At 68.7% G+C, this 56,459-nt stretch carries 49 protein-coding genes and 1 tRNA gene (1 of these 50 running past the window's edge); 28 read left to right on the forward strand and 22 right to left on the reverse strand.

Translation table 11 applies throughout. From position 1 onward, the window contains the following. Positions 1 to 212: 212 nt before the first annotated feature. The 7 genes from ACXN5S_RS09405 (at position 213) to der (ending at position 8,436) form a co-directional block, all read left to right on the forward strand. Entirely contained in the window at positions 213 to 965 is a 753-nt protein-coding gene (locus ACXN5S_RS09405; protein ID WP_458605172.1) for a YebC/PmpR family DNA-binding transcriptional regulator, read from the forward strand. Further along, positions 966 to 1,913 carry a DMT family transporter gene (locus ACXN5S_RS09410; protein WP_458605173.1) on the forward strand — a complete coding sequence of 316 codons (948 nt, stop codon included), beginning with the start codon at positions 966 to 968 and terminating at the stop codon, positions 1,911 to 1,913. It abuts the gene before it with no gap. A gap of 113 nt (positions 1,914 to 2,026) precedes the next feature. Then, positions 2,027 to 2,335, forward strand: a complete 309-nt coding sequence (locus tag ACXN5S_RS09415; protein WP_458605174.1) for a hypothetical protein — start codon at positions 2,027 to 2,029, stop codon at positions 2,333 to 2,335. 73 nt (positions 2,336 to 2,408) lie between these two features. Beyond that, entirely contained in the window at positions 2,409 to 4,241 is a 1,833-nt protein-coding gene (locus ACXN5S_RS09420; protein WP_458605175.1) for an ABCB family ABC transporter ATP-binding protein/permease, read from the forward strand. Positions 4,242 to 4,489: 248 nt separating this feature from the next. Further along, positions 4,490 to 5,623: a hypothetical protein gene (locus ACXN5S_RS09425; RefSeq protein WP_458605176.1), complete on the forward strand. Its 1,134-nt coding sequence runs from the start codon at positions 4,490 to 4,492 to the stop codon at positions 5,621 to 5,623. Positions 5,624 to 5,627: 4 nt separating this feature from the next. After that, positions 5,628 to 6,914 carry an outer membrane protein assembly factor BamB family protein gene (locus ACXN5S_RS09430; RefSeq protein WP_458605177.1) on the forward strand — a complete coding sequence of 429 codons (1,287 nt, stop codon included), beginning with the start codon at positions 5,628 to 5,630 and terminating at the stop codon, positions 6,912 to 6,914. A 43-nt stretch (positions 6,915 to 6,957) separates the two neighbouring features. After that, positions 6,958 to 8,436 (forward strand): ribosome biogenesis GTPase Der, encoded by a 1,479-nt coding sequence (der, locus tag ACXN5S_RS09435; protein WP_458605178.1) that lies wholly within the window; start codon positions 6,958 to 6,960, stop codon positions 8,434 to 8,436. A gap of 217 nt (positions 8,437 to 8,653) precedes the next feature. Here der and ACXN5S_RS09440 read toward each other — a convergent pair whose 3' ends face one another. Continuing rightward, positions 8,654 to 9,010 (reverse strand): MmcQ/YjbR family DNA-binding protein, encoded by a 357-nt coding sequence (locus tag ACXN5S_RS09440; RefSeq protein WP_458605179.1) that lies wholly within the window; start codon positions 9,008 to 9,010, stop codon positions 8,654 to 8,656. Positions 9,011 to 9,067: 57 nt separating this feature from the next. On the opposite strand from ACXN5S_RS09440, the gene ACXN5S_RS09445 reads away from it, so the two are divergent. From ACXN5S_RS09445 to ACXN5S_RS09465, 5 genes are all read left to right on the forward strand, one after another. Next, positions 9,068 to 9,607, forward strand: a complete 540-nt coding sequence (locus tag ACXN5S_RS09445) for a DUF1697 domain-containing protein (RefSeq protein WP_458605180.1) — start codon at positions 9,068 to 9,070, stop codon at positions 9,605 to 9,607. Positions 9,608 to 9,735: 128 nt separating this feature from the next. Next, entirely contained in the window at positions 9,736 to 11,175 is a 1,440-nt protein-coding gene (gene cysS / locus ACXN5S_RS09450) for a cysteine--tRNA ligase (protein ID WP_458605181.1), read from the forward strand. Positions 11,176 to 11,291: 116 nt separating this feature from the next. Then, positions 11,292 to 12,926: a citramalate synthase gene (gene cimA, locus ACXN5S_RS09455; protein WP_458605182.1), complete on the forward strand. Its 1,635-nt coding sequence runs from the start codon at positions 11,292 to 11,294 to the stop codon at positions 12,924 to 12,926. After that, positions 12,923 to 13,627, forward strand: a complete 705-nt coding sequence (locus tag ACXN5S_RS09460; RefSeq protein WP_458605183.1) for a class I SAM-dependent methyltransferase — start codon at positions 12,923 to 12,925, stop codon at positions 13,625 to 13,627. Before cimA ends, ACXN5S_RS09460 begins: the two co-directional genes overlap by 4 nt. Beyond that, on the forward strand, positions 13,624 to 14,376 hold the full coding sequence (locus ACXN5S_RS09465; protein ID WP_458605184.1) for a squalene/phytoene synthase family protein: 753 nt from the start codon (positions 13,624 to 13,626) through the stop codon (positions 14,374 to 14,376). Before ACXN5S_RS09460 ends, ACXN5S_RS09465 begins: the two co-directional genes overlap by 4 nt. 2 nt (positions 14,377 to 14,378) lie before the next feature. Here the strand turns inward: ACXN5S_RS09465 and ACXN5S_RS09470 are convergent, their stop codons facing one another. From ACXN5S_RS09470 to cobA, 3 genes are all read right to left on the reverse strand, one after another. After that, positions 14,379 to 15,596, reverse strand: coding sequence for an MFS transporter (locus ACXN5S_RS09470; RefSeq protein ID WP_458605185.1), 1,218 nt, complete (start codon positions 15,594 to 15,596; stop codon positions 14,379 to 14,381). 49 nt (positions 15,597 to 15,645) lie between these two features. Beyond that, positions 15,646 to 16,926: a cobyrinate a,c-diamide synthase gene (locus ACXN5S_RS09475; RefSeq protein ID WP_458605186.1), complete on the reverse strand. Its 1,281-nt coding sequence runs from the start codon at positions 16,924 to 16,926 to the stop codon at positions 15,646 to 15,648. Between the two features lie 76 nt (positions 16,927 to 17,002). Further along, positions 17,003 to 17,779: a uroporphyrinogen-III C-methyltransferase gene (gene cobA, locus ACXN5S_RS09480; protein WP_458605187.1), complete on the reverse strand. Its 777-nt coding sequence runs from the start codon at positions 17,777 to 17,779 to the stop codon at positions 17,003 to 17,005. Positions 17,780 to 17,914: 135 nt separating this feature from the next. On the opposite strand from cobA, the gene ACXN5S_RS09485 reads away from it, so the two are divergent. From ACXN5S_RS09485 to ACXN5S_RS09515, 7 genes are all read left to right on the forward strand, one after another. Further along, entirely contained in the window at positions 17,915 to 18,961 is a 1,047-nt protein-coding gene (locus ACXN5S_RS09485) for a cobalt-precorrin-5B (C(1))-methyltransferase (RefSeq protein ID WP_458605188.1), read from the forward strand. Then, positions 18,958 to 19,701: a precorrin-6A/cobalt-precorrin-6A reductase gene (locus tag ACXN5S_RS09490; protein ID WP_458605189.1), complete on the forward strand. Its 744-nt coding sequence runs from the start codon at positions 18,958 to 18,960 to the stop codon at positions 19,699 to 19,701. Before ACXN5S_RS09485 ends, ACXN5S_RS09490 begins: the two co-directional genes overlap by 4 nt. Then, a complete protein-coding gene (locus ACXN5S_RS09495; RefSeq protein ID WP_458605190.1) occupies positions 19,698 to 20,318 on the forward strand; it encodes a DNA-3-methyladenine glycosylase family protein in 621 nt (206 codons plus the stop codon). Before ACXN5S_RS09490 ends, ACXN5S_RS09495 begins: the two co-directional genes overlap by 4 nt. Continuing rightward, positions 20,315 to 20,992, forward strand: coding sequence for an alpha/beta hydrolase (locus ACXN5S_RS09500; RefSeq protein ID WP_458605191.1), 678 nt, complete (start codon positions 20,315 to 20,317; stop codon positions 20,990 to 20,992). The genes ACXN5S_RS09495 and ACXN5S_RS09500 overlap by 4 nt, the downstream gene beginning before the upstream one ends. Positions 20,993 to 21,136: 144 nt before the next feature. After that, positions 21,137 to 21,886 (forward strand): GGDEF domain-containing protein, encoded by a 750-nt coding sequence (locus ACXN5S_RS09505; protein ID WP_458605192.1) that lies wholly within the window; start codon positions 21,137 to 21,139, stop codon positions 21,884 to 21,886. Positions 21,887 to 22,005: 119 nt separating this feature from the next. Further along, entirely contained in the window at positions 22,006 to 22,743 is a 738-nt protein-coding gene (locus ACXN5S_RS09510) for a GGDEF domain-containing protein (protein ID WP_458605193.1), read from the forward strand. Between the two features lie 168 nt (positions 22,744 to 22,911). Then, the gene (locus ACXN5S_RS09515) at positions 22,912 to 23,496 is read left to right on the forward strand and encodes an HNH endonuclease (protein WP_458605398.1); all 585 of its coding nucleotides are present in this window, start codon (positions 22,912 to 22,914) and stop codon (positions 23,494 to 23,496) included. Between the two features lie 53 nt (positions 23,497 to 23,549). Here ACXN5S_RS09515 and ACXN5S_RS09520 read toward each other — a convergent pair whose 3' ends face one another. Then, positions 23,550 to 24,368 (reverse strand): LysR family transcriptional regulator, encoded by an 819-nt coding sequence (locus ACXN5S_RS09520; RefSeq protein ID WP_458605194.1) that lies wholly within the window; start codon positions 24,366 to 24,368, stop codon positions 23,550 to 23,552. A 92-nt stretch (positions 24,369 to 24,460) separates the two neighbouring features. On the opposite strand from ACXN5S_RS09520, the gene ACXN5S_RS09525 reads away from it, so the two are divergent. From ACXN5S_RS09525 to pgi, 4 genes are all read left to right on the forward strand, one after another. Continuing rightward, a complete protein-coding gene (locus ACXN5S_RS09525) occupies positions 24,461 to 24,667 on the forward strand; it encodes a hypothetical protein (protein ID WP_458605195.1) in 207 nt (68 codons plus the stop codon). Between the two features lie 97 nt (positions 24,668 to 24,764). Next, positions 24,765 to 26,219, forward strand: a complete 1,455-nt coding sequence (gene zwf, locus ACXN5S_RS09530; protein ID WP_458605196.1) for a glucose-6-phosphate dehydrogenase — start codon at positions 24,765 to 24,767, stop codon at positions 26,217 to 26,219. A 3-nt stretch (positions 26,220 to 26,222) separates the two neighbouring features. Continuing rightward, the gene (pgl, locus tag ACXN5S_RS09535) at positions 26,223 to 26,891 is read left to right on the forward strand and encodes a 6-phosphogluconolactonase (RefSeq protein ID WP_458605197.1); all 669 of its coding nucleotides are present in this window, start codon (positions 26,223 to 26,225) and stop codon (positions 26,889 to 26,891) included. Between the two features lie 10 nt (positions 26,892 to 26,901). Then, positions 26,902 to 28,524, forward strand: a complete 1,623-nt coding sequence (gene pgi, locus ACXN5S_RS09540) for a glucose-6-phosphate isomerase (protein WP_458605198.1) — start codon at positions 26,902 to 26,904, stop codon at positions 28,522 to 28,524. Between the two features lie 138 nt (positions 28,525 to 28,662). On the opposite strand, the gene ACXN5S_RS09545 is transcribed toward pgi, so the two are convergent. From ACXN5S_RS09545 to ACXN5S_RS09575, 7 genes are all read right to left on the reverse strand, one after another. Beyond that, a complete protein-coding gene (locus ACXN5S_RS09545) occupies positions 28,663 to 29,694 on the reverse strand; it encodes a fatty acid desaturase (RefSeq protein ID WP_458605199.1) in 1,032 nt (343 codons plus the stop codon). 135 nt (positions 29,695 to 29,829) lie between these two features. Next, positions 29,830 to 29,903, reverse strand: a tRNA-Gly gene (locus tag ACXN5S_RS09550). Then, positions 29,894 to 31,753 carry a hypothetical protein gene (locus ACXN5S_RS09555; protein WP_458605200.1) on the reverse strand — a complete coding sequence of 620 codons (1,860 nt, stop codon included), beginning with the start codon at positions 31,751 to 31,753 and terminating at the stop codon, positions 29,894 to 29,896. The genes ACXN5S_RS09550 and ACXN5S_RS09555 overlap by 10 nt, the downstream gene beginning before the upstream one ends. Before the next feature lie 146 nt (positions 31,754 to 31,899). Then, positions 31,900 to 33,948: an ASKHA domain-containing protein gene (locus ACXN5S_RS09560; RefSeq protein WP_458605201.1), complete on the reverse strand. Its 2,049-nt coding sequence runs from the start codon at positions 33,946 to 33,948 to the stop codon at positions 31,900 to 31,902. Positions 33,949 to 34,283: 335 nt separating this feature from the next. Further along, on the reverse strand, positions 34,284 to 34,958 hold the full coding sequence (locus tag ACXN5S_RS09565) for a DUF1028 domain-containing protein (protein ID WP_458605202.1): 675 nt from the start codon (positions 34,956 to 34,958) through the stop codon (positions 34,284 to 34,286). Next, positions 34,955 to 35,365 (reverse strand): RidA family protein, encoded by a 411-nt coding sequence (locus ACXN5S_RS09570; protein WP_458605203.1) that lies wholly within the window; start codon positions 35,363 to 35,365, stop codon positions 34,955 to 34,957. Before ACXN5S_RS09570 ends, ACXN5S_RS09565 begins: the two co-directional genes overlap by 4 nt. Positions 35,366 to 35,371: 6 nt before the next feature. Continuing rightward, complete coding sequence (locus ACXN5S_RS09575) at positions 35,372 to 36,646, reverse strand: flavin-containing monooxygenase (protein ID WP_458605204.1); 1,275 nt, start codon at positions 36,644 to 36,646, stop codon at positions 35,372 to 35,374. Between the two features lie 124 nt (positions 36,647 to 36,770). On the opposite strand from ACXN5S_RS09575, the gene ACXN5S_RS09580 reads away from it, so the two are divergent. Further along, positions 36,771 to 37,964, forward strand: a complete 1,194-nt coding sequence (locus ACXN5S_RS09580) for an acyl-CoA dehydrogenase (protein WP_458605205.1) — start codon at positions 36,771 to 36,773, stop codon at positions 37,962 to 37,964. Next, a complete protein-coding gene (locus ACXN5S_RS09585; protein ID WP_458605206.1) occupies positions 37,961 to 39,139 on the forward strand; it encodes a CaiB/BaiF CoA transferase family protein in 1,179 nt (392 codons plus the stop codon). Before ACXN5S_RS09580 ends, ACXN5S_RS09585 begins: the two co-directional genes overlap by 4 nt. Before the next feature lie 144 nt (positions 39,140 to 39,283). On the opposite strand, the gene ACXN5S_RS09590 is transcribed toward ACXN5S_RS09585, so the two are convergent. Both ACXN5S_RS09590 and guaB read right to left on the reverse strand, forming a co-directional pair. Beyond that, the gene (locus tag ACXN5S_RS09590) at positions 39,284 to 40,333 is read right to left on the reverse strand and encodes a dipeptidase (protein WP_458605207.1); all 1,050 of its coding nucleotides are present in this window, start codon (positions 40,331 to 40,333) and stop codon (positions 39,284 to 39,286) included. Between the two features lie 99 nt (positions 40,334 to 40,432). Next, positions 40,433 to 41,881: an IMP dehydrogenase gene (gene guaB, locus ACXN5S_RS09595; RefSeq protein ID WP_458605208.1), complete on the reverse strand. Its 1,449-nt coding sequence runs from the start codon at positions 41,879 to 41,881 to the stop codon at positions 40,433 to 40,435. Positions 41,882 to 42,016: 135 nt separating this feature from the next. Here guaB and ACXN5S_RS09600 point away from each other — a divergent pair, with 135 nt between their 5' ends. Next, entirely contained in the window at positions 42,017 to 43,108 is a 1,092-nt protein-coding gene (locus ACXN5S_RS09600) for a M20/M25/M40 family metallo-hydrolase (RefSeq protein WP_458605209.1), read from the forward strand. A gap of 63 nt (positions 43,109 to 43,171) precedes the next feature. After that, positions 43,172 to 44,062 carry a DUF1206 domain-containing protein gene (locus ACXN5S_RS09605; RefSeq protein WP_458605210.1) on the forward strand — a complete coding sequence of 297 codons (891 nt, stop codon included), beginning with the start codon at positions 43,172 to 43,174 and terminating at the stop codon, positions 44,060 to 44,062. A 30-nt stretch (positions 44,063 to 44,092) separates the two neighbouring features. Here the strand turns inward: ACXN5S_RS09605 and ACXN5S_RS09610 are convergent, their stop codons facing one another. The 8 genes from ACXN5S_RS09610 to ACXN5S_RS09645 form a co-directional block, all read right to left on the reverse strand. Then, a complete protein-coding gene (locus ACXN5S_RS09610; RefSeq protein WP_458605211.1) occupies positions 44,093 to 44,827 on the reverse strand; it encodes a peptidase in 735 nt (244 codons plus the stop codon). Positions 44,828 to 44,869: 42 nt separating this feature from the next. Further along, the gene (locus ACXN5S_RS09615) at positions 44,870 to 45,667 is read right to left on the reverse strand and encodes a transglutaminase family protein (protein WP_458605212.1); all 798 of its coding nucleotides are present in this window, start codon (positions 45,665 to 45,667) and stop codon (positions 44,870 to 44,872) included. Positions 45,668 to 45,673: 6 nt separating this feature from the next. Beyond that, positions 45,674 to 46,615 carry an alpha-E domain-containing protein gene (locus ACXN5S_RS09620; RefSeq protein ID WP_458605213.1) on the reverse strand — a complete coding sequence of 314 codons (942 nt, stop codon included), beginning with the start codon at positions 46,613 to 46,615 and terminating at the stop codon, positions 45,674 to 45,676. 3 nt (positions 46,616 to 46,618) lie between these two features. After that, on the reverse strand, positions 46,619 to 48,019 hold the full coding sequence (locus ACXN5S_RS09625; protein ID WP_458605399.1) for a circularly permuted type 2 ATP-grasp protein: 1,401 nt from the start codon (positions 48,017 to 48,019) through the stop codon (positions 46,619 to 46,621). Positions 48,020 to 48,251: 232 nt separating this feature from the next. Continuing rightward, entirely contained in the window at positions 48,252 to 48,539 is a 288-nt protein-coding gene (locus ACXN5S_RS09630; RefSeq protein ID WP_458605214.1) for an SH3 domain-containing protein, read from the reverse strand. 357 nt (positions 48,540 to 48,896) lie between these two features. Beyond that, positions 48,897 to 52,199 carry an error-prone DNA polymerase gene (locus ACXN5S_RS09635; protein WP_458605215.1) on the reverse strand — a complete coding sequence of 1,101 codons (3,303 nt, stop codon included), beginning with the start codon at positions 52,197 to 52,199 and terminating at the stop codon, positions 48,897 to 48,899. A 285-nt stretch (positions 52,200 to 52,484) separates the two neighbouring features. Beyond that, positions 52,485 to 54,086: a Y-family DNA polymerase gene (locus ACXN5S_RS09640; RefSeq protein ID WP_458605216.1), complete on the reverse strand. Its 1,602-nt coding sequence runs from the start codon at positions 54,084 to 54,086 to the stop codon at positions 52,485 to 52,487. Positions 54,087 to 54,494: 408 nt separating this feature from the next. Next, a complete protein-coding gene (locus ACXN5S_RS09645) occupies positions 54,495 to 55,247 on the reverse strand; it encodes a hypothetical protein (protein WP_458605217.1) in 753 nt (250 codons plus the stop codon). Between the two features lie 323 nt (positions 55,248 to 55,570). On the opposite strand from ACXN5S_RS09645, the gene ACXN5S_RS09650 reads away from it, so the two are divergent. Further along, positions 55,571 to 56,459, forward strand: partial view of a cytochrome-c peroxidase gene (locus tag ACXN5S_RS09650; RefSeq protein WP_458605218.1) — the 5' portion only. It continues 464 nt past the right edge of the window; only the first 889 of its 1,353 coding nucleotides appear in the window; its start codon is at positions 55,571 to 55,573; its stop codon lies off the right edge, out of view.

Consider the following 56,459-nt stretch of genomic DNA (forward strand, 5'->3'; position numbering starts at 1 on the left):
GGAGAAGCTCAGCCGCGCCCGCGCCCGCAGCTTTGGCGCCGCGCGCGCCCTGCGCCCGGTCGAGCCCGAGCCGCTCACAGACAGCCCCCCCCCGCTTTCGCGAGACGCGCCCGCAAGGGCGCGGCGAACATGCCCGCACCGCTCCCTCCCTTGCCCCTTTGCCGGCCGGCGCCTATAGAGCGTTCCGATCCGCGAAGAAGAGGGCTCTACGCATGGCCGGCCATTCCAAATGGGCGAATATTCAGCATCGCAAGGGGCGCCAGGACGCCGCGCGCTCGAAGCTGTTTTCGAAATTCTCCAAGGAGATCACCGTCGCCGCCAAGATGGGCGACCCCGATCCCGACAAGAACCCCCGCCTGCGCCTCGCCGTGAAGGAGGCCAAGAGCCAGTCGATGCCGAAAGACGTCATCGACCGCGCCATCAAGAAGGCCATCGGCGGCGATGCCGAGAATTACGAGAGCATCCGGTATGAGGGCTACGGCCCCAACGGCGTGGCGGTCATCGTCGAGGCGCTGACCGACAATCGCAACCGCACCGCCTCGTCCGTGCGCTCCACCTTCGGCAAATCGGGCGGCAATCTCGGCGAGACAGGCTCGGTCGCCTTCATGTTCGATCGCAAGGGCGAGATATTCTACAAGCCCGAGGCCGGTGACCCCGACACGGTGATGATGGCCGCCATCGAGGCCGGCGCCGAGGATGTCGAAAGCTCCGAAGACGGCCATTACATCTACTGCGCTGATACCGATCTCAACGAGGTCTCGACTGCGCTCGAAGCCGAGCTCGGCGAAAGCGAGACGGCCAAGCTCGTCTGGCGGCCCACCACCACCGCTCCGGTGGATCTCGATGGTCTGCAAAAGCTGATGAAACTGGTCGAGACGCTCGAAGACGACGATGACGTGCAGAACGTCACCACCAATTTCGAAGCGCCCGACGAGGTGATGGAAGCCTACGAGGCGGCGGAGTAATTGCCCGCCACCACCCCGGTGCCGGCGCGAGGCTTCATTCCGCCTGACGCCCGGCCGCTGCGGGGTGTGCTGTTCATGGTGCTGTCGGGGCTGAGCTTCGTCTGCATGACGGCCATCGTGAAGACGGTGGGCACCGATGTGCCCGCCGCCGAGGCCAGCTTCCTGCGCTACGCGATGGGGCTGCCCTTCCTCTTGCCGATGATCGGCGCGGTGCGGCGGGCAAAGCTCACGCCGCGGCTCTGGCGGCTGTTCGGGCTGCGCGCGCTCGTCCATTCCGGCGCGGTCATCCTGTGGTTCTTCGCCATCGCCCGCATCCCGCTCGCCGAGGTGACGGCGATGAACTACCTCAACCCGATCTACGTCACCATCGGCGCCGCCCTGATCTTCGGCGAGCGGCTCGCCCTGCGGCGCATGATCGCCATCGCCGTCGCTCTCGCCGGCGTCGCCATCATGCTGCGCCCGGGCTTTCGCGAGCTCGATCCGGGCCATTTCGCTATGCTCGCCGTCTCGATCTGCTTTGCCGGCTCCTACCTTTTCACCAAGCAGCTTTCGGGCGAGGTGAGCCCGACGGTGATCGTCACCATGCTTTCGGCACTGGTGCCCATCTGCCTGCTGCCCTTCGCGCTGCTCGACTGGCAGACGCCGAGCTGGACCGATCTCGCCTGGTTCCTCGGCACGGCCTTCTTCGCCACGCTGGGGCATTACTTCATGACGGTCGCCTTCGCCGCCGCACCGATGACGGTAACCCAGCCCGTCACCTTCCTGCAGCTCGTCTGGGCGACACTTCTGGGCTGGATCGCCTTCGGTGAGAGCATCGACCATTGGGTGGTGATCGGCGCGCTGCTGATCATGGGCGCCATCGGCTACATGACCTTCCGCGAGGCGCAGCTCCGGCGCGCCTCTGCGCCGGTTGCTGCCACGCCGCCGCCGGCTGCGACGCGCCGTTAATTTCAGCACGGCTGGCAGGGCGCCCGAGGGCTCACCCGGCCGAGCTTGACGCAGGGGTTAATCTGCGTTCTCTCTCGGGAACGATGGGTGGTTATCGAGTTGATGGTGGGTTGATGTCGCGCATGACGCGGGTGAACCGGTTCTGGGTTCAATCAGATTATCGCGCGCGCTTTCTCGACTATCTCTCGCAGATGGCGCGTGAGCTGCGCGACTGCCCCTCGGCCTTCAACGTGCGCCTGCTCGAAGGCTGCGATGGCGAGATGGCCCTGATCTACGAACATGTCGGCCCCGACGGCGCCGCCGATTGCGCCCGGTTCCTCGATGGCCGCCTGCCGCCCGAAGAGCGGCGCGCGCTGCTGATGTCGCTCAAGGTCGAGCAGGAGGTGACCAGCTACCGCCCGATCCCCGGGGTCTTCGGCTAGCGCGCCAAAGCCAATCTGCCCGCCGCATATGGTGTTTCACAGCCGCGCTCCCTAAATGTCCCTCATGAGAGGCATGGGGCGGCTCCAGAAGACAGAGGCCAATCTTTCCGGTGCGCCGGTGGATGGCTGGTATGTGATCCGCCGCGTCATCCCTTATCTCTGGCCGAAGGGCGAGACAGAGGTGCGGGTGCGCGTCGTCGTCTCGCTCGCGATGATCCTGCTCTACAAGCTCATCAGCGTCGGCACGCCGCTGCTCTACAAATACGCCGTCGACACGCTCTCAGGCGAGGCGCCGACCACCGGGATGATGGTGGGCTGGGGCGCCGTCGGGCTGACGCTGGCCTATGGCATGGCCCGGCTGATGACCAACGGCTTTCAGCAGCTGCGCGACGTCATCTTCGCCACCGTCGGCCAGCGCGCCCTGCGCATGCTGGCTTTGGAGACCTTCCAGCACATCCATCAGCTCTCGCTGCGCTACCACATCACCCGCAAGACCGGCGGGCTGAGCCGGGTGATCGAGCGGGGGGTGAAGGGCGTCGAGTTTCTCCTGCGCTTCGTGCTCTTCTCCATCGGCCCCCTGGTGCTGGAGCTGCTGCTGATTTCGGTGGTGCTCTTCTTCCTGTTCGACGCCTGGTATCTCGTCGTCGTCGGCATCGTCGTGGCGCTCTACACGGCCTTCACCTTCAAGGTCACCGAATGGCGGGTGAAGATCCGCAAGGTGATGAACGACCAGGATACCGATGCAAACCAGAAGGCCATCGACAGCCTGCTCAACTTCGAGACGGTCAAGTATTTCGGCGCCGAGACCCGCGAGGCCAAGCGCTATGATGGCGCCATGCGCGCCTATGCCGATGCCGCGGTGACGACTCAGCAGAGCCTCGCCTTCCTCAACTTCGGCCAGGCCTTCCTCATCACTGCCGGCCTCGTCGCCGTGATGGTGATGGCGGCCATCGGCGTGCAGCGGGGCAGTCTGACGGTGGGCGATTTCGTCGCCGTCAATTCCTACATGCTGCAGATCACTATGCCGCTGAACTTCCTCGGCACGGTCTACCGCGAGATCCGCCAGGCGCTGATCGACATGGCCGACATGTTCGGCCTGCTCGACCAGCCCCCCGAGGTGACAGACAAGCCCGGCGCCCCGGCGCTGCAGATCCGCCAGGGCGTGGTGCGCTTCGAGGATGTGCATTTCGGCTATGGCGACGGCCGCAAGATCCTCAAGGGCGTCTCCTTCGAGGTGCCCGCCGGCGGCACGCTCGCCATCGTTGGCGCCACGGGCGCCGGCAAAAGCACCATCGGCCGGCTGCTCTTCCGCTTCTACGATGTCACCGGCGGCAAGGTCACGATCGACGGCCAGGATGTGCGCAATGTCACGCAGGAGAGCCTGCATGCCGCCATCGGCGTGGTGCCGCAGGACACGGTGCTGTTCAACGATACCATCCGCTACAATATCGCCTATGGCCGCGAGGGCGCCACGCAGGAGCAGATCGAAACGGTGGCCCGCGCCGCCTCGATCCACCGCTTCATCGCCTCGCTGCCCGAGGGCTATGACACGCAGGTGGGCGAACGCGGGCTCAAGCTCTCCGGCGGCGAGAAGCAGCGCGTCGGCATCGCGCGCACGCTCCTGAAGAACCCGCCGATCCTGCTGCTCGACGAGGCCACCAGCGCGCTCGACACCGGCACCGAGCGCGAGATTCAGGGCGAGCTGAAGGCGATGGGCCATGGCCGCACTGTCATCTCCATCGCGCACCGGCTCTCCACCATCGCCGATGCCGATCAGATCATCGTGCTCGACGAGGGCGAAATCGCCGAGGCCGGCACCCATGCCGACCTTCTCTCGCGCAATGGCCACTACGCCGCCCTCTGGAACCGCCAGGCCGAAGACATCGGCAATCTCGCCGCCGAATAGGGCAGGGCGCCTCCACCCCTGACTCCGCCCCCTGTCTTTGCTCCAACAAAATCCTCGGGGGGGCTGGCAACGCCAGCGGGGGGCAGACAGCCCCCCTCCAACATCCGCCATCCCGTCCCGAAGCCACCCTCTACCGGCGCCCGCCTGCCGCCAGCGCCGCCCCGGTCTTGCCGCCCCGGCGGCCTTCGGGCTAAGGAGGCGGGACAACAGGCGCCACGGGATCAAGAACGGCGCCGGGGGAGTGGGCTTTGAGCAATCCTGACAGCTTCATCGACGAGGTCAGCGAGGCCTTGCGCCGAGACCAACTGGGCCAGGCCTTCCGGCGCTGGTGGTGGATCGGCGCGGTGGTCGTGCTCGTCATCGTCGGCGGCGCCGCCTTCGTCGAGTTCCGGGGCGCGCGCGAGCGGGCCGAGGCGCAGGCCGTGGGGGCGGCCCTGCTGAACGCGATGGATTCCGCCGAGCCCGGCGCCCGTGTGGCGGCGCTGGAGACGGCCGCCGTCGATGGGCCGGCTAATGCCGTGGTGCAGATGCTCACCGCGGCCGAAGAGATGGCGGCCGACGATCCCGAGGCGGCGGCAGAGCGGCTGGAAGCCCTCGCTGCCATGCCCGACCTTCCTGCACCCTATGGCAGTCTCGCTGCGCTGAAGGCCGTGATGCTGCGCATCGGCACGCTGCCCGAGCATGAGATCCGCACCCGGCTGGAGGGCCTCGCCGCCCCCGGCGCGCCCTTCCGCCTTCTGGCGGACGAGCAGATCGCCCTCTCCGAGCTGCGTGACGACCAGCGTGAAGACGCCGTCGCGCGCCTTGAGCGCATCGGGGACGATGCCGAGGTGACCTCGGCCCAGAAGAACCGCATCGACGCGCTGCTCACGGCGCTCGGCGCCGCCACCCCGGCGCCGGCCGCGGCCAGCGAGACGCCCGACGCCAGCGCCGAGGCGGTGAGCGAGGCGCTCGCCGAGCCCGCCGACGAGGCGGTGCTGGAAGAGCTACCGCCGCCGGACGCCGTGGCCGTGCCCGTGGAAGACGCGGCCATTCCGCTGGAAGCGGAGGAGAGCGCCCCCGCAGACGCTGCCCCGGCCGAAGACGCGGCGGCGCCGGTCGCCGACGAAGAGCTGGCGCCCGCCGAGGACCCAGCCACGGCCGACGAGCCGGCGCCCGCTGAAGAGCCCGCGCCCTCTGAGGAGCCTTCCCCTGCAGAAGACGCGGCTCCCGCCGAAGCGCCCGCGCCGGCCGAAGAAGCCCCCGCCGATGACGCCGCCGCGAGCGAGGCGCCTGCCGACGACGTGATCGTGCTGGAGCCGGCCCCCGAGGACGTGACCGTCGAGGACGCGCCGGCGACGGACGGCCCGGATGCCGCGCCGGCCGCCGACGAGGTGGAGTAACACGATGCGCGCGCTGGCCTCTTTCGCCCTCGCTCTCGGCCTGGCTGCCTGCGCGGCGCCCGAGACCATTCTGCCCGGCCAGCGGGTCGATATCCGCCCCGGCCCGGTGGAGCTGAATGCCGCCGTGCCGATCGCTCTGCCGCCTGTCACCCGCAATGCAGACTGGACGCATCGGGGCGGCTCGCAGACCCATTTCGTGTCGCATCCGGCCCTGCCGGGGACGCTGAGCCTCGCCTTTTCCGTCGATCTCGGCGATGGCAATTCGCGCCGCCATCGCATCACCGCCGATCCGGTCGTGTCCGGCGGCCGCGTGTTCGCCATGGATGTGTCCAGCCGCGTCAGCGCGGTGACGCCGGCGGGCGGGCTGCTCTGGCAGCGTGATCTGACGCCGGTTGGCGAGAACAGCCGCGATGCCTCGGGCGGCGGCCTGGCGGCGGACGGCGGGCAGGTCTTCGCCGCCACCGGCTTCGGACAGCTCATCGCCATGGATGCCGCCACCGGCGCCACGCAATGGGTGCAGGATCTGGGCGTGCCCGGCGGCTCTGCCCCGCTGATCTCCGGCGATCTGGTCTATGTCGCGGCGCGCGGCTCGCTCGCCATGGCACTCGACCGCAGGACGGGCCGCATCGCCTGGCAGCAGACCGGCACAAATTCGGCCGCCAATTTCGCCGGCGGCGCCGGGCCCGCCATCTCGGGCGACATGCTGGTGATGCCCTATCCTTCGGGCGAGGTGATCGGCATGTTCCCGCAGGGCGGCCTGCGCCGCTGGTCCTCCGTCATCGGCGGCAGCCGTGAGGGCGAGGCGCTGGGCGTGGCGACGGTGGATATCGGCGCCGACCCGGTGATCGTGGGTAACACGGTGTACGTCGGCAATGTTACCGGGCGTTTCGTGGCCATGCGGCTCGACACCGGCGAGCGGCTCTGGACGGCGAAGGAAGGGGCGACGAGCCCGGTGGCCGTGGCTGGCGGCGCCGTCTTCCTGATCAACGATATCGGCGAGCTGGTGCGGCTCGATGCCTCGACCGGCGGGGTGATCTGGCGCGTGACGCTTCCGCAATTCACCTCCGACGGCAAGAACCGCAACCGCCGCTATGTGCATTTCGGGCCCGTGCTCGCCGGCGGGCGTCTGGTGGTCGCCTCCTCCGATGGGGCGCTGCACCAGTTCGATCCGACCTCCGGCGCCAGCCTCGGCGACGTGGCGCTGCCCGGCGGCGCGGCGAGCAACCCGGCGGTGGCCGGCGGCACGCTCTATGTCACCAACACCGATGGCGAGCTGCTGGCGTTTCGCTGACCAAGGCTGTATCGGGGCGCCTTGACCCGTTAAGGTGCCCCTCATGACCTTCACCCTCGCCATCGTCGGCCGCCCCAATGTGGGCAAATCGACGCTGTTCAACCGTCTCGTCGGCCGCAAGCTGGCGCTGGTCGACGACCAGCCCGGCGTCACGCGTGACTTGCGCGAAGGCGAAGCGCGGCTGGGCCACCTCCGCTTCACCGTCATCGACACGGCGGGCCTGGAGGAGGCGAGCGACGAGAGCCTGCAGGGCCGCATGCGCCGGCTGACCGAGCGGGCGGTGGAGATGGCGGATGTCTGCCTCTTCCTCATCGACGCCCGCGCCGGTGTGCTGCCGGCCGACGAGATCTTCGCCGACATCCTGCGCCGCAAGGGCCGCCACGTGATCCTCGGTGCCAACAAGGCCGAGGGCCGCGCCGCCGAGGCGGGCTTGCTCGAGGCCTATGCGCTGGGGCTGGGCGAGCCCGTCGGCCTCTCTGCCGAGCACGGGCAGGGGATGGACGAGTTGCGCTCGATGCTGGAGCCGCTGGCCGAGATCTACGCCGAGCGCGCCGAGGCCGAGGCCGCGGAGGCCGATGTGGAGATCGGAGATGTCGACATCGAAGAGGGCGACGAGGAAGCGCAGGAAGCGGCCTGGGTGCCGACGCCTCAGCGCCCGCTCAAGATCGCCGTCGTCGGGCGGCCGAATGCCGGCAAATCGACGCTGATCAACGCCATCATCGGCGAAGACCGCCTGCTGACCGGCCCCGAGGCCGGCATCACCCGAGATTCCATTGCGCTCACGACGGACTGGGGCGGCGTGCCGACCCGCATCTTCGACACCGCCGGCATGCGCAAGAAGGCCAAGATCGACGACAAGCTCGAGAAGATGAGCGTCTCCGACGGCCTGCGCGCGGTGAAATTCGCCGAGGTGGTCGTGGTGCTGCTGGATGCGCAGATCCCCTTCGAGCAGCAGGACCTGCGGCTTGCCGACCTTGCCGAGCGCGAGGGGCGGGCCGTGGTCGTGGGGCTCAACAAATGGGATCTCGAAGACGACAAGCAGGTACGCCTGAAGGAGCTGAAGGCCGATTTCGAGCGCCTGCTGCCCAAGCTGCGCGGCGCGCCGCTGATCACTCTGTCGGCCAAGACCGGCAAGGGGCTGGGGCGGCTGCAGGAGGCCGTGGTCAGTGCGCACCGGATGTGGAACCGGCGCATCTCGACGGGCCGGCTCAACCGCTGGCTCGACGGCATGCTCACCGCCCACCCGCCGCCGGCCCCCGGCGGGCGCCGCATCAAGCTGCGCTATATGACACAGGTGAAGGCGAGGCCGCCGAATTTCGTGATCATGGCCTCGCATCCCGAAGCCCTGCCGGAGAGCTATTCGCGGTACCTGGTGAATGGCCTCCGCGAGGAGTTCGACATGCCGGGCACGCCGATCCGCCTGACCTTCCGTAGCCAGTCAGACAAGAACCCCTACAAGAACCGCAAGAAGCCCAATACCACCTCGCTGACCAAGCACCTGAAGGGCCGGGCGAAGAGCTGACCCCGGGCGGGGCGGCCTCGCCTGCGGCAATCGCCCGCCCGCCCGGGGGATCCCCGGGGCGGGGGTGAGGGGTGGCTGGTGGTGGAGGGGGGCTGTCTGCCCCCCGCTGGCGTTGCCAGCCCCCCCGAGGATTTTGTTGGAGCAAAGACGAAGGGGCGGTTTGCGGGCCGCGCTCGGCAGGGGATCGAAGGAGCGCGGTGCCTGGGTGGAGTGACGGTCAGGGGAGGCTGGCCTGGACCTTTTTGGGGAGCTTGGCGCGGATGATGCCATAGGCACTTTGCAGGCGGTGGGTGAGCTCGTCGTCGGCCACATCCTCGGGCAGGTGGACCCAGGAGCGGTGGAAGTAGCGGGCCTTTGCGCCGATGCCGGCGTCGATGAGCATGGTGGCCGTCTCGGGGCTGTCGGTCTTGACGGAAATGCCGGGTTGCACCGCGCCGATGCAGGCGAACATCTTGCCGCCGACCTTCCAGGCATCGTGGCCAGGGCTGCCCTCTGGACCGCCCCAGGGATCTGAGACCTCGGCGCCGGGCAGGGCGGAACAGATGGCGGTGACGCGGGCGCGAAAGGGGCTCATGGCGGCGATCATGGCGTGTTAGGCTGGCGCTGGCGACTGGTTTTTCGGGAGGCGGGCATGCCGGCATTCGTGGCTCTTCTGCGCGGGGTCAATGTGGGCGGCGTGAAGGTGGAGATGGCGCGGCTGAAGGCGCTGGCCGAGGGGCTGGGCTGGGGCGATGTGCGCAGCTATATCGCCAGCGGCAATCTGGTGTTCATCGCAGACGGGGAGCCGCCTCAGCTCGCGGCGGCGCTGGAGCAGGCCATCTCAGCGGAGTTCGGGCGGCCGATCCCGGTGCTGGTGCTGAGCCGGGAGGAGATGCGGCACGCGGCGGAGAGCTGCCCCTTCGAGGTGGAGAAGGGGAGCCACACGCATTGCTTCTTCTGCTGGGACCAACCTGCGATCGACGAGGGGCTCTACCAGAGCCTGAAGGCCGAGAGCGAGGCGCTGCAGATCGTGGGCGGGCATGTCTGGATGCTGCACCCGGACGGCATGGGCATATCGAAGCTCGGCGAGAAGATCGGCAAGGTCGTCACCGGGACCGCGCTGACCGGGCGCAACCTCAATACATTGCGCAAGCTGGCGGATATGGTGGACGCCGCCGCCGGGGCGTGCTAGCAGGCATCCATGAAGAGCATTTGCATCATTGCTTGCATCATTTCCTGCTGACAACCGTCGCGGGCCGCTCTTTCACACCCTGATCGTCTGAGATAGCCACCCCCGCGAGACCCCGCGTGAGGTATGCCATGACGGCCATTAAACTCTGGAACAGCAAGAGCCGGGCCAAGGAGACGTTCGCTCCGATCCGCGAGGATGATGTGCGCATCTATCTCTGCGGCCCGACCGTTTATGACCGCGCGCATCTGGGCAATGCCCGGCCCGTCGTTATGTTCGACCTGCTGTTCCGGCTGCTCCGCCATGTCTATGGCGAGAACGCCGTGCGCTACGCCCGCAACTTCACCGACGTCGATGACAAGATTAACGCCCGGGCGCAGGAGCGCGCGGACGAGATCGGCGAGAGCGTGCAGGAGGCCATCGCCGCGATCACCGAGGAGACGATTCGCTGGTATCACGCCGACATGGATGCGCTGGGGGCCCTCAGGCCGACGCATGAGCCGCGGGCCACGGGCCATATCGGCGAGATGGTGGCGATGATCGAGGGGCTGATCGAGGCGGGCCATGCCTACGAGGCTGAGGGGCATGTGTTGTTCTCCGTTGGGTCCTACCCGGAGTACGGCGCCCTCTCCGGCCGCTCGGTGGACGACATGATAGCCGGAGCGCGGGTCGAGGTCGCGCCCTACAAGCGCGACGCGATGGATTTCGTGCTCTGGAAGCCGTCGGACGACAGCCTTCCGGGCTGGGAGAGCCCCTGGGGGCGGGGCCGGCCGGGCTGGCATATCGAATGCTCGGCGATGAGCGACGCGCTCTTCGGGCCGAGCTTCGACATCCATGGCGGCGGGACGGACCTGACCTTTCCGCACCACGAGAACGAGCTGGCGCAGAGCATGTGCGCCCATCCCGACGGCGAGTTCGCCCGCGTCTGGCTGCACAACGAGATGCTGCAGGTCGAGGGGCGGAAGATGTCCAAGTCCTTGGGCAATTTCTTCACGATCCGTGACCTGCTGGACCGGGGGATCCCCGGCGAGGTGATCCGCTTCGTGCTGCTGGGCACGCATTACCGCAAGCCGATGGACTGGACGGATAAGCGGCGCGACGAGGCGGAGCGCACCCTTAGGAAGTGGCGCGAGTTGACCGCTGGGGTAAAGCCGTCAACGCCGGCAAGCGAAGTTGTTAATGCGTTGAGCGACGACATTAACACAGCCGAAGCGCTCAACTTTCTCGGCCATTTTGGTCACGCTCTGCAGCAGAAGCGAAACGCGATTGCCCACGGCGACGCGAGCGAAGGCGAAGAAGCAGAACTCGGCGAAAGACTTGGCGAATTTCTTGCCTCCGCGCAGCTTCTGGGGCTCCTGACCGACGAGCTGGGCGGCTGGGACGGCGCCGGCGATGCGGGTGCGAAGATCGAGGCGCTGCTTGATGAGCGGTTTCAGGCGCGCAAGGCGAAGGATTTCGCCCGGGCCGATGAGATCCGCGCGCTGCTGACAGCGGCGGGCGTTGAGGTGATGGACAGGCCGGACGGGGCGGATTGGGCGCCGGGGCCGGGGTTCGATGCGGGGAAGCTTTAAATGACGGCGCTTGTGGAGACTGCGGAGGGGGGCGCTGCCCCCCGCCTGACGGCCCCCCCGGGATATTTGCAGAAAAGCGAGAGGGGGCGGGGCGCCTCTGAGGTGAGGATGGTGCGATGACTGAGCGGCTGTATCTTTACGACACCACGCTGCGCGACGGGGCGCAGACGCAAGGTGTGCAATTCTCGACCGACGAGAAGCTGCGCATCGCGCGGGCGCTCGACAGCCTCGGCATCGACCAGATCGAGGGCGGCTGGCCGGGGGCGAACCCGACGGATTCGGGCTTCTTCGAGAAGGTGCAGCCGGGGCGGGCGGCGATCACCGCCTTCGGGATGACCAAGCGGGCCGGGCGCTCGGCCGAGAATGACGATGTGCTGGCCGCGGTGATGAACGCAGGCACGGACAGCGTGTGCCTTGTCGGCAAGACCCATGATTTCCACGTCACCACCGCGCTCGGCATCACGCTGGAGGAGAATGTGGAGAACATCTCCGCCTCTATCGCCCATCTTGTGAAGAGCGGGCGCGAGGCGCTGTTCGACGCCGAGCATTTCTTCGACGGCTTCAAGCAGAACCGGGCCTATGCGCTGGACTGCGTGCTGGCCGCCTACAAGGCCGGGGCGCGCTGGGTGGTGCTCTGCGACACCAATGGCGGCACGCTGCCGGGGGAGATCGCCGATATCGTGCGCGAGGTCATCGCGGCGGGCATCCCGGGAGATCACCTCGGCATCCATTGCCATGACGATACCGGGCAGGCCGTCGCCGGCAGCCTCGCGGCGGTGGAGGCAGGCGTGCGCCAGATCCAGGGCACGCTCAACGGGCTTGGTGAGCGCTGCGGCAATGCCAACCTCACCACGCTGATCCCGACGCTGCTGCTGAAGGAGCCCTTTGCCAGCGACTACGAAACCGGGGTGACGCGGGAAGGGCTGAGGCAGCTGCGCCGCGTCAGCCGGATGCTCGACGATATCCTCAACCGCGTGCCGCAGAAACAGGCCCCCTACGTTGGCGCCAGTGCCTTCGCGCACAAGGCGGGGCTGCACGCCTCTGCCATCGCGAAGGACCCGCGCACCTACGAGCATATCGAGCCGGAGCTGGTAGGGAACACGCGGATCGTGCCGATGTCGAACCAGGCGGGGCAATCCAACCTCCGCGCCCGGCTCGCCGAGGCGGGGATCGAGGTGGAGAGGGGCGATGCCGCGCTGCCGGTGATCCTGGACAAGGTGAAGGAGCGCGAATCGCGCGGCTATGCCTATGACACCGCGCAGGCGAGCTTCGAGCTGCTGGCGCTGGAAGAGCTGGGGCCCACAACGCGCTTCTTCGAGCTGGAGCGTTACCGGGTGATCTCCGAGCGGCGGCGCAATGCGCGGGGCGAGGTCGTGATCGTCTCCGAGGCGGTGGTGACGATAGCCCTTGGCGGCGAGCGCATCACCTCGTTCTACGAGAACCCGCATGGCGACGAGATGCAGGATGCCGGCCCGGTTAACGCCCTGTGGAACGCGCTGGCCAAGGATCTTGGCCGCTACCAGGCGCTGGTCGACGACATGCGCCTGGTCGACTTCAAGGTGCGCATCACCGGGGCGGGCACTTCGGCCGTGACCCGCGTCATCATTGACAGCGAGGATGGCGAGCAGCGGCGCTGGTCGACCGTCGGCGTCTCGGCGAACATAGTCGATGCCTCTGTCGAGGCGCTGGTGGATGCCGTGCGCTGGAAGCTGATGCAGGGGCAGGCCGCGGCAGAGGTGGCGGCGCAATGAACCCGGCCTTCTTTGCGGTGCATTCGGGGCTGGAGCGCGAAGGCCCCGGCGAGGCGGCAGACGTGGGGCGGGCCGCGCAGGTCGTGGGCCTGGCCCGGGATGCGCGCATCCTCGATGCCGGCTGCGGGCCGGGGGCCGATATCGCGGCACTGCTGAAGGCGGCGCCCGAGGGGCATGTGACCGCCCGGGACCTGCACGCGCCTTTCGTGGCGCGGGTGAGCGAGGCCTGGGCGGGCGATCCGCGCGTCGCGGCCGAGGTCGCCTCGATGACCGACGCGGGGAGCTTCGATTTCATCTGGTCCGCCGGCGCGCTCTACAACCTGGGGCTGGACGAGGGGCTCTCGGCCCTGCGCGGGCTGGTGGAGGAGGGCGGCGCCGTCGCCTTCACCCATCCCTGCCTCTTCGCGCCTGACCCGAACTTCGACCCGGTGGAATTCTGGGGCGACGGGCCGGTGCATACCGAGGGGCAGATCGCCGAGGCGGTGGCCGGCGCCGGCTGGGAGGTGCTGGAGAGCTGGCGCCTCTCGGACGCGGCCTGGGAGGCCTATTACGGCCCGCTGGAGGCGCGCTGCGACGCTCTGGAGCGCGAGGCGAGCGACGATCTGCTCGCGGCCATCGCCGAGGCGCGGCACGAGGCCGCCACCTGGCGGCGCGTGAAGCATCTCACCGGCTATCTTGCCACCGTGGCTCGCGCCATATGAGCCTGCAGGCCTGCGCCGAGATCGTGAAGGCGGGCGACCCCGGCCGCTTCCTCGCCGCCATGTCGGCCACGCCGGCGGAGCGGGCGGTGCTCTTCCCGCTGTTCGCCTTCAATGTCGAGCTCAGCCGCGGCGCCTGGGGCGCCTCCGAGCCGATGCTCGCCGCGATCCGCCTGACCTGGTGGCGCGAGGCGCTGGAGGAGATCGAGCAGGGGCGCATCCGCCAGCATGAGGTCGTTCAGCCGCTGGCCGAGCTGATGGGGCGGGGCGCGGTGACTGCCGCGCTGCTTCGCCCCATGGTCGAGGCGCGCATGGCGGAGGGCAACCGCGAGGGGCCGGAAACCCGCGAGGCGCTGTTGGATCACCTCGATGCCACCGCCGGCACGCTGGCCTGGGCCTGCGCCCTGGGTCTGGGTGCGCGGGCAGAACAGGAGAAGCCAGTGCGGCTGGCCGGGCGCGCCGGGGGGCTGGCGAACTGGCTCGTCGCCGCACCTGCGCTTCGCGCCGCGGGGATGGAGCCGCTGCCGGATCTGCCGGGCGTGCTCGCCCCGCTGGGCCTGGAATGGCTGGCCAAGGCGCGCGGCGCCGATCTGCGGGGGCTGGGCGCGGCGCTGCGCCCCTATTGGCAGACCGGTGCGATCCTGCGCCGCGCCACGCGCCACCCCGAATGGGTGGGCGAGGGCCGGCTGGAAAGCTCGCCCTTCGCCGCGCGCCTGTCGCTGATGGCCAAGGCCGCGCTCGGCGGCTGGTAGGCTCAGGCCTCTTTGGGGCGCATCACCAGCCAGATCAGCGCACCGCCGGCCAGCGCCAGCAGCGGGATCATGGCCAGGTTCACCGCGTTCCAGCCCTGCACCACATCGCCGCCCGAGCAGTTCATCAGCCCGCCCGAGGCGAGGCTGCCGAGCGTGACGCATCCGAACACGATCGCGTCGTTCAGCCCCTGCACGCGGCCGCGCTCCTCCGGCGTGTGGTGTGCGGCGAGCATTGTGGTGGCGCCGATGAAACCGAAGTTCCAGCCGATGCCGAGCAGCACCAGCGCACCGTAGAAATTGGCCAGCTCGACGCCGGCAAGGCCCGTCACTCCGGCGGCGGCGAGAATGGCAAGGCCGATCCCCATGATGCGCGTGGTGCCGAAGCGGGCGATCAGCGCGCCGGTGAAGAACGAGGGCACATACATCGCCAGCACATGCGCCGAGACGACGTCGGCGGCGGTATTGCGGCTGAAGCCGCAGCCCACGACGGCCAGCGGCGTCGAGGTCATCACCAGGTTCATCAGCGTGTAGGAAACCATGCCGCAGATGATCGCCACCACGATTGGCGGCGAGCGCAGGATCTCGCGCATGCTGCGCCCGCGCGAGGCGCCGGGCACGGGGGCTTGGGGCGGCAGGTCGAGCAGGGCGATCAGGCCGAGGCCGAGCAGGTTGAGCAAAGCGGCGACCAGGTAGGTGCCGATGAAGGGAATCGCGGTCGCCTCCGCCGTCACCTTCACCAGTTGCGGGCCGACGAGCGCCGCGATCAGCCCGCCTGCCATCACGTAGGAGATGGCTTTCGGGCGATAGGCGTCGCTGGCCCGGTCGGTTGCGGCGAAGCGGAAAAAGCCCTGCGCCGACATATAGATGCCGGTGAGGTAGCTGCCGGCGAGCAGCAGCGGGAACGAGCCGATCGAGATGGCCCAGGCGCCGAGCAGCGCGCCGAGCGCCCCGGCGAGACAGCCGATCATGAAACCGGCCCGTCGCCCGGCCTTCGCCATGAAGGGGCTGATCCAGGGGGCCGTGGTCATCGAGCCGAAGACGATGAGCGAGATCGGCAGGGTGGCGAGGCAGGCGTTGGGCGCCAGCATCTGCCCGGCGAGCCCGCCTATGGTGAAGAGCATCGGCATCTGCGCGCCGATCAGCGCCTGTGCCGCCACCAGCACCATGACGTTTCGACGCGCTGCGCGGTCGTCTTGCTGGGGATTGGCTGAGATGCTCATGCCTTTTCCGTTAGCCCCGGGGGCGGTTGGCAGCAAGAGCGCCCCGGCCTCATTTGCGGTCGATCAGGTGTGTAAAAGAGCCGCAGACCCGCCCGGCGCGTAGGCCCATGGGAGGCAGCTCCGTGCCTTCGGCGTCGCGGGCGGAGAAGAGGGGGTTTCCCTCTTCTTTCAAGGTGGTTGCGTAGTGAAATTCATGCGCCGCCCATGTGCCCTGGACCCAGCCGTGGTCCGCGCGGACTTCGCGGTAGCCAAGATGCAGCTTGCGGGCCGCGAAGGACGTCTCCAGCCGCAGCAACCCCGCCATCGCATGGCGCTCGCCTTCGGCATCGATCAGCCCGTTGCCGAGCGTCATGTATCCGCCACATTCTCCATAAATCTCAGATGTTTCTGAAGCGATCCTCAAGCTTTTCATGAATGTCTGCGCCCCAGCGAGCCGACCGGCGTGGAGTTCCGGATAGCCGCCCGGCAGATACACCACATCGGCCTCCGGCACGGCCTCGTTATCCAGAGGCGAGAACGTCCGGATCTCGGCCCCCTGCGCCCGCCAGTCTGCCAGCATATGCGGATAGGCGAAGGCGAACGCCTCGTCCCGCGCCACCGCGATCCGCTGCCCCGGTGGGCCCAGCCTCTTCGCCTCGCCCTCCGCCAGCGGTGCCGCCAGCGCCTGGAGCGCCTTCAGATCGACGGCCCCCGCCACGGTGTTTGCTGCCCGCTCGAGAAACGCCTCCAGGTCCGCTCGTTCACCGGCCTGCACCAGCCCCAGATGTCGCGAGGGATGGGCCAGGCCCGGGTCTCGCCGCAGCGCTCCCAGCACCGGCAACCCGAGCGGCTCCAGCGCCGCGCGCAACATCCGCTCGTGCCGGTCAGAGCCGACGCGGTTCAGGATCAGCCCCGCCAGCCGCAGCTCGGGGTCAAATCGCAGGAACCCCCCCACCAGCGCGGCCACCGAGCCGGCCATGCGCCCCGCATCCACCACCAGCACCACCGGCACGCCCAGCACCTTCGCCAGCTCGGCCGCCGAGCCGCGCCCCGCGGCGGGCGCTCCCGGCGCCGGCGCGCCGTCGAACAGCCCCATGGCCCCCTCGACGATGAGCAGCCCGTCTCCCGCCGCCAGCGCGCGCAGCCGCGGCGCCCCCATGGCCCAGGCATCGAGATTGCCGCAATCGCGCCGCGTCGCGGCGGCATGAAAGGCCGGATCGATGTAATCCGGCCCCGATTTCGCCCCCCGCACATCCACGCCTGCCCTCGCCAGCGCCCGCAAGAGCCCCAGCGTGACAATCGTCTTCCCCGCACCGGAGGAGGGCGCAGCGATCAGCAGCCCGCGCCCCATGCCCCCTCGCTTTTCTGCAAATATCCCGGGGGGGCCGTCAGGCGGGGGGCAGCGCCCCCCTCCACATCAGTCCCTCTCATTCCGCCAGCCAGTTCAGAATGGCCCGCTTCTCCACCACCCGGCCCACGCAGATGATCGCCGGCGGCGCGAGGCCCGAGGCAGCCAGATCGGCCTCCAGCGCGCCCAGCGTCGTCTCCAGCACTTGCTGCTGGGGCAGGGTGGCGTCGGTTACCACGGCCACCGGCTCGGCCGCCGGGCGGCCCGCGGCGAGTAAGGCTCCTGCGATCTGGCCGATGTGCTTCATGCCCATGTATATCACGAGCACCTCAGAGGCCTTTGAGATCGCAGGCCAATCCAGCTTGTCAGGAGCCTCGGCGCTCTGGTCGTGGCCGGTGATGAAGGTCACCGACTGGTTGACATCGCGATGCGTCACCGGGATGCCGGCATAGGCCAGCCCGCCGATCCCGGCGGAGATACCGGGGATGATCCGCATGGGGATGCCGGCGGCCTTCAGCGCCGCGCCCTCCTCGCCGCCGCGGCCGAAGACGAAGGGATCGCCTCCCTTCAGCCGCAGCACCCGGTGGCCGGCCTGCGCCAGCTCCACCAGCTTCAGCGAGATATCCGTCTGCTTGGCCGAGGGTTTGCCGCCGCGCTTTCCGGCGTGAAACAGCTCCGCCTGCGGTGCCATGGCCAGAATGTCCGGCCCGACCAGCGCGTCATGTACCACGACATCGGCCTGCCGCAGCCCGTTGAGGGCATGCAGGGTGAGCAGCCCGGCATCGCCGGGCCCGGCGCCGCAAAGCCAGACCCAGCCGGGTCTGAACTCCGGCCAATGATGCGCGGGCAGGTCCATGCGGGCTATATCGCGCCAATCGCGGCGGTTTTGAAGGCCCGGCGGCGGCGCCCCGCCGTGCAGAGGCGACATGGCCCCCGGGCAGGGCGTGCGAAACCGCTTGGCCGCGCGGGGCGCGCCGATATGATCCGCCCCATGAGCGCCCCCCCCAGCGACAAACCCCTCCGCCGAGGATGGACGACCGGCGCCTGCGCCACGGCGGCGGTCAAGGCCGCGCTGATGCGGCTCTGGGGCGGGGCCTTTCCGGCGGAGGTGTCGGTTCTTCTTCCCAAGGGCGAGCGGCCGGCCTTTGCGCTGGCGCACCGGCAGGCAGGCGAGGGCTGGGCCGAGGCGGGCATCGTCAAGGATGCTGGCGACGACCCCGATGTCACCCACGGCGCCCTCATCATCGCCCGTGTCGCCGCCAGCGCCGGCGGCGTGACCTTTCATGCCGGTGAGGGCGTGGGCATGGTCACCAAGCCGGGCCTGCCGATCCCGCCGGGCGAGCCCGCGATCAACCCGGTGCCGCGCAAGATGATGGAAGAGGCGGTCGCGGAGATGGCGGCTGAGTACGGCCAGCCGCCCGACATCGCCATTACCATCAGCGTGCCCGGCGGGGCAGAGATCGCCGCCCGCACCTGGAACCCGCGGCTCGGCATCACCGGCGGGCTGTCGATCCTCGGCACCACGGGCGTGGTGCGCCCCTTCTCCTGCGCGGCCTGGATCGCCTCGATCCATCGGGGGGTCGATGTGGCGGTGGCGACAGGCACACCCCATGTGGCCGGCTGCACCGGGGCCACCAGCGAGCGCGTGGTGCAGCAGCATTACGGCCTGCCGGATCACGCCATGCTCGACATGGGCGATTTCGCCGGCGGGCTGGTGAAATACCTCCGCCGTCATCCCGTGCCCCGGCTCACCATCGGCGGCGGCATCGGCAAGCTGGCCAAGCTGGCGCAGGGCGCGGTCGATCTGCATTCCTCGCGGTCGCAGGCCGATATGGGGCTGCTGGCCGACTGGGCCGGCGATCCCGCCCTCTCCAGCGCCAACACGGTGCTGGAGGCCTATGAGCGCGCCGGCCCACCCCTGGCCGAGGCGATTGCCACCCGCGCCCGCGCGCAGCTGGAGCTGATGCTCGCCGATGCACCGGTGGCGGTGGATGTGATCGTCGTCGACCGGGCCGGCGCGATCCTGGCGACCGCATGATCCTTCTGCTCGCCGGAACCGAGGAGGCGCGCCGCCTCGCCATGCTCCTCCGCGACGCCGGGATGCCCGCGCTCGCCTCCTTCGCCGGGGCGACCGCCGCCCCGCAGAGCCTCGGCCTGCCAGTCCGGGTGGGTGGTTTTGGCGGCGAGGAGGGCTTCCTGCGGTGCCTCCGCGAAGAGAGCATCACCGCGGTGATCGACGCCACGCATCCCTTCGCCGCGCGCATCGGCCCGCGCAGCCAGCGGCTCTGTGCCGGGGCCGGTGTGCCCTACCTGCGCCTCCTGCGCCCTGGGTGTCGCTCCGGGGGGGGCGACGACTGGCGCTTCATCGACCGGGCCGAGGAGGCGGCGGAGCTGATCCCCGGCGATGCCGTCGTCTGGCTCTCCGTTGGACCGCAAGCGCTGCCGGATTTCGGAAACCTGCAGGGCCGCCGCCTTCTGGTGCGTCGGATCGACCCGGTCGATGCGCCGTTCCCCTATCCCCCCGGCGACTGGATCATTGGCCGCCCCTCCGCCGACGCCAAAACCGAGGCGGCGCTGCTGTCCCAGCACCGGGTGACACATGTCGTCACCAAGAACTCCGGCGGGACAGCCGGTACCGGGAAGCTCGCCGCCGCGCGACAGCTGGGCCTGCCGGTGATCCTGCTGAACCGTCCGCCCGAGCCCACGCCCCGTGTCGAGACCCCCGAAGCCGCGCTCACCTGGCTGCACGAGACGCTCCCGCAAGGGGGCGGCGAGTGACCATCGACACCGAAGACGATCTCTCCGCCGGCCTCGCCGCCCTCATCGCGCAGGAACCTCGCTTCGCCGCCGCCCTCTCGCTCACCGGCCCTCCGCCCCTCCGGCGGCGCCCGCGCGGCTTCGCCACCCTTCTGCAGATCATCAACGGCCAGATGCTCTCCACCGCTGCCGCCTCTGCCATCTGGGCGCGCATCGAGGCCGCCGGCCTGCACGATCCCCGCGCCATCGCCGCCGTGGAGGAGGAGGCCCTCCGCGCCCTCGGCTTCTCCCGCGCCAAGGCCCGCTCCGCCCGCGCCATCGCCGAGGCCGCGCCAGACTTCGAGGCTCTGAGCACCCTCCCCGACAAGGACCTCCTGAAAACCCTCACCGCGCTCCCCGGCGTCGGCCTCTGGACAGCGCAGCTCTACGCCCTCACCGCCGAGGGCCGGGCCGATATCTTCCCCGCCGGTGACCTCGCCCTGCAGGAGGCCGCCCGCCTGCTCTTCGACCTGCCGGCCCGACCGGACAGCAAGGAGATGGCCGCGCTCGCCGCTGCCTGGTCGCCCTGGCGCGCAGTTGCGGCACGGCTGCTCTGGGCCTATTACGCCCATGCAAAGGGCAGGGCGGGGATATCATGACACGTGCACTACGGGCCGAGCGGGTCGAGCCGCAAAGCGGAGAGCTGCGCTCCGCCGTCATCTTCCTGCATGGCTACGGGGCCAACGGGGCCGATCTCATCAGCCTCTCCCAGCCCATGGGCGAGTACATGCCCGACACGCTGTTCCTCGCGCCAGACGCGCCCGAAGCCTGCGCCGCCAGCCCGATGGGCCTGCAATGGTTTCCCATCCCCTGGATCGACGGCTCGTCCGAGGAAGAGGCGAACGACGGGCTCGAGCGGGCCGCCGCCGATCTCAACGCCTTCCTCGACGGCGTGATGGTCGACGAAGACCTGCTGCCCGAGCAGGTGGCCGTCCTCGGCTTCAGCCAGGGCACCATGATGGCGCTGCATGTGCTGCCCCGGCGTGAAGACCCGGTGGCCGCCCTTGCCGCCTTCTCCGGCCGCCTGCTGCAGCCCGAGGTGCTGGAAGACGAAGCCATCAGCCGCCCGCCTGTGCTGCTGGTGCATGGCGATGCCGACGAGGTCGTGCCGCCCCAGGCTCTGCCCGAGGCGGCCAAGGCGCTGGAAGAGGCCGGCTGGACAGAGGTCTTCGCACATATCGACAAGGGCATGGGCCACGGCATTGCGCCAGATGGCCTTTCCGTCGCGCTGGCCTTTCTGCGCGAGCGGCTGGGCTATTCCGGCGGCGCCTGAACCGGCTCGCCCCGCGCCCGGCTGCCCGCCTCAGCGGCCTTGCCGAAAATTGTCTCTATTCGTCTTCCTATGGTCATGGTTTCGGTCTCGACAGCGCGCCCTTCGTGCCCTGTTTTCGGGGCTGTTGTCTGGAGTACGAGTTCAATGATTGACTACCTGGTCTACCTGATCGCTCCGCGGCGGCCGGCAGATTTCGTGCTGCGCGCGATCGGCGTTCTGGGGATCGTCAATCTGATCAATTGGGGGGTGAATGCCTGGTTCAAGGGCAGCACCGATCTCGCGCCCGTCGAATATCTCATCGCCACCGCCGTCGGCCTGCCTTTCGTGGTGCTCGCGCTCATGCTGCTGCAGCGCCAGCGCCGCCTGCAGGAGCAGCTCGCCAATATGGCCGTCACCGATATGCTGACCGGCCTCTACAATCGCCGCGGCTTCGAGGCCGCGGCCGAAGAGCGCCCGCCCGCGGCGCTGATCCTCGCCGACATCGATCACTTCAAGGCAATCAACGACAGCTTCGGCCATGCTGCCGGCGATGCCGGCCTGCGCCAGGTGGCCGACCGCATTCGCGCGACGCTGCGTGAGGATGAGACGGCCGGGCGGCTGGGGGGCGAGGAATTCGGCATCATGCTGACCAGGCCCGACAAGGCCCGCGTCGCCGCCATCGCCGAGCGGATGGTCAACCCTTTCCTCATTGAGCTCAACGATACCAACGCCGGCCCGCAGATGACGCTCTCCTGCGGCGCCGTCTTCGCCACCGAAGGGCAGGAGGGGCTGCATCAGATGCTCGCCAGCGCCGACCGTGCGCTCTACCGGGCCAAGTCGCAGGGCAGGGCGCGGCTGGTGATCGACGGGGCGGATGCCGGCGACAAAGGCGGGCCCATCGCCATTGCTCTGTGAATAACCTGCTGAAGAGCTGGGCATTGCGGCGCTAGCGCGTCGCTTTTTCCAACCTCTGGCGCCAAAAACGCCCTGGCTTGGCGATCTGCGCGTGCTAAAGGGACGCGCAGGAGAGTGCCTTGACCCGTTTCATTCGTATTCTTGCGCCACAGAGCTCTATCGGGTTCGCGGTGCGTTTTGCGATCTTCGTATGCGCAATTATCGGTTTCAACCTGCTTCTGAAGCTGTCGATCACCGGGCCCGCCGCTATCGATGTCGATGAAGACATCATCCTGACGGCCCTCGTCGCCACGCCCTTCACTGCCTTCGCTCTGGTTCTCGTCCAGCAGCTCTACCGGCTGCAATTGCAGCTCGCCGATCTGGCCGGCACCGACATGCTCACCGGGCTCCACAACCGCCGCAAGTTCTTCGAGCTGGTCGAGACCCGCGCCGGCCTGCCGGGGGGCACGCTGCTTTTGATCGACGTCGATCATTTCAAGCGCATCAACGATACCTATGGTCACGAGGTGGGTGACCTTTGCCTGCGCGCCATCGGCCGCCATCTGCGCGATGCGGTGCGCGACGGCGATCTGGTGGCGCGGCTTGGCGGCGAGGAGTTCGCCATCTATCTCGGCGGCGCCAACGCCGAGCTCGCCGGCACCATCGCCGAGCGGGTGATCGGCGCGCTAGAGGTCGAGGCAGAGCAGGATCGGCGCATCGTCATCACCTCCTCCGCCGGTGCGGCCGAGGCCTGGCCCGGCGCCACCATGTCGGATCTGATGCGCGCTGCCGATGCGGCGCTCTACCGCGCCAAGGAAGAGGGCCGGGCGCGGTTGGTCTTCGCCATCGGCCCCGGCCCGGCGAGCCGCGCCTCCTGACAAGCCCCGGCTTTGCCTGTCATGTGGGCGACATCTGCGCGTGGCATCCCGCTCTCGTGACCCGCAGCATGTTGAGCTTGCGAAGTCGAAGACGCCAGATATAGTCGATTGCAGGCCTCCGGGCGCCGGTGGCCAGATGCCAGTCGAACGGCAAGAGGGGTGCGCATGATGGAAGCGGAGTTCAGGACACATTTCGTCCGCAGCCCCGGCGCGTTGAAGGCGCATCCGGCTCTCGTGCTGAACGCCGATTACCGCCCGCTGAGCTATTATCCCTTGTCGCTCTGGCCCTGGCAGGAGGCCGTAAAGGCCGTCTGGCTCGACCGGGTGGATATCGTGGCGGAGTACGACGAGAGGGTGCGAAGTCCGTCGACGAGCATCAAGATCCCCTCGGTCGTGGTGCTGAAAGATTACGTGAAACCCCAAAAGCGCGTGGCCTTCACGCGCTTTAATCTTTTCTTGAGGGACGAGTTTCTCTGCCAGTATTGCGGCTCGCGGGGCGATCTGACCTTCGACCACGTCGTGCCCCGCGCCCGCGGCGGCGTGACGAGCTGGGAGAATGTCGTCGCCGCCTGCGGCACCTGTAACCTCAAGAAGGGCTCCAAGAGCCTCAAGCAGAGCGGCATGACCCTGCGCAAGCCGCCCCGCCAGCCCGGCGCCGAAGAGCTGCGCAACCACGGCCGCAAGTTCCCGCCCGGGCATCTGCATGAGAGCTGGCTGGACTTCCTCTATTGGGATGCCGAGCTGGAGGCGTAGTCCCGTCTACGAAAGCCACACCCCATAGCTCCGCAGGCAGGGCCACCGCCGCCCTAAACCAATATCGCTTCCACCATTTCGATCGCCCGCCGCACCGGCGGGTCGTGGCGTGCCTCGTGGTGGGTGACGAGCCATTCGTCATGGCCGATCTCGGCGATCTCGTCCGACTGGCGTTGCAGCCCCGGCTCGCCATCACCCACGAAGCACGGCAGCACGATCCGCCCCATGCCCGCCAGCGCCAGATCGAGCCCCAGCCGGATGTCAGACACAGATGTCAGGATCTCGCCGCCGTGGTTCGCCTTCACCCAGCGGTCCGAGGGTGTGGTCGCCGCATCCTCGGGCAGGGCGAGGAAGCCGGGCACATCGGGCCCCGTCGCATAGACCGCGTAGTCCACCCGTCGCGTGACCTTCCCGGCCAGCCAGCTCTGGTCGGGCCGGCGGTTGCGGATGCCGATATCCGCCTCGCGCCGGGCGATATCCACCCGTGCGTTGGAGGCGAGCAGCTCCGGCACCCAGCCGGCCCCGGCGCTCCACCGCCCGGCCAGGCCCCGCGCCAAAAACCGCGCCGTCCATGACCCGGCGGTGATGCGCACGCGTGGGGCAGGGCTCTCGGCGGCCGCCCAGCGGTCGAGCCTCTGGGCTGCGTCTCGCAGCGCCGCCGCCTCTGCCAGCAGCGCGCGTCCCTCGGCCGTGAGCGCATATCCGCGCTTACCGCGCACGAAGAGCCGGCGGGCCAGCGCCCGCTCCAAAGCCGTCATCCGGCGCGACAGGGTGGCGAGGCTGGTGCCTGTCGCCCGGGAAGCCCCCGCGAGGCCCCCGGCATCCGCCACGGCCACGAACAGGCGGAGGTCATCGAGTGAGTATCGTTCCATTCCTGCAAGTCCCGTTGCGCTCTTCGCGTCTGATCGCGCCCAAGAAGCAAGCCTATCTTCCCCTCATCATACCAAAAATGAGAGAGCCCGCCATGACCATCATTCCCGTCACCCTGCCGAAGCCGCCCACAAACGACCCGCTCACCGAACGCGAGATCATCGAGCGCCGCATCGCCCGCGCCCGCCACAATGCCCGCCGGCGCCGCAGGATTAGGCTCTACCTCCGCCTGCGTCGCCTCATATCGGTCGCCAGCCCCCGGCCACGGGTTGAAATTCACCGCGAGCCGGGCCAGTGCTAGACTTGCAGGGGCGGCGCCGGTATCCGGGCCGCGCTAGCGCTAACGAAGCGCCGCCCGAGGCCCCGAGGCCGGGGCCGCGCCCACGCCCGGAGTTCGCATGGTATCTCGCGTCATCCCCGTCGACACGTTCGATCTGGTCATCTTCGGCGGCACCGGCGACCTCGCCCGCCGCAAGATCCTGCCCGGCCTGTACCGCCGCTTCTGCGCCGGCACGATGCCCGAAGATTCCCGCATCATCGCCTCGGCCCGTTCCGAGCATGACGATGCCGAGTACCGGCAGATCGTCGAAGAGGCGATTCAGGAGTTCGGTGGCGAAGAGAAGAACGACGCCGAGCAGCTGAAGGCCTTCCTGCAACGACTGCACTATGTGCGTGTCGATGCCACGGGCGACGACGGCTGGGCCGATCTGGCCGAGATGATGCGCGACGGCGTGATCCGCGCCTTCTACTTCTCCGTCGGCCCGTCGCTCTTCGGCGCGCTGGCCGAGCGGCTGAACCGGCATGGCGTGGCGAACGATCAGAGCCGCATCGTGGTGGAAAAGCCCTTCGGGCGCGACCTTGAGTCCGCCAAAGAGCTCAACGCCACGCTCCGCAGCCATTTCCGCGAGGATCAGATCTACCGGATCGATCATTACCTCGGGAAGGAGACGGTGCAGAACCTGATGGCGATCCGCTTCGGCAACGTCCTCTTCGAGCCGCTGTGGAACAACCATTACATCGACCACATCCAGATCACCGTCGCGGAGACGGTGGGTGTGGGCGGCCGCGGCGCCTATTACGACAAGTCGGGCGCCATGCGGGATATGGTGCAGAACCACCTGATGCAGCTGCTCTGTCTCATCGCCATGGAAGCGCCGAGCCAGTTCGAGGCCGACGCCGTGCGCGACGAGAAGCTTAAGGTGATCCGCGCCCTGCAGCCGGTGGATTACCACCAGATCGTCCGCGGCCAGTATGACGGCGAAGACGGGGAGCCGAGCTACCGCGAGGATGCCGAAGATCCGCGCAGCTTCACCGAAAGCTTCATCGCCCTGAAATGCCAGATCGCCAACTGGCGCTGGGCCGGGGTGCCCTTCTACCTGCGCACCGGCAAGAAGCTGAAGGCGCGCACCTCCGAGATCGCCGTCGTCTTTCAGGATCTTGGCCATTCGATCTTCGAGGGCGACGAGAAGCGCCACCGCAACATCCTCGTCATCCGCCTGCAGCCCAACGAGGGCATCGACCTGCAGGTGACGATCAAGGAGCCAGGCCCCGGCGGCATGCGCCTGATCGACGTGCCGCTCGACATGACCTTCGCCGATGCCCTCGGGCCGGAAGCCGAGGATGTGCCCGATGCCTATGAGCGGCTCATCATGGATGTCTTCCGCGGCAACCAGACGCTGTTCATGCGGGGCGACGAGGTCGAGGCCGCCTGGGCCTGGACCGACCCCATCATCGCGGGCTGGGAGGCGCGCAACGACGTGCCCAAGCTCTATGAACCGGGCACGGCAGGGCCGGACGATTCCGCCATGCTGCTGCACCGCGACAACCGCCGCTGGCGCGAGATCAAGGCCTGAGACATGGAACTGGTAACTTACCCCGACGTCGAGATCATGATGATCTCCCTTGCCGACCGGCTGGCCAGCGAGCTGCGCCGCGGGCTGGAGCAGAACGACCGCGTCTCCGTCGCCGTGCCCGGCGGCACCACGCCCGGGCCGGCCTTCGATGCCCTTTCCGATACCCAGCTCGCCTGGGACCGGGTGGACGTGATGCTGACCGATGAACGCTGGGTGCCCGAAAGCTCGCCGCGTTCGAACACGCGCTTGCTGCGCGAACGGCTCTTCACCGGCCACGCGGCCGCGGCGCGGATGGTGCAGCTGCGCGCCGATACCGAGACGCCGGAAGAGGGGCTGCCGGCGCTGATCGAGGATGTCGAGGCGGCGCTGCCGCTGACCTCCGTCGTGCTTGGCATGGGCGAAGACATGCATGTCGCGTCCATCTTTCCCGGCGCCGACCAGCTTGACGAGGCGCTCCACGGCAAATCCACGCTGGTCGCCATGCGGGCGCCCGGCGCTGCCGAGCCGCGCATCACGCTCTCGGCCCGCGTGCTCAACCAGGCGATGAACCGGCACCTGCTCATCAAGGGCGCCGCCAAGCGCGAGGCGCTGGAGAAGGCCCGCCATATGAGCGCCGACGAAGCCCCCGTGGCCGCCATCCTGCGCGGCACCACCGTGCATTGGGCCGAATAGGCGCCCCGCCATGAGCAAGGAGAGCCCCATGTGGGATGAACTGAAGGCCCATCACGACGCGGTGTCGAGCCGCCGGATCGAGAGCCTCTTCGATGCGGGCGACGACAGGGCGGAGCACTTCTCGCTCAAGGCGCTGGGCATGCTCTTCGATTTCTCGAAGACGAATATCGACGCGGCGGGCCTCGGCCTGCTGATCGATCTGCTCGGCAAGGCCAGGGTCGCCGACCGGCGCGAGGCCATGTTCACCGGCGAGGCGATCAACGAAACCGAGGGCCGTGCCGTTCTGCACACCGCGCTGCGCAATCTCGATGGCGGCCCGGTGATGGTGGGCGGCGAAGACGTCATGCCCGGTGTGCTGGACGTGCTGAAGCGGATGGAAGCCTTTGCGGATGACGTGCGTTCGGGCGCCTTCAAGGGGCAGGGCGGGCAGATCACCGATGTGATCAACATCGGCATCGGCGGCTCCGACCTCGGCCCCGCCATGGGTTACCGGGCGCTCTCGCCCTATGCCGACGGGCCGCGCTGCCATTTCGTCTCCAACGTCGACCCCGGCGACATCGCCGAGGTGCTGCGCGCCTGCGACCCGGCGACCACGCTGGTCATCGTCGCCAGCAAGACCTTCACCACCATCGAGACGATGACGAACGCCCGCACCGCCCGCGCCTGGATGAGCGAGACGGTCTCCGAGCCCGCCGCGCAATTCGCGGCGCTCTCCTCGGCGGTCGACAAGACCAGCGACTTCGGCATCGACCCCTCGCGTGTCTTCGGCTTCGAAGACTGGGTGGGCGGGCGCTATTCCATGTGGGGGCCGATCGGCCTTTCCCTGATGATCGCCATCGGCCCCGAGGCCTTCCGCGCCTTCCTGCGCGGCGGCCAGGCGATGGACAATCACTTCCGCACGGCAGACTGGCACGAGAACATGCCGGCGCTGCTGGCGCTCGTCGGGATCTGGCACAACCAGATCTGCGGCCATGCCACCCGCGCCGTGCTGCCCTATGACAACCGCCTCGGGCGGCTGCCGGCCTATCTGCAGCAGCTGGAGATGGAGAGTAACGGCAAGAGCGTCAGCATGGATGGCGAGCCGCTCGCCACCAATTCCGGCCCCATCGTCTGGGGCGAGCCCGGCACCAACGGCCAGCACGCCTTCTACCAGCTCATCCACCAGGGCACCCGCGTGGTGCCAGCTGAGTTCCTCATCGCCGCCGAGGGACACGAGCCCGAGCTGCACCACCAGCACCAGCTCCTCATCGCCAATTGCCTCGCTCAGTCCGAGGCCCTGATGCGCGGCCGCTCGCTGGACGAGGCGCGCGAGAAGGTGGCGTCCAAGTTCTCCGGCGACGAGCTGGAGCGGCAGGCGGCACACCGCGTCTTCCCGGGCAACCGCCCCTCCACGACGCTGGCCTATCCCCAGCTGACGCCCGAGATGCTCGGCCAGATCGTCGCCCTCTACGAGCACCGCGTCTTCGTGGAAGGCACGATCCTCGGTATCAATTCCTACGACCAATGGGGCGTCGAACTCGGCAAGGAGCTGGCGACGGCTCTGCAGCCCATCGTCGAAGGCAAGGAAGAGCCCACGGGCAAAGACGGCTCCACCGCCGGCCTCGTCACCTTCCTCCGCCAGAACGGCGCCTAGAACGACCGAGGGGGCCCCATCCCGGCGCCCCCTCCCTTCGACTTCCAAATATCCCGGGGGGTCGCCATTGAGTGCGCCATTGGTTCAAGCACCAATGGCGACGGGGCTGGCCCCCCGGCCTCTCCACAAGCGCCAACGTCAGGCCGCTGCCTGCCCGCCCGCCGGCCGCGCCCGCTCCCACACCGCGTTGGGGAAGGGCACCAGCACCTTCTTGTCCTCGTCCCAGAGCTTCAGGCTGAAGCAGAACAGCGCCTCGCGCGGCTCGATGGTGGGCAGGTGGAATTGCTCGCGGGCGGCCAGGTGGCACTTGCGCAGGCGGTAGGAGGGGACGTTGGCGTTGAAGTGGTGGAGGTCGTGATAGGCGATGTTCGCCGTGGCGATATCCCACCAATGGCCGAAATCGAGCGCCGAGGAGCCCTTGAGCGCGGCGATGCGCGGCTTCAGCGTCGGCTTGCGGTCCCAGTAGGTGTGCTCGAAATTGTGCTGCAGGTAGACCTGCGCGACGCCAAGGATGGCCGCCACCACCACGGTGATCCCGTAGACGGCCAGCGCCGTCCAGCCGCCGATCAGCCAGATAACCCCCAGCCACACCGCCAGCCCGAGGTTCTGCACCATCACGCCCTGCCAGCCGACCTTCATGGTGTTCTTCGGCCAGCGGTAGCGCAGCGCGTAGGTGAGGGTGCCGCCGATGGGCAGCAGGAACAGCGGGTTGCGGAGCGTCCGGTAGGCGATCCGCTTGATCGGGCCGGCCTCTTCCCATTCGCGCACCGTCATCGTGTAGATCTCGCCGGTGTCGCGCATGTCGAGGTTGCCCAAGTGCGCGTGGTGGCGATTGTGATTGTACTGCATGGCCCGGTAGGGCGTCAGCGTGAAGAAGCTCAGCGCGATGCCGGCGATGTCGTTCTGCCGCCGCGTCTGGAAGAGCGTGTAGTGCCCGCAATCATGCTCGAGCACGTATAGCCGCACGCCGGCGAAAGCGTTGACGATGATGAGCGGGGCGGCCAGCCACCAATTGCCGGCGAGGGCCAGGGCGACGGCGCCGAAGAAGGACACGAAATAGGCGAGGAACGTCGCGCCATAGCTGATGGCGGCGATCTTGTTGTCGCGCTCGCACCATTGGCGGGTGAACTCGCGCAGCGCTCTTTCCTGGGCTTCCTGAATGTCGGTCATCGTCCTGCTTCCTTCCAGCACCGGGAAAAGGTTAATCGTTCCCTACGAAGAAATGCAATTCCCCGGCACTGCAGCCAAAGCGCGCAGCTGCGCTTCAGCACGGCGCCCGCAGGCTCAGATTGGAAGAGGGAGAATTGGAGCGGGTAGCGGGAATCGAACCCGCGCGTTCAGCTTGGGAAGCTGACAGGCTACCATTACATCATACCCGCCGCGCCGCTCGACTTATCACTCCCCGCAGCCTGCCGACAAGTCCCGTCTTCGCCTCGGGAGAGGCTGTTTCGGGCGCTGCGGCAGGGGCCTCTGCCACCGGGTCGATCTCGGCGATCTTGGCGCGGATCAGGTCGGCCAGGGCGACGTAGACATCGCGCTTGAAGTGGTTGATGCCCACCTCGTCGCTCTTGCCTGTGACGCAATCGCGCATGCTGACGAAATGGACCAGCGGGCAGCCGTCGAGCGCGGCGTGAACCATGCGGTTGATTTCGCCGTTCTGGCGGTACTTGGCGCGGTCGATCGTCTCGACGTCGTCGTAGAGGTCGATAACGATCATCGGCTTGCTCGTGGCTTCGAGCTTGGCACGCAGCTTGGCCAGATCCTGCTGGAACAGGTCGACGCCTTCGCCGACATAGTCGAAATTCGCCGCCACTTCCGCGTATTGTTCGGCCGCGACGGGGCGCACCTTGGCCACCTCCTCGAAGGGATAGGTGGTAAAATCCTCACTATTGAAGCTGTCGATGGAGATCGGGAAGACCAGCCCGGTGCGCTTGTTGCGGTACAGCTTGACCGTCTGTTCCAGCGAAAAGCTCCACACCAGCACATCGGCGCCACCCTCGAAGAGCTGCGAGCCGAAGGCGGCGAAGTCGATGCCGGCGAAGCTGTCGCTCAGCCCAAGGGCCTTCTTCGACTTCACGCGGGCCTCGGCCAGTTCGTCCTTCAGGATGAGGTTGCGCAGCATCGGCCGCTTGATGCCCCATCCGGCGGAGGGGTACTGAAACTCCTCCTCGGTGCGGAAATAAGGCCGCAGGTAATGGGTGGATTGCGCCAGCTCGCAGGGCCCGTGGAGGCAGACGCGCAGGTCGGATTGCGCCTGAGGCGTCTCTTCGGCCTCGGCATCCTCGACGACGGTGATCCAGTCGACGAGGGTCTCTTTCTCCAGCTTGCCGGCGACCGGCTCGGCAATCTTCAGCGGCGGGAACATGATCTGCTGGTAGACGAACTGCTCGACGCCCATGTTCAGCGCCCGGCACGAGAACAGGAAATGGCGCAGCCGGTTCGGCTTAACCGTCTCGTAGAAACCGCAGATGCCGTAATAGCCGTATTTGTCGCGCACCTTCACGTAGACGGCGTGGTTGGTGTGGGAATCGCGCACGTCTTTCTCATAGGCGGCGCGGGCGACGTTCACGTCCTCATCCCAGCGGTTCTTGGTGAAATTGAGCTGGTTGGTGCGGTTGACCAGATCGTGGATGCGGTCGAACTGATCGAGGATGTCGAAGTGGAACGACACGCGAATCTCGCAGCTGCGCAGAAATTCCATCGGCGCGTCAGAGGTGGTGATGGCATCGTGCTTGGTTTGCAGGATGCGGTAGCGGTCGAGCCGGCTCATCTCCTCGTCGGGCTTGCCCTTCAGGTTCGGGTGATCGAGCAGGGTGGGGATGACGCTCTCGTCGTCGACGTTGAGCCCCGGCACCAGCTCGCGCGCCTCGCCGCGGTTGAAGCTGTTATCGTCGAGGAACAGCACACTCGGAGCGCGCAGGCCCATGGCCTCGATCGTGGCCTGGATCATGCCTGACTTGTTGGAATAGCCGACGGCGGGGAAGACGAACCACTCCCAGAGGCCGTCCTGCTCCAGCCGGGCCTTCACGCGGGCCATGTCGTTCTTCGAGCAGATCGAGCTGACGATGCCGCGTTTGGCGAGCGTCTTCACGATCTCGATGTTCTCCGGCGGTATGGTGATGTCGCCCTCTTCGAGCGTGCCCTGCCAGAAGGTCTCGTCGAGATCCCAGATGACGAGCCGGATTTTCTCGGCATAGGTGCTCGTCTCGATGGTATCGGTGCCGTCCATGTCTGCTGCCCGCTCGTTGTCGATCTTTTCGGGCGCCTTGCCCGCTTGCCTGGCCGGTGGGGCGCTTATGCCGCCCGGCCTCGCGATGTTCTATCAAGCGGGGCGGGGCTTGAGAATAGCCCGCCGCCTGCTCGGCGGGGGCCGGCTCAGCCCCGGCGCCGCCGCCGCCCGCCCTCGGCCCCGCCGCCACCGCCGCCGGCGTTGAAGTTCACATCGGGCAGGGTGACGAGGCTGGTGAGGTTGGGGAAGGGCGCGGTGGCATGGGGGATCGCGTTGGCAGCGACGAAGTGCTCCTGGAAGCGCGGGGCGAGGGCCGTTTCGATCTTGGTGATCTGCCGCGCCAGCAGCTCGATCTCGGCTCGCGCGCCAACGTTGCAGAGGGCAATCCGCGCGCCGGTGCCGGCGGCATTGCCGGCACTGACCACTTTGTCCAGCGGCGCATCGGGGATCATGCCCAGCACCATGGCGTGCTTCGGAGAGATATGCGCGCCGAAGGCCCCGGCGAGCACCACCTTGTCCACCGCATCCACCCCGCGCTCGTCCATCAGCAGGCGGGCGCCGGCGTAGAGCGCCGATTTGGCGAGCTGGATGGCGCGGATGTCGCCTTGCGTGACCAGCACGCGGGCGCCGCCGGTCGCCGTGCCGTCATGGATGAGATAGGCATGCGTGCGCCCCTGCGGCTCGATGCGGTCAGAGCCCGTCGCCTCGGCCGAGCCGATGAGGCCGCGCGCATCCAGCAGGCCGGCGATGCGCATCTCGGCCACCGCCTCAATGATGCCCGAGCCGCAGATGCCGGTGACGCCGGTGGTGGCGATGGCTTCGGGGAAGCCCGGATCGTCCGACCAGAGGTCGCAGCCGATCACCTTGAAGCGCGGCTCTTTGGTGGCGGGGTCGATCTCGACCCGCTCGATGGCGCCGGGGGCGGCGCGCTGGCCGGAAGAGATCTGCGCGCCCTCGAAGGCCGGCCCGGTGGGGGAGGAGCAGGCGAGGACGCCGTGCGTGTCGCCCAGCAGGATCTCGGCATTGGTGCCCACATCGACGATCAGCGTCAGCTCTTCGGCGCGGTCGGGCCGCTCGGCCAGCGCCACGCCGGCGGCATCGGCGCCCACATGGCCCGCGATGCAGGGCAGCACGAACAGACGCGCCGCCTCGGCCATGCCGGTCAGCCCCAGCTCAGCGGCATCGAGCGAGAGCGACTCGGAGGTGGCGAGCGCGAAGGGCGCCTGGCCGAGCTCGACCGGGTCGATGCCCAGGAGCAGGTGGTGCATCACCGGGTTGCAGACGATCACCGCCTCAAGGATGTCCTTCGGCGCGATCCCGGCCTCTGTTGCCAGCGCCGCCGCCAGCTCGGAGAGGGCGCCGCGCACGACGCGGGTCATCTCGGCGGCGCCGCCCTCGTTCATCATCGAGTAGGAGACGCGGCTCATCAGATCCTCGCCGAAGCGGATCTGCGGGTTCATCACGCCGGCAGAGGCCTTGACGGTGCCGTCGCGCAGATCGGTCAGATGCGCGGCGATGGTGGTGGAGCCGAGGTCGATGGCCAGGCCATAGAGCCGGCCCTCGTGAAAGCCCGGCCAGATGTCGAGGATGCGATACGCCTCGTCGCGGTGGCCCTTGTGCAGGGCGACGGTGACCTTCCACTCGCCCTTGCGCAAAGCCGTCTGCAGGCGGGCCATCAGGGGCGGGGGGGCCGTCACCTTGTCGACACCCCATTCGGCGCGCAAAGCCTCAGCCAGACGCTGGAAGTCGCCGGTCGGCACATGCATGTCGGGCTCGGCGACCTCGACATAGGCCAGCTTGGTGGCCGGGTTCATGACGATGGGGCGGGCGTCGGCCTCTTTGCGCACGACCTGGCGATGCACCTGGCTTTCCGCCGGCACGTCGATGACCATGTCGCCCAGCACCTCGGCCTGGCAGCCGAGGCGGCGACCGGGCTTGAGGCCCCGGATGCGGTCATAGCGCTCTTCGACGGCGTTGATGGGCGAAAGGGCGCCATCCCGCGCCGTCAGCCCGAGCTTGGGGAAGTCGCCGAAGCTGGGCGAGACCTGGCATTTCGAGCAGATGCCCCGCCCGCCGCAGACGGAATCGAGGTCGACACCGAGCGAGCGGGCCGCGGCGAGAACCTTCGTCCCGGCCGGCACGCGCCCCCGCTTGCCCGAGGGCATGAAGACGACGAGGGGGTCCTGGGCGGCCATGGGCATCTCCTGAGCTTGCCGCCCTCACTAAGCACGCGCCCCGCCGCCCGCAATCGCCTGCAAGCGGCGCGCGGCAGGCAGGATGCGTCAGGGGAGGGGATGGGGCCCTCCTGCCGCTTGGCGCTATCGCTCCCGTCCCTCGCAAGGGTCGCGCCCGGCCCGTGGGTGGGCGGACGGAAGGTTTGAGCTGCGCGGTTTATCCCTGAAGCCCCGGACGAGCTTTAAGCTGTGAATGGCATCGCCGGACGCCCGCCCGTGGGGCGGGTCGGGCGCGGCCCGCGGTTGGTCACCGCGGGCCATCGGGTGGAGGGGGCAGAGCCCCTACGGCCCCGGCCTCAATCGTCCCCCGGCACACCATACGATGGCGCTCCGCCCGGGTTCTTTGCCCGCAGCACGTAATCCTCGACCTGCGGCTTGTAGACCTCCCAGGCGGCGGCGATGGCCTCGATCGGGCCTTCCTCCACCCAGTCGCAGCGCAGCTCGGCATAGGGCCATGCCTCTTCATGGGCGATCAGCATTCCCTCCGAATGCACCGGCCCGCCCTCTCCGCCCGCCTTCAACCCGGCCAGCATCGCCGCGATCAGCCGGTCGCCGAGCGCGCCCTTCGCCGCCTCGAACCCCGCGACCATCGCGGCAGGCACACCGTCATTGGCGAGCAGGTTGCCCCCCGCCGCACAATCCTGCCCGAAGGCCGAGGCCCAGATGCCCAGCGCCTTGGCGCCCGAGTGGATCGAGGTGTGGCCGCCCGCATCGACCGCCAGCACCTGCCGGTATTCCGGGTAATGCTCCTCCGCCATCGCGGCGATCACCGCCGCCGTCGCATCGAGGCCGCCTTCTATCCCGTCCAGCACCGCAGTCCCCAAGGCGGGGTTGGTGACGTTCTGGCTCGCCACCGCCCCAACGCCGGCCCTTGCGAAAGCGCAGCGTGCCGCGACGGCTGGGGAGGAGGAGGTGATGGCCATGCCGAGCTGCCCGGTGGTCGCGCAGCGGGCCACGATGGAAAACGTCATGGGATCACCGCCGTCGCATCGATCTCCACCAGCCACTCCGGTCGGGCGAGAGCGACGACCACCAACCCGGTGCAGACCGGATGCACCCCGCGGATGTACTCGCCCATCACCCGGTACACTGGCTCGCGGTGCCGCACATCGGTGAGGTAGACCACAAGCTTGCACAGATGCTCCATCTCGCCGCCCGCCTCTTCGATGAGCTGGCGGATGTTCTGCATCACCTTGTGCGCCTGCTCGGCCGGGTCGTGGCTGGCGATGTTCTCGCCGGTGTCCAGCTCCTGCGGGCATTGCCCGCGCAGGTACACCGTGCGCCCCGTCGCGACGACGCCTTGGGCCAGATCGTTGTCGAGCCGCTGCTCGGGATAGGTGTCCTTCGTGTTGAAGGGGCGGATGCGGGTGTGGGCCATTGGGGCTCAGCTCCTTTGCGGGTCGCGTTCCTGCTGCGGGCGCGGGGTTTCGTAATCGAGATAGCCGCGCTGCTTGGCGATGTGATCGGCGATGTAGGAGGCGTCGTACCAGACGCCCCAAATGAAGGAGGAGCCGCGCCGTGTCTGCCAGGGCAGGCCGAGGAAGTAGATGCCCGGCACCTTCGAGATGCCGCGGCTGTGCCGGGGCTTGCCGGCTTCGTCGAAGCTGTCGACCTTCAGCCAGCTGAAATCCTGCTTGAAGCCCGTGGCCCAGAGGATGCTGGTGATACCCTCCTTGCCCAGATCGAGCGCCAGCACCGGCTCGGTCACACAAGCCGGGTCGGGCGTGATCTGCCGCGCCTCGGGCTCTTCGGGCAGGTCGAGGCCCATCTCCTCGATATAGGCGTCGGCCTCGGCGAGGAGCTTCAGATAGCTTTGGTCCCCCGCCGCCAGATTGGCCGCCAGATCGGGACGGAAATGCATCACGCCGTCCTCGAAGCGATCCGTCCGCCCGTGCAGCACCATGCCCTCCTGCGCCAGACGGCGGAAATCGACGGTGCGCCCGCCGTCCGCCCCGCTGACGGCGATGGTGACATGGCTGTCGCCCTCTTTCGCGTGCAGGTCCCAATAGCCGAGCACGCCCAGCCACCAGACGAAATCGCGCCCCCGGTAGCGGCGCGGCGGCCGGTCGTGCTCGCCGAGCGACAGATGCACCCGGCGGCCCGCCTGCAACAGCTCCTCCGCGATCTGCGCGCCCGAGGCGCCGCCGCCCACAACCAGCACGCCGCCCTCGGGCAGTTGCCCGGGGTTGCGGTACTGGCTGGAATGGAGCTGCGTCACCGCGTCCTCCGGCACCAGCGGCGGGAGTACAGGCACCTGAAACGCGCCCGTCGCCGCGATGACGAACCGCGCCTCGATCTCACCCTCGCTGGTGGTCACCCGGTACCCGCGCTGGCCTTTCAGCGGCACCGCCTCCTGCACCTCCACCCCGGTGCGGATCGGGGCCCCGATCATCTGCGTGTAGCGGCGGAAGTACTCGGTCACCTCTTCCTTGGGGGCGAAGCGTTCGGTGTCGCCTTCGAAGGGCATCGACGGGAAGCAATCGTGCCAGACCGGCCCGTTGGTGACGAGCGAATCCCAGCGCCCGCTCGACCAGGCCTCGGCGACGTCGGCCTTCTCCAGCACCAGATGTTCGATGCCCTGGCGGCTGAGATGTTCGCTCATCGCGATGCCCGCCTGGCCCGCGCCCACCACGAGCGCGTCTGTCCTCTCCACCGCCATGCCGGCCCTCCGATCGCTGCCGGGGCAGACTGGCCCGCTCGCGACGCAGGGACAAGGCCCCGGGCCGGCTTGCGCCGCGCGCGCCCTCGGGCCATGGATAGGCGAGATCAACAGGGAGCGCATCATGGCCGGTTTAAAGGGCGAAAGCTTCGTCTGGGACGACCCCTTCCTCCTCTCCAGCCAGCTGTCGGAAGACGAGCGGATGATCGGCGATGCCGCCCGCGCCTTCGCGCAGGACAAGCTCGCCCCCCGGGTGCAGCGCGCCTATCTCGATGAGACGACCGACCCGGACATCTTCCGCGAGATGGGCGAAGCCGGCCTGCTGGGTGTGACGATCCCCGAGGAATACGGCGGCCTCGGCGCCGGCTATGTCACCTACGGGCTGGTCGCGCGCGAGGTGGAGCGGGTGGATTCAGGCTACCGCTCGATGATGTCGGTGCAGAGCTCGCTCGTGATGTTCCCCATCCATGCCTATGGCTCCGAAGAGCAGCGGGCGAAGTACCTGCCCAAGCTCGCCAGCGGCGAATGGATCGGCTGCTTCGGCCTCACCGAGCCCGATGCCGGCTCCGACCCCGGCGGCATGGCGACCCGTGCCGAGAAGATCGACGGCGGTTACCGCCTCACCGGCACCAAGACCTGGATCTCCAACGCCCCCATCGCCGATGTCTTCGTCGTCTGGGCCAAGAGCGCGGCTCATGGCGGCAAGGTGCGCGGCTTCGTGCTGGAGAAGGGCATGAAGGGGCTGAGCGCGCCCAAGATCGACGGCAAGCTGAGCCTCCGAGCCTCTGTCACCGGCCAGATCGTGATGGAGGGCGTCGAGGTCGGCGAAGAGGCGCTGTTGCCCAATGCGGAAGGCATGGGCGGACCGTTCGGCTGCCTCAACCGCGCGCGCTACGGCATTGCCTGGGGTGTCATGGGCGCCGCGGAGGATTGCTGGCACCGCGCCCGCAGCTACGGGCTCGACCGCAAGCAATTCGGGCGTCCGCTGGCCGCCACCCAGCTCTACCAGAAGAAGCTCGCCGACATGCAAACCGAGATCGCCCTCGGCCTGCAGGCGGCCCTCCGCGTCGGCCATCTCTATGACGAGGGGCGCTTCGCCCCGGAGATGATCTCGCTCATCAAGCGCAACAATTGCGGCAAGGCGCTCGACATCGCCCGCATGGCACGCGACATGCACGGCGGCAACGGCATCCAGATCGAATACCACGTCATGCGCCACGCCCAGAACCTGGAAACGGTGAACACCTACGAGGGCACCCATGACGTGCACGCGCTTATCCTCGGCCGGGCGCAGACGGGCATCCAGGCGTTCGGATGAGCGGGGCGGCAGACTTCGGGGGGGCGCCCCGAGACGCCCCCCTTGCGGGCCTCAAGGTCGTCGAACTCGCGCGCATCCTCGCTGGCCCCTGGCTGGGGCAGACGCTGGCCGATCTCGGCGCCGAGGTCATCAAGGTCGAGGCGCCCGAGGGCGACGACACCCGCCGCTGGGGCCCGCCGTTTCTGGAGCGCGATGACGGGCAGGGCGGTACCGAAAAGGTCGCCGCCTATTTCCACGCGACCAACCGCGGCAAGACCTCGGTCATCTGCGATTTCGGCAAGGCGGAGGATCTGGCGCGGCTGAAGGCACTGATCGCCGACGCGGATGTGCTGATCGAGAACTTCAAGGTCGGCGGCCTCGCCAAATTCGGCCTCGACTACGAGAGCCTCGCCCCCACCAACCCCCGCCTCGTCTATGCCTCCATCACCGGCTTCGGCCAGGCCGGCCCGCGCGCCGCCCAGCCCGGCTACGATTTCCTCATCCAGGGCATGTCCGGCATCATGGACCTGACGGGAGAGCCCACCGGCGAGCCCCAGAAGGTCGGCGTCGCCTGGATCGACCTCTTCACCGGCCTCTACGGCACCATCGCCGTGCAGGCGGCGCTGGCGGAGCGCGCCCGCTCCGGCCTCGGCCAGCAGCTCGACCTGTCACTCTTCGACACCGGCGTCGGCGTGCTGGCGAACCAGGCGGCGAACTGGCTGATCGGCGGGCAGGTGCCCGAGCGCCTCGGCAATGCGCATCCCAACATCGTGCCCTATCAGGTCTTCCCCGCCTCAGACGGCCACCTGATCATCGCCTGCGGCAACGACCGGCAATTCCGTGCGCTCTGCGGCGTCCTCGGCCTGGCCGCCCTGGCAGACGATCCGGCCTACGCCACCAACGGCGACCGCGTCACCAACCGCGAAGCCCTGGCCGCCGCGCTCTCCGCCGCCACGATCCTGCGCTCTCGCGCCGATCTCATCGCGGCTCTCGGCGCCGCCGGCGTCCCCGGCGGCCCCATCAACCGCGTCCCAGAAGCGCTGGCCGACCCTCAAATCTCCGCCCGTGCCCTGCAGATCGCACCGGAGGGCATCGCCGGCCTCCGCACGCCCATCAGCATGTCCCGCTCCAATTTGACGACAGAGAGAGCCGCCCCACTCCTCGGCCAGGGCACCTGGCACTTCACCAGCAACTAGCGCCGACACCCCGCCAGTCCTAAGCGCAGCCTAGACCTCAGCCGAGCGCGCTCTCCAACCCCCAGTCTTTGCTCCCAAAAATCCCGGGGGTCCGGGGGCTGGCCCCGGCCTTGCCACGAGACGCGCCCGCAAGGGAGCGGCGAGTTAGCGCCCCCAGCTCTCGCGCAACACCCGCACCCAGTTCCCATGGCAGATCTTCGCCACAAGCTCCTCTCCATAGCCCGCCTGCCGCATCGCCCCCACCAGCGCCGGCAGGCCGCCCACGTCGCCGATCTCCTTCGGCACCGCCGCCCCGTCGAAATCCGACCCGAGCGCCACGCCATCCTCGCCCAGATGCTCCAGCAGGTGATCCAGATGCCGGATCATCACCGTCAGCGGCACATCCGGCCCCATCTGCCCGTTTTCCGCCAAGAAGGCCCGCGCGAAGTTCAGCCCCACCAGCCCGCCCGTCTCGGCGATCTGATCCAGCTGCCGGTCCGTCAGGTTCCGCGCATGGGGGCTCAGCGCATGGGCGCAGGAATGGCTGGCGATCAGCGGCTTGCCCGAGATCGCCGCCACATCGTCACAGCCCTTCTCATTGAGATGGCTGAGATCGAGCGCAATCCCCAGCCGCCCCGCCTCCCGCACCAGGGCGCGACCCTCTTCCGTCAGCCCCGGGCCGGTGTCGCCAGTGGAGGGGAAGCGGAAGGGCACGCCCTCGGCCCAGCGGGTCTTGCGGCTCCAGACAAGCCCCATCGTGCGCAGCCCCAGCTCGTGCAGCAGATGCAGCGTCCGGAACTCCGGGTCGATGCAATCGGCGCCTTCCAGATGCAGCACCGCCGCCATCGCCGGCGCCTTCAGCGCGGCCTCGATCTCACCCGCCGTCCGGCAGGGCAGGATCACGCCTGCCGCCGCGAGCTCGGCAAAGATCGCCGCCTGCGCCACGATCCCGCGCAGCGCCAGCCCTTCATCCATGATGTCCGGCAGGGCCATGTCATAGCCCTCGCCCGCCATCTGGTTGAAATCGGGCCTCTGCGAGGGGTCATGTGCGAACATGGCAAACAGCCCGCCGCCCAAGCCGCCGGCCATGGCGCGCGGCAGGTCCACCTGCGTCGGCCCGCCGCCGTCGCGCACTTTCGCCACACTCGAGCGCCCGAGCGCGAGGTTCAAGAGCAGGTCGTTGTGACCGTCGAAGATGGGCGGATTGTCTGGCATCGCGTCGCTCCTTGAACCACCGGCCAACTAGAGCGGCCCTGCGCCCGCTTCGCAAGCCGCCACCCTGCGGCGCATTGACCGCAGGGCAGGGGGCCGCGCTCAGCCGATCCGGTAGTTCGGGCTTTCGCGGGTGATCTGCACGTCGTGAACGTGGCTCTCTTTCAGCCCTGCGCCGGTGATGCGCACGAAGCTGGCATTCTTGCGCATCTCTTCCACAGTGGCGCAGCCGGTATAGCCCATGGCAGCGCGGAGGCCCCCCACGAGCTGGTGCACCACGGCCGTGGCCGAGCCCTTGTAGGGCACCTGGCCCTCGATGCCCTCCGGCACCAGCTTGTCGCTAGCGGCGTCCTTCTGGAAGTAGCGGTCGGCCGAACCGCGGGCCATGGCGGCGAGGCTGCCCATGCCGCGGTAGCTTTTGAAGCTGCGGCCCTGGTAGAGGATCACCTCGCCCGGGCTCTCATCCGTGCCCGCGACCATCGAGCCGATCATGGCGACAGAGGCGCCGGCCGCGATGGCCTTGGCGAAATCGCCCGAGAACTTGATGCCGCCATCGGCGATCACCGGCACGTCGCCGGCGGCGCCCGCGCAATCCATGATCGCCGTCAGCTGCGGCACCCCAACACCGGCAACCATCCGCGTCGTGCAGATCGAGCCCGGCCCGATGCCCACCTTCACGGCATCCGCCCCGGCGCCGATCAGCGCGCGGGTGCCCTCGGCAGTCGCCACGTTGCCCGCGATGACCTGCACCTCGTTCGAGAGTTTCTTCAGCCGCTCGACTGCCTGCGCCACGCCGGCCGAGTGGCCGTGCGCCGTGTCGATCACCACGACATCCACCCCGGCATCGATCAGCGCCTCGGAACGCTCGAAGCCCGCGTCGCCCACGGTGGAGGCGGCGGCGACGCGAAGGCGGCCGAGGTTGTCCTTGGCGGCGACGGGGTTGATCACCGCCTGCTCGCTGTCCTTCAACGTCAGCAGGCCGGTGAGCTTGCCGCTGCCGTCGGTCACCAGCAGCTTCTCGATGCGGCGGGCCTTCATCAGGCTGCGCGCCTCTTCCAGATCGGCCGGCTCGGTGAGCATGGCGAGGTTATCGGAGGTCATCATCACCCGCACCGGGGTGTCGTCGTCCTGCGCAAAGCGCATGTCGCGGTTGGTGACGATGCCAATCACGCGGCCATCGGCGCCGACCACCGGGAAGCCGGTGACCGAATAGCGCGCCATCATCGCCTTGGCGTCGGCCAGCGTCTGATCGGGGCTGAGGGTGATGGGGTTGTAGACGATGCCGGAGACGAAGCGCTTGACCCGCGCCACCTCAGCCGCCTGCTCGGCGATGTCGAGATTGCGGTGGATCACGCCCAGCCCGCCCGATTGCGCCATGGTGATGGCCATGCGGCTTTCGGTCACCGTATCCATGGCTGAGGAGACCACCGGCACGTTGAGTGCGATGCTCTTGGTCAGCTGGGTGCGGGTGTCCGCCGTTGAGGGCAGCACCGTGCTGGCGGCCGGCACCAGAAGCACATCGTCGAACGTGAGGGCCTCACGAATCTCCATCACCGCTCTCCTTGGGGTGGTTTCGTTTGGCGCTTCCCTATTACACGGATCATGGGGCGTGGAAAGGCCCGCCACCGGGGCGCCGCCCTGCGGGAGAATGTCGCGCCCCGGGCGCGGATAACTGAAGGGTTAGAGATGCGGGAAATCGAGCTTCTGGAGCGGCTGGTGGCTGAGCCCAGCGTCACCGGCGGGCCGAATGGCGGCGTGATCGAGCTGGCAGAGACGCTGCTGCGCGGTGCCGGCTTTGCGGTGACGCGCGTCGCCGCGCAGGCCGAGGGCCGCTTCGGGCTGCTGGCGAAGCTGGGTGAGGGAGAGGGCGGGCTGATGCTCTCGGCCCATACCGATGTCGTCCCCGTCGGCGAGGGGTGGACGAGCGACCCCTTCCGGCTTGTCGAGCGCGGCGACCGGCTGCAGGGCCGGGGCGCGACCGATATGAAGGGCTTCCTCGCCTGCGCCCTGGCGCTGGCCGAGCGGTCCGGCGCGGCGCCGCCCGCAGCCCCCCTCTCGCTCGCGCTCAGCTGGGATGAGGAGATCGGCTGCCGCGGCATCGCCGAGATGATCGGCCAGGTCATCCCAACGCTCGGCCGGCCCGAGCTGGTGCTGGTCGGCGAGCCCACCGGGCTGCGGCTCTGCACCGGGCACAAGGGCAAGGCGGCCTATCGCGCCGTGGCCCTGGGCGAGGCGGCGCATTCCTCGCGCGCGCCTTATCACCGCAACGCTCTGCACGGCGCGGCGGAGCTGGTGCTGGCCTTGCGTGACGCGCAGGCTGAGCTGGCCGAGCAGGGCGCGCGCGATGTGGCCTACGATCCGCCGTTCTCGACGATCCACGCTGGCACTATGGCGGGCGGCACCGCGCTGAACATTGTGCCCGATCGGGCCGAGGTTGCCTTCGAGATCCGACATCTGGCGGCGGAGACGCCCGCCGACATCCTGGGCCGGGTGCGTGTGCCGGACGGCGTGACGCTGGAGGAGGTCTCCGCCTATCCCGGCCTCGCCGCCGACCCGTCGGCCCCCGCCATCGCCCGCCTTGCCGGCCTTCTGGACGATCCCGCCCCCATCACGGTGGCATATGGCACTGAGGCAGGGGTCTTCGCGGATGCGGGCCTGACCAGCGTCGTCTGCGGCCCCGGCGAGATGAGCGATGCCCACAAAGCCGACGAGAGCATCGACCCCGGCGAGCTGGCGCGCTGCGCGGCACTGCTGAACAGGCTGACCGGGCTCGGCTGAAAGGGAGGGTTCGGAACCATCGGCTGCGGAGCGCATTGGCCTTTCACAAAACCGGGAGCAGCCATGACCAGTCTTAGTGACACGCGCCAGCAGATCCTCGCGAAAACCGAACCCGACGACTTCCGCTGGGCTCTACCCTTTATGCGGGCCGGATACAGCGGGCGCGGGCTGGTCTACCTCGTGGTCGCCGGCACCGGGATCGTCTCGATCATCAACGGCGGCCAGGCCGAAGGCACCGGCGAGGTGCTGGAGCAATTCGACAATGGCTGGGGCACGGCTGTGCTGGTGCTCATCGCACTGGGAATGCTGGCCTATTTCATCTGGCGCATCGTCGATGCCATCTGGGATCTCGAGGCCTACGGCACCGGCGGCAAGGGCATCATCGCCCGGCTGGGAATGACCGTGACCGGCCTCGCCCACCTCGGTATCGGCCTGATCGCCGTGACAGCGCTGATCTCCAGCTCGTCATCCGGTAGCGGTGGCGGAAGCTCCGGCATGCTGTCGACGGTCATGTCCAAGCCAGGCGGCGTCTGGGCGGTGGGCATCGCGGGCCTCATCACCATCGGCGCCGGCATCTACTACATCGTCAAAGGCGTGCGCGAGAAATACCTTGAGCACCTGCGCGCCAACCCCGTGACGCTGAAGGCGAACATCGTGCTGAAGGCCGGGCTGATCGCGCAGGGCGTGGTCATCGGCATCATCGGTCTGCTGATCGCCCTTGCGGCCCTCCAGCATGATCCGAGCCAGGCCGGCGGCGTCGGCTCTGCCTTCGACTGGCTCTATGCGCAGCCCTATGGCCGTTTGCTGGTGGGCGTGCTCTGCATCGGCCTTCTGGGCTTCGCGGTGTTCTGCTTCGTGAACGCCTTCTACCGCATCGTGCCGAAGGCGGCCGGGCCGGGGGTGGAGAGCGTCTCCACCCGGCTCGAAGCCAAGGCCCGCCAGGCGATGAGCTGATCGGAAAGGGGCGGCGGCTCGGCTGCCGCCCTATTCGACCTGCACTTCCGGAAGGTCGACAAAGGCGTTCTTGAGCGCCTCGCTCCACATCTCACTGATGGCCAGATAGGTCGCATCGTCCGCCTCGATCCGGCGAATGTCGGAGGGGCTGAAGCTGCCCTCTTCATAGAGCTGCATATCGAGCGGCAAGCCCACGGAAAGGTTGGCCTTTATCGTGGAATCGAAGCTGACATAGAGCAGCTTTGCTGCCTCGGCGAAGCTCATCTCTGGCCGGAAGGTGCGCACCAGAATGGGCCGGCCGTATTTGACCTCGCCGATCTGGAACCAGGGGGTGTCGTCGCCCGCCTCGATGAAGTTCCCCTCGGGATAGATCAGGAAGAGCCGCGGCTCCGACCCCTTGATCTGGCCCCCGACGATGATCGAGGCGTTGAAGGCGGCATCGGCGCGCTGGCCGGCCTCGGCATGCTCGGCAATCACATCCTTCAGGAGCGAGCCCACCATGCGTGCCACTTGAAACATCGAGGGCAGGGAGAGGATTGAGGGCGCCCTGTCTGCCGGGGCCTTCATGCGCTCTTCGATATGGCTGACGACGCTTTGCGTGGTGGCAAGATTGCCGGCTGCCAGAAGCGTCACCGCACAGCCCGAGCCGTCGGACCAGAAGAACATCTTCCGGAAGGTGGAAATGTTGTCGAGCCCGGCATTGGTGCGCGTGTCTGACATGAACACCAGCCCCCGATCGAGCCGCAGCGCCACGCAATATGTCATTCTAAGGTGCCCGAACTTCCCCGGGGGCCCGCAGGCCCCGCGCTATTGTTGCTGCACCTCGACATGGACGGTGAGTCGCTCGCCGCCCGCGCCGTGGCGCATGCCAGATACAGGTGCCGCCTCGCCGTAGTCCAGCCCCGTCGCGACGCGCACATAGCGTGTGTCGGGGCATTGGTCGTTCGCCGGGTCGAAGCCGACCCAGCCGAGCCCTTCGACATGCGCCTCGGCCCAGGCATGGGCGGCGTCCTGATCCTTGCCTTCTTCCATGAAAAGGTAACCGGAGACGTAACGTGCCGGGATTTTGAGCGAGCGGCAGGCGGCGATGAACACATGCGCCATATCCTGGCAGACGCCATTGCCGGCGGCCACGACATCCTCCGCGCTCCACGACACATCCGACTGGCCTGGGACAAAGGCGATAGCCTCGGCAATCGCGGAATTGAGCTGGTGCAGCCGGTCGAGATCGCCATTGCCGCCGATGCGGGCGGCAAGCTGGCGCACGCCGTTGCCGGCCGTGGTGTGCGGAGTGGTGCGCAGGAACATCCACAGCGGCATGAAGCCGCCATGCTGGCCGATGACGCCATGCGTCTCGGTCATCTCCACCTCTCCCGAGCAGCGCACCTCGATCACATCGGTGCCCGGCTCGAACGAGATCAGATCCACCCGGTTGCGGTGACTATCTTCGAACCAAAGTTCGCGCTTGCCGCCGCTCACCTCGGTCTCCCAACCCAGAATGGTCTGCGAGGCCTGGCTCTTCGGCGTCAGGCGCAGCTGTTGCAGCGCGTAGGTGACGGGTTCGTCATAGTCGTAGCGCGTTGTATGCGCGATTTTCAGACGCATGGGCCCTCACTCATGGAAGCGGTAGTCGCTTTCGATCTGACTGCCGAGCGCGGCGGCCCGGCCGAGGAAATCCTGGATGAACTCGTGCAGCCCGGTTTCGACCACCTGGTCGACATTGCTGCCGGCGGTGCAGGAGCACAGCTCGGCGGCGAGGCCCTGCGACAGGTTGGTCTCGCCGTAATCCTTCTCAAGATAGTGCAGGTTATCGACCAGCTTGCTGGCGCAGAAGGCCAGGCTGCGCGGCATGCGCGTGTCGAAGATCAGGAAATGCGCGATCTCCCGCGGCCGCACATCCTGGCCATAGGTCATCCTATAGGCGCCCTCGGCCGAGACCGAGCGCAGGATGCTCTCCCATTGCACGTTGTCGAGGCTGGAGCCGACGGCGAGCGCCGAGGGCAGCAGCACGTAGTATTTCACGTCGAGAATCCGCGCCGTGGAGTCGGCGCGCTCGATGAAGGTGCCGATGCGGGCGAAATCATAGGCATCGTTGCGCATCATCGTGCCGTGCATGGCGCCGCGCACGAAGGCGGCGCGCTGGCGCACCAGCGTCAGCACTTCGGGCAGGTCGCGCTCGGGTACCTTGCGGGCGAGGGCGGTCTTCAGCGTCATCCACGCTTGGTTCACCGCCTCCCACACCTCGCGGGTGATGGCGGTGCGCACCATGCGGGCGTTCTGCCGCGCGGCGGCGACGACCGACAACACCGAGGAGGGATTGTCGGAATCGCGCAGCATCCAGTCGACGGCGGCGTCGCGCGTGACGACCTCGCCGTATTTCTCCTTGTAGCCCTCGTAGCAGGCAGCAGTCTGCAGGATGGAATGCCACTCATCCTCGCTGGCCGAGCGGGTCAGCGCGATGCGCTGGCCGGCCTCGACGAGGCGCGAGGCGTTTTCAGAACGTTCGAGATAGCGCGACATCCAGAAGAGGCCGCCGGCGGTCTTACCCAGCATCTGCTATTCCTCCAGCACCCAGGTATCCTTGGTGCCGCCTCCCTGGCTGGAGTTGACGACGAGCGAGCCCTTCTTCAGCGCCACGCGGGTCAGGCCGCCGGGCGTGATCGTCACACCTTCGGGGCTGACGAGCACATAGGGCCGCAGGTCGACATGCCGGGGCGCGAGGCCCGCCTTGGTGAGGATCGGCACCGTCGAGAGGCTGAGGGTGGGCTGGGCGATGTAATTGCCGGGCTTGGCCAGCAGCTTGTCGCGGAAGGCCGCGATCTCTTTCTTGCTGGCGGTCGGGCCTATGAGCATGCCGTAGCCGCCCGAGCCGTGCACTTCCTTCACCACGATGTCGGCGAGGTTGTCGAGCACATAGGCCAGCGCATCGGGCTCGCCGCAGCGCCACGTGGGCACGTTCTGCAGGATCGCCTTCTCGCCGGTATAGAACTCAACGATGTCAGGCATGTAGGAGTAGATCGCCTTGTCGTCGGCGACACCGGTGCCGGGCGCGTTGGCGATGGTAATGCCGCCCGCGCGGAACACGTCGAAGATGCCGGGGATGCCCAGCGTGCTGTCATGGCGGAAGTTCAGCGGGTCGAGGAAGTCGTCATCGACGCGGCGGTAGAGCACGTCGATGGCCTTGTAGCCCCGCGTTGTGCGCATCGCGACACGCCCGTCGATGACCCGCAGATCGTGCCCCTCGACCAGCTCGACGCCCATCTTGTCGGCAAGGAAGGCGTGCTCGTAATAGGCCGAGTTGTAGATGCCGGGCGTCAGCACCGCGACGACCGGCTGGCCATCGGTGCCGGTGGGGGCACAGGCGCTGAGTGAGCGGTGCAGGTTCTTGGGGTAGGTTGAGACCGGCTGCACACGGTTCTGCGTGAAGAGCTCGGGGAACATCTGCAGCATCGTCTCGCGGTTCTCCAGCATGTAGGAGACGCCGGAGGGCGTGCGGGCATTGTCTTCGAGCACGTAGAAATCGTCATCGCCCGTGCGAACCAGGTCGATGCCGACGATATGGGTATAGACCCCGCCGGGCGGCGTGACGCCGATCATCTGCGGCAGGAAGGCGGCGTTCTGCGCCACCATCTCGATGGGCAGGCGGCCGGCGCGGATGATCTCCTGCCTGTGGTAGATGTCATGCAGGAAGGCGTTGATCGCCCGGACCCGCTGCTCGATGCCCTTCGAGAGCTTGGCCCATTCGCGGCCCGAGATGATGCGGGGGATGATGTCGAACGGGATGAGGCGTTCGTCTGCCTCCGCCCGGCCATACACGTTGAAGGTGATCCCCGTCAGTCGGAAGATCTCTTCCGCTTCTCGCTGCTTCTTCTTGAGCCGCGCTGGGTCCTCTCCCTGAATCCAGGTGTCGAGGTTCTGGTAGGGGGGGCGGATGGGCATCGACTGGCTTTGCACCATGTCACCCATCGATTGGGTTTGCCCCATGCCCCACATCTCATCGTAGCCGGATGCGTTTGTCATGCCCTCACTCTAGTGATGGTTCTCATCGCCTTACAACCGTCGCAGAGGCGACGGCGCGGCGAATTTATTGCCACCGTGCAAATCTTAAGCGTCTGCGGCGGGCAAAGGGTTCCCGTTTGGGGGGCTGAGGGCTGTGTCACGCGACATGGGAGAGTCGCGGCGGCGGGGATCAGCGCGGCGCGATGTAATCTGCCGAGACATAGCCCGTCACACCCGGCGCGTTGGCCAGAGAGACCTGGCACCAGAGCTGGTTGAGCTCGGTGACGCAGCTGCGCTGGGTCAGCAATGTGCCCTCGGGCAGGCCGAGGATGACGGAATAGCCGAGGCTGGGGCCGGCGCGCAGGTTCAAGAACTCCTCCTCGCCGGTGTTCTGCACGACCACCTGCTCCCCCAGCGGCACGGCGGCACAGCCGGCGAGCGGAAGGGCGAGAAGCAGAAGCAGGGCATGGCGGCGCATGGGGCGGTCCTTCGTTTGGTGTTCGGGCCGGTCTAACGTGGGGTGGAGCTTTCGTGAAGCCGGGGAGGGGCGGAGGGTGCGATTTCTCCGAGCATCGGGGCCACGTCACCGCTTCACACCACGCCCGTAAGCGCGCCGAAGGCGCCGGGCGAGCGCCGGCCCGCCCCGCGGGCTGTCGCTCTGGCTGGGCTGGGCGCAGAGCTCGGGGCTGGGAGGGGTGTGGCGGGCACAAAGCGCGGTAGCGGCAGCCGGGCGAGGGTGGTGCATGTGGCGTCGGTGGTCAGCTGCGAGGCCACTTCTCCCCTTTCATCTGACCAAAATACCTCTTCGCTGCCGCCAGCTTCCCCGCACAGCGCCTCAATGAAAGTCCCGGCTCTTCGGGAAGATCCGCGCATCCCTCGGGTGATGCGCCCCGGGATGCCGCGAGCCCTGCACCGGCTTCACCGCTTCGTCGGCGCGGGCCAGCGGCGGCGCCAGCCGCTCGGGGCCGAGGCGCATGAGCGCATCCGTCCGGTCCTCCACCCGCTCCACCACGAAATGCACGATCTCCACGTCGCGCTGCACCCGGCCATGCACGACCATCAGGCGCGATTGCATCACCTGCTTGCGGAAGGTGGCGAAGACCTTCTCCCAGATCACCAGGTTGGCGGTGCCGAACTCGTCCTCCAGCGTCACGAAGCACACGCCCTTCGCGGTGCCCGGCCGCTGTCGCAGCAGCACCAGCCCCGCCAGCTTCAGCCGCTGGCCGTTGCGCATTCGGGCGAGATCCTCCGTCGAGCGGTAGCCCTGCTTGGCGAGGCTGCGGCGCAGGAAGCTCATCGGATGCGCCTTCAGCGATAGCCGCAGCGTCTGGTAATCGGCCACCACGGCCTCGCAGAGCGGCATCTGCGGCAGGGGCACCACGCGCTCGGGTCCCTCGTCCATCCCCGGCTGGAAGAGGGGCAGGTCCGGCGCTTCCTTCAGGCCCCGCGCCTCCCAGAGCGCCTGCCGCCGGTCGATGAAGAGCGAGCGCATCGCGTCGGCCTCGGCCAGCCGGCGGATCAGGGCCGGCTTGCAGCGCCCGCGGGTCTGCAGCTCGGCCACGCTCTCGAAGGGTGCGTCGCGGCCCGCGATCATCCGCTCGGCGCCCTCCCGGTTCAGCCCGCCGATCTGCCGCAGGCCGAGCCGCACGGCAAAGCCGGTGCCGTCGGGCTCCATCGTCGTGTCCCATTCCGAGAAGTTCACATCCGCGGGCCGCACCTCGACCCCGTGCTCGCGCATGTCGCGCACGATCTGGGCGGGGGCGTAGAAGCCCATGGGCTGCGAGTTCAGCAGCGCGGCGCCGAAGATGCCGGGGTAATGGCATTTCAGCCAGGCGGAGACATAGACGAGCAGCGCGAAGCTCGCCGCATGGCTTTCGGGAAAGCCGTATTCGCCGAAGCCCTTGATCTGGTCGAAGCAGCGGCGCGCGAACTCCTCCTCATAGCCGCGTTTCACCATGCGGGAGACCATCTTGTCCTCCAGGAGCCCGATGGTGCCGGCGGAGCGGAAGGTGGCCATGGCCTTGCGCAGCTCGTTGGCCTCCTTCGGCGAGAACTCCGCCGCCTCGATGGCGATCTTCATCGCCTGCTCCTGAAAGATCGGCACGCCAAGCGTGCGGGCGAGGATGCTCTTCAACTCGGCCGGGTCATGCGGCGCGGCGGGCGAGGGGTAGATGATCTCCTCCGCCCCGGTGCGGCGGCGGAGGTACGGGTGCACCATGTCGCCCTGAATGGGCCCCGGCCGCACGATGGCGACCTCTATGACGAGGTCGTAGAACTGCCGGGGGCGCAGGCGCGGCAGCATGTTCATCTGCGCCCGGCTCTCCACCTGGAAGACGCCGATGCTGTCGCCCTTGCAGAGCATGTCGTAGACCCGCGCATCCTCCTGCGGGACATTGGCCAGCGTCCACCGCTCGCCGTGATGCGCCTCGATCATGTCGAAGGCCTTGCGGATGCAGGTGAGCATGCCGAGCGCGAGGATATCCACCTTCAGGATGCCGAGCGCGTCGATATCGTCCTTGTCCCATTCGATGAAGCTGCGGTCGGGCATGGCGCCGTTGCCGATGGGCACCGTCTCGGTCAGCGGGCGCTCCGTCAGGATGAAACCGCCGACATGCTGGGACAGGTGCCGCGGCATCCCCACCATCTGCTCGGCGAGCTTGATGGTCATCCGCAGCAGCGGGTCGGCAAGGTCCACCCCCGCCTCCTCGGGCTTGGCCCCATCGGCCCGCGCGTAGCTGCCCCAGACGGTCTTGGCGAGCGCGCCGGTGACGTCTTCCGACAGCCCCATGACCTTGCCGACCTCGCGGATGGCGCTCCGGGGGCGGTAATGGATGACGGTCGCGCAAAGCCCGGCGCGGTCGCGGCCATACTTGGCATAGATATGCTGGATGACCTCTTCGCGGCGCTCATGCTCGAAATCCACATCGATATCCGGCGGCTCCTTGCGCTCTTCGCTGATGAAGCGCTCGAACAGCAGCTGGTGCTGCGCGGGGTCGACGCTGGTGATGCCGAGCACGTAGCACACGGCGGAATTCGCCGCCGAGCCGCGCCCCTGGCAGAGGATCGGCGGTGTGCTCTCATGGCGCGCGAAGCGGATGATGTCGTGGATCGTCAGGAAGTAGCGGGCGATGTCGAGCTTCTCGATCATCGCCAGCTCCTTCTTCAGCACCGCCTGCGTGGGCAGCGGCACCCCTTCTGGATAGCGCTCCGCCGCGCCTTTCCAGGTGAGCTCTTCGAGCCAGGCCTGCGGGGTCATGTTCTGCGGGATCACCTCGCGGGGGTATTCATAGGCCAGCTCGTCGAGCGAGAAGGTGATCTCGCTCATGATGTCGCGCGCGGCGCGGATCGCCTCGGGGTACTCGCCGAAGAGGCGGATCATCTCCTTGGGGCTCTTCAGGTGCCGCTCGGCATTGGCCTCGAGCAGGTAGCCGGCGCGGGTGATGGTCGTCTTCTCGCGGATGCAGGTCATCACGTCCTGCAGGGGGCGGCGGGCGGGCGCGTGATAGAGCACGTCATTGGTGGCGAGGAGCCTCAGATCGTGCTGTTTCGCCAGCCTGTCGAGGGTGATGAGCCGGGCGCGGTCATCCCCCCGGTAGGCCACGCGCGCGGCGATGTGGGAGAGGCCCGGCAGGTGCGGGCGCATCTCGGCGAGGCGGCCCGCGAAATGGGCAAGGTCGAGCTCCGGCAGCGCGATGAGGATCAGCCCCTCCTGATGGCGCGCCAGATCCTTCAGCGTGAGGTCGCAGGCGCCCTTGTCCTGCCAGCGGCCCTCCACGTCGCGCATCTTGCCCTTGGAGAGCAGGCGGGAGAGGCGGCCATAGGCCTCGCGGTCCTTCGGGTAGGCGAGGAATTCGTCGCCGGAGACGAGCTGCAGCCGGCAGCCGATGAGCGGGCGCATGCCGGCGGCCTTGGCGGCGGCATGCAAGCGCACCACCCCGGCGAGCGTGTTGAGATCGGCGATGCCGATGGCGTCATAGCCCTGCACATGGGCGGTCTCCACGAGATCGGTCGCCTCCGACGCGCCGCGCAGGAAGGAAAACGCGCTCATGAGCCCCAGCTCGACGAAGGGCGCGGGCGGGTTGGGCTTGAAGCCCGTGGGGTCGAGCCGCTTCTGCGGAATGACATCGCTCTCAGGCATGGGCGGGGCCTCCGGCGGGTGGGGTTGCACCCCACCATCCCGTCGCCACGAGCGCATCCTCCGGCACGGTGCGATCCCCCTGCCACCCAAGGGCCCGCGGTGACCAACCGTGGGCCGCGCCCGACCCGCCCCACGGGCGGGCGCATGGCGCTGTCATGCGCAGCCGGGCCGTCGTCCGGGGCTTCGGGGATAAACCGCGCAGCCCCGGCGTGGTGTCCGCCCCCCCACGGGTCGGGCGCGGCCCTTCCGAGGGGAAGGTGAGGGGGCGGCGAGCAGAGAGCCCCCTCATGCGAAGGCCCCGTGCACGTACCAGCGTGGCGGGCCGCCGCGGCGGTCGCCCTCGATCCCCTCGCGGTAGAGCCAGAAGCGGCGGCCCTGGTGATCTTCAATGCGCCAGTAGTCGCGCAGGCGGGTGCCGGGGCTGTCCTGCCACCATTCGGGGGCGATCCTTTCTGGCCCCGAGAAGCGGGTGACGCGGTGGGTGACGCGCCGCCAGATGAACTGCGCCGGCGGGCCCTCGGGCACAGCATGGATCACGCGCACCTCCTCGGCCGGCTCGAAGAGGCGGAGAGGCCGGGGCGCGGCGCGGGGCGGGGCCGGCGGTGTCGCCGGCTCGGGCCGACCGGCGATGGCGGGGGGCGCCTCTTCGGCCCGCTCGGGCACATGGCTCTCCACCGGGCGGGGGCGGGTGAGGTTATGGGCGCCGAAGCGGGCGGAGAGGCGGTCGACCAGCGCCGCCAGCTCCTCCCCCTCCGCCCGCCGGGCATCGAGGCGCTGCTGGCGCTGGGCGATGCGCTCCACCCGCGGCGCGGCCAGCGTGAGGCAGTCGAAGCCGAAGCCCGGGTCGAGCCGGTCGAGCTTGCCATCGAAGAGCCGCGCCAGATGCGCGGCGTCGCGGCTGGCGCGGGCGGTGGTCACGGCGGCGCCGGCCGTCTCGCCATCGGTGCGGAAGATGGTCAGCACCAGCCGCCGCGCGCCGAAGCCGGCAGCGGCAAGGCTCGCGGCCAGCTCCTCGGCCAGGGCGGGGATCATGGGCAGCGGGTCCATCACCGGCTCGGCGAGGCGGCGGCGGGCGAGAAAGCGCGGCGGCTCGTCCGGCGCGTCGATTGGCTCGTCGCTGCGGCCCATGGCCTGATCGAGCCGCAGGAGCGGGTTGCGCGAGAGGGGCTCGCGCCCGAAGCGGCGGGCGAGCGAGAGGCGCGGCAGGGCGGCGAGATCGCCGATGGTCTTGAGGCCGAGCCGGTGCAGCAGCGTCAGCACCTCCTCCTCCAGCCGCAGGGCGCGGACGGGCAGGGGCGCGAGGCTGGCGGCGAGATCGCCCATCCCGCAGCGCGCGCGGACGGGGCCGAAGCGCGCCAGCGCCCAGGCGGCGCCGCGGCTGGGCGCGATGGCGAGGCGGGCCGAGAGGCCGAGCCCGGCGAGCTCCGCCTCGATGCCCGCCAGCATCGCGGCCTCGCCGCCGAAGAGATGATCGCAGCCCGTCGTGTCGAGGATCAGCGCGGCGGAGCCGGGCGGCGCCGTCTCGCCGGCGCTGGTGTCGATCGCCGTCCACGGGCTCCAGCGCCGCGACCAGCGCATCAGCCGGGCGAGAGCGGCGGCATCGCCGCCCCGGTCGGCATAGGCGACCTTGAGCTCGGGCAGGAGGGCGCGCGCATCGACGACGCGCATGCCGGGCTGCACGCCGCCAAGGAGCGCCGCCCGCGTCGCCGCCTCGACGACCGGCCCGTGCCGCCCCTCGACCATCAGCACCAGCGGCAGCTCGGCCCCCGCCGCGCCGCCGCCCGCCTCGCCCTGCCGCTCCGCCTCGCGCAGATGCCGCTCGATGGCGAAGCCGGGCAGGCTGAGCGAGAGGAGGCGCCGGGCCGCGGAGGGACCCGGCACGCTCATGGCCGCGGCGCTGCTTCGCGGCCGGGGGAGCCCTGGCCCGGGGGCAGGGAGGGCAGGCGGGCCGGGGAGGGGGGCTGTCTGCCCCCCGCCGCCGTTGGCGGCCCCCCCGAGGATTTTGCAGGAGCAAAGACAGGGGGAGGGCGGCGGGCCGCGCTCGGCTGAGGATCGAGGTTGGCGCGGCGGCGGGCGGTGTGACGGGGGGCGCGCGCCGGTAACGAGCTCTTAACCACTTTCGGGGCAGGATGGGTGGGCAGCCGGAGCGGGGACGCGGCCGGTTGTGAGCGAAGACGGGCCACCGTCGGGCAGCCTGTCTCCTTGCCGAGGCAGGCTGCCTTGCTGTCTTTGCTCCGAAAAAATCCTCGGGGGGTGAATTGGCCAAAGGCCAAGAGGGGGGCAGACAGCCCCCCTTCAGCGCCGCAGGGCCAGTTGAACGACGTTGGTGACGGGCGCCGGGCGCTCCACCGGCGGGGCGGGAGGCTCGCCCTCGGGCGCGTCGCCGGGCGGGGTGAGGCCCCAGGCCGCCTCGTTGAAGGGCGCCTCGTGGCGGAAGGCGAGCGCAGTCTCATGCGTGACCACCCAGTCCGCCGGCACCCGCCAGCGGGCGCGGAAGAGGCCGGCGCGCCAGGTGGGCGCTGCCGGAGCCTGCAGGTCCGGCGGGGCGGCGAAGGAGGGCAGCGAGGCGAGGCGCCAGCGGCTGCGCGCCGCCGACAGATCGGCCCGCGCCGCCCGTCGGATCAGCCAGGCCGGCACCTTTTCGCCCTCGGCCCGCATCGCCAGCCGCTTGGTTGCCGTGAAGGAGAGCACCGGCGCCTCGCCCCAGATCTCGCCCACCACGGCTGAGAGCGAGGGGCAGGCCAGCCCCTCCTCCATCGCGCGCAGCACATCCGCGGGCCGAGAGACGGTGAGTACGAAGAGCTCCACCCCCGGCCCGAGCCCGGCGAGCATCATCCGCCCCGCCTCGCGGCGGCTGAGCCTGTCCTGCACCCAGAGCACCGGCCCGGGCGCCAGATGCGCCAGCACGAAGCCGGGAGCCGCCGCATCCGCCGCATCCGAGGCGAAGACCTCGGCGAGGCTCGGCGCCCGGCCTGCCAGCGGCGAGGGAGAGGGGGCGGCGCGCTCCTCCGGGGCTGAACGGGGGGAGGGCGAGCGGAGGGAGCGCATGGTGTGGCCGCCCGGCCGGGGCCAGCCCGGTCCGCTCTCTGCCGGGATGGCCCGAAGGGGGGCGCCGCTCGGAGGGGAGGGGGCATCGGCAGGCCGGCGCTCCTCGCCCGGAGAGGCGGAAGCGGAGCTCTGTGATGCATTGGCGATCGTGGCAGCGGGCCAAGGCAAGGGGGACTCACATCAGGTTTGTTCTCTTTTTGTTCTACACCCCCGTTCTCCGAGTCGTCAAACCCCTCCGCTCGCGTCGATGCCCGCGGCAGCCCCTTTTCTAACCGGCCGCACCGGTCCATGTTGCGCGCCAGCCGGAGGAGCTGGAGGAGCCCATGCCGCATAAATCCATCACGCGCGCGAGCGCCGCCGCCCTGCTGGCGGGCCTCGCCGCCGCCGCGCTGGCCCAGGGCCGGCCCGAGGGCCTGCCCGCCCCGCTGACCGACGCGGATTTCCCGCCCGTCGACAGGGCCGAGGCCGAACTCGGGCAGCTGCTCTTCTACGATCCCATCCTCTCGGGTGGGAAGGAGGTGGCCTGCGTCACCTGCCACCACCCCGCCTTCGGCACCTCCGACGGGCTGTCGCTCGGCCTCGGCGATGGCGGCATCGGCCTTGGGCCGGAGCGGGTGGCCGACCCGGAAAACATGCCCGAGGAGCGGGTGCCGCGGAACGCGCAGGGGTTGTGGAACGTCTCGGCCCTGCAATACCGCGCCATGTTCATGGACGGGCGCGTCGAGCTCGACGAGGGCCATGCGCATGGCATGCGCACGCCGCTGGAAGACGAGATGCTCGATGGGCTGACCTCGATGCTCTCGACGCAAGCGATGTTCCCCGTGGTCTCGCCCGACGAGATGGCGGGGCATTATCAGGAGAGCGATGTCTCTCAGGCCGTGCGGATGGGCCTCTTCACCGGCGAGGGCGGCGCGTGGGACCTGCTGGCGCGGCGGGTGGCGGCGATCCCCGCCTATGCGGAGCGGTTCGAGGCGGTCTATCCGGAGAGGGTGACTGCGCCGGAGGACATCACCTACCAGGAGATCTCCAACGCCATCGCCGCCTTCATGGCCTTCGAATTCCGCTCCGACACCGCGCCGTTCGACGCCTGGCTGAAGGGAGAGGCGGAGCTGGAGGGGCGCGCCGCCGAGGGGGCGGAGATCTTCTACGGGCGGGGCGGCTGCAGCGGCTGCCACGCGGGGCCGTTCCTGACCGATCACGATTTCCACGCCA

It is taken from the genome of Pseudoroseicyclus sp. H15 (assembly GCF_054353345.1).

What these genes read in the sequence shown, in the direction of transcription:
- ACXN5S_RS09500 (WP_458605191.1), top strand. Translation starts at nt 20,315, where the DNA reads ATGACACGTGCACTACGGGCCGAGCGGGTCGAGCCGCAAAGCGGAGAG.
- ACXN5S_RS09585 (WP_458605206.1), top strand. Translation starts at nt 37,961, where the DNA reads ATGAGCGGGGCGGCAGACTTCGGGGGGGCGCCCCGAGACGCCCCCCTT.
- ACXN5S_RS09460 (WP_458605183.1), top strand. Translation starts at nt 12,923, where the DNA reads ATGAACCCGGCCTTCTTTGCGGTGCATTCGGGGCTGGAGCGCGAAGGC.
- ACXN5S_RS09575 (WP_458605204.1), bottom strand. Translation starts at nt 36,646, where the DNA reads ATGGCGGTGGAGAGGACAGACGCGCTCGTGGTGGGCGCGGGCCAGGCG.
- ACXN5S_RS09645 (WP_458605217.1), bottom strand. Translation starts at nt 55,247, where the DNA reads ATGCGCTCCCTCCGCTCGCCCTCCCCCCGTTCAGCCCCGGAGGAGCGC.
- ACXN5S_RS09490 (WP_458605189.1), top strand. Translation starts at nt 18,958, where the DNA reads ATGATCCTTCTGCTCGCCGGAACCGAGGAGGCGCGCCGCCTCGCCATG.
- ACXN5S_RS09485 (WP_458605188.1), top strand. Translation starts at nt 17,915, where the DNA reads ATGAGCGCCCCCCCCAGCGACAAACCCCTCCGCCGAGGATGGACGACC.
- ACXN5S_RS09590 (WP_458605207.1), bottom strand. Translation starts at nt 40,333, where the DNA reads ATGCCAGACAATCCGCCCATCTTCGACGGTCACAACGACCTGCTCTTG.
- ACXN5S_RS09515 (WP_458605398.1), top strand. Translation starts at nt 22,912, where the DNA reads ATGGAAGCGGAGTTCAGGACACATTTCGTCCGCAGCCCCGGCGCGTTG.
- ACXN5S_RS09420 (WP_458605175.1), top strand. Translation starts at nt 2,409, where the DNA reads ATGGGGCGGCTCCAGAAGACAGAGGCCAATCTTTCCGGTGCGCCGGTG.
- der (WP_458605178.1), top strand. Translation starts at nt 6,958, where the DNA reads ATGACCTTCACCCTCGCCATCGTCGGCCGCCCCAATGTGGGCAAATCG.
- ACXN5S_RS09520 (WP_458605194.1), bottom strand. Translation starts at nt 24,368, where the DNA reads ATGGAACGATACTCACTCGATGACCTCCGCCTGTTCGTGGCCGTGGCG.
- ACXN5S_RS09605 (WP_458605210.1), top strand. Translation starts at nt 43,172, where the DNA reads ATGACCAGTCTTAGTGACACGCGCCAGCAGATCCTCGCGAAAACCGAA.
- ACXN5S_RS09440 (WP_458605179.1), bottom strand. Translation starts at nt 9,010, where the DNA reads ATGAGCCCCTTTCGCGCCCGCGTCACCGCCATCTGTTCCGCCCTGCCC.
- ACXN5S_RS09620 (WP_458605213.1), bottom strand. Translation starts at nt 46,615, where the DNA reads ATGCTGGGTAAGACCGCCGGCGGCCTCTTCTGGATGTCGCGCTATCTC.
- ACXN5S_RS09445 (WP_458605180.1), top strand. Translation starts at nt 9,068, where the DNA reads ATGCCGGCATTCGTGGCTCTTCTGCGCGGGGTCAATGTGGGCGGCGTG.
- ACXN5S_RS09615 (WP_458605212.1), bottom strand. Translation starts at nt 45,667, where the DNA reads ATGCGTCTGAAAATCGCGCATACAACGCGCTACGACTATGACGAACCC.
- cysS (WP_458605181.1), top strand. Translation starts at nt 9,736, where the DNA reads ATGACGGCCATTAAACTCTGGAACAGCAAGAGCCGGGCCAAGGAGACG.
- ACXN5S_RS09635 (WP_458605215.1), bottom strand. Translation starts at nt 52,199, where the DNA reads ATGCCTGAGAGCGATGTCATTCCGCAGAAGCGGCTCGACCCCACGGGC.
- pgi (WP_458605198.1), top strand. Translation starts at nt 26,902, where the DNA reads ATGAGCAAGGAGAGCCCCATGTGGGATGAACTGAAGGCCCATCACGAC.
- ACXN5S_RS09625 (WP_458605399.1), bottom strand. Translation starts at nt 48,019, where the DNA reads ATGGTGCAAAGCCAGTCGATGCCCATCCGCCCCCCCTACCAGAACCTC.
- ACXN5S_RS09565 (WP_458605202.1), bottom strand. Translation starts at nt 34,958, where the DNA reads ATGACGTTTTCCATCGTGGCCCGCTGCGCGACCACCGGGCAGCTCGGC.
- ACXN5S_RS09545 (WP_458605199.1), bottom strand. Translation starts at nt 29,694, where the DNA reads ATGACCGACATTCAGGAAGCCCAGGAAAGAGCGCTGCGCGAGTTCACC.
- ACXN5S_RS09415 (WP_458605174.1), top strand. Translation starts at nt 2,027, where the DNA reads ATGTCGCGCATGACGCGGGTGAACCGGTTCTGGGTTCAATCAGATTAT.
- pgl (WP_458605197.1), top strand. Translation starts at nt 26,223, where the DNA reads ATGGAACTGGTAACTTACCCCGACGTCGAGATCATGATGATCTCCCTT.
- ACXN5S_RS09525 (WP_458605195.1), top strand. Translation starts at nt 24,461, where the DNA reads ATGACCATCATTCCCGTCACCCTGCCGAAGCCGCCCACAAACGACCCG.
- ACXN5S_RS09630 (WP_458605214.1), bottom strand. Translation starts at nt 48,539, where the DNA reads ATGCGCCGCCATGCCCTGCTTCTGCTTCTCGCCCTTCCGCTCGCCGGC.
- ACXN5S_RS09600 (WP_458605209.1), top strand. Translation starts at nt 42,017, where the DNA reads ATGCGGGAAATCGAGCTTCTGGAGCGGCTGGTGGCTGAGCCCAGCGTC.
- ACXN5S_RS09570 (WP_458605203.1), bottom strand. Translation starts at nt 35,365, where the DNA reads ATGGCCCACACCCGCATCCGCCCCTTCAACACGAAGGACACCTATCCC.
- ACXN5S_RS09560 (WP_458605201.1), bottom strand. Translation starts at nt 33,948, where the DNA reads ATGGCCGCCCAGGACCCCCTCGTCGTCTTCATGCCCTCGGGCAAGCGG.
- ACXN5S_RS09470 (WP_458605185.1), bottom strand. Translation starts at nt 15,596, where the DNA reads ATGAGCATCTCAGCCAATCCCCAGCAAGACGACCGCGCAGCGCGTCGA.
- ACXN5S_RS09610 (WP_458605211.1), bottom strand. Translation starts at nt 44,827, where the DNA reads ATGACATATTGCGTGGCGCTGCGGCTCGATCGGGGGCTGGTGTTCATG.
- ACXN5S_RS09430 (WP_458605177.1), top strand. Translation starts at nt 5,628, where the DNA reads ATGCGCGCGCTGGCCTCTTTCGCCCTCGCTCTCGGCCTGGCTGCCTGC.
- guaB (WP_458605208.1), bottom strand. Translation starts at nt 41,881, where the DNA reads ATGGAGATTCGTGAGGCCCTCACGTTCGACGATGTGCTTCTGGTGCCG.
- ACXN5S_RS09465 (WP_458605184.1), top strand. Translation starts at nt 13,624, where the DNA reads ATGAGCCTGCAGGCCTGCGCCGAGATCGTGAAGGCGGGCGACCCCGGC.
- ACXN5S_RS09505 (WP_458605192.1), top strand. Translation starts at nt 21,137, where the DNA reads ATGATTGACTACCTGGTCTACCTGATCGCTCCGCGGCGGCCGGCAGAT.
- cimA (WP_458605182.1), top strand. Translation starts at nt 11,292, where the DNA reads ATGACTGAGCGGCTGTATCTTTACGACACCACGCTGCGCGACGGGGCG.
- ACXN5S_RS09555 (WP_458605200.1), bottom strand. Translation starts at nt 31,753, where the DNA reads ATGGACGGCACCGATACCATCGAGACGAGCACCTATGCCGAGAAAATC.
- ACXN5S_RS09475 (WP_458605186.1), bottom strand. Translation starts at nt 16,926, where the DNA reads ATGGGGCGCGGGCTGCTGATCGCTGCGCCCTCCTCCGGTGCGGGGAAG.
- ACXN5S_RS09640 (WP_458605216.1), bottom strand. Translation starts at nt 54,086, where the DNA reads ATGAGCGTGCCGGGTCCCTCCGCGGCCCGGCGCCTCCTCTCGCTCAGC.
- ACXN5S_RS09405 (WP_458605172.1), top strand. Translation starts at nt 213, where the DNA reads ATGGCCGGCCATTCCAAATGGGCGAATATTCAGCATCGCAAGGGGCGC.
- ACXN5S_RS09580 (WP_458605205.1), top strand. Translation starts at nt 36,771, where the DNA reads ATGGCCGGTTTAAAGGGCGAAAGCTTCGTCTGGGACGACCCCTTCCTC.
- cobA (WP_458605187.1), bottom strand. Translation starts at nt 17,779, where the DNA reads ATGGACCTGCCCGCGCATCATTGGCCGGAGTTCAGACCCGGCTGGGTC.
- zwf (WP_458605196.1), top strand. Translation starts at nt 24,765, where the DNA reads ATGGTATCTCGCGTCATCCCCGTCGACACGTTCGATCTGGTCATCTTC.